Source organism: Lentzea atacamensis, from assembly GCF_003269295.1.
Lineage (GTDB): Bacteria > Actinomycetota > Actinomycetes > Mycobacteriales > Pseudonocardiaceae > Lentzea > Lentzea atacamensis.
In genome coordinates, this window is record NZ_QLTT01000007.1 from 107,825 (window position 1) to 165,223 (window position 57,399).

The following is a 57,399-nucleotide window of genomic DNA, read 5'->3' on the forward strand; positions in this document are numbered from 1 at the left end:
TTCGAGCGTGCGTCCGGTGAGGACACGCCACCGTGGGCGCGCTTCTTCGACCTGGCCGACCTGGTGTCGATCGGCGGCATGGTGCACACCGAGCTCGCCCGCACGTGCGACGTGAAGTACGCGCGGTCCGCGATCCCGTTGCTGACCAGAGCGATCTCCTCCGGGGGAGAGGACGCGTCGCGCAGTCAGTCGTTCCGGCTCGCCGCGCTGGCGATGAACTACCTGGTGCAGAACGAGACCGAGCAGGCGCGCGACATCGGGGAGCAGGCGATCGCGGTGTCCGGCCCGATCCGCTCTGCCCGCACGCGGGACCGGATGCGGCCGCTGAAGCAGGAGGCGGACCGGTTGCGCGGCAACGAGGCCGCGGACGAGCTGTCGTCCCGTCTCGGGGCGTTCATGATGTCGTCGCGGGGAGCAGCCTGAGGCTTGGTGGAAGGGCGCCGCCGGAACCCGAGGAGAGGTTTGGGCTTCGGGTCCCGGCGGCGCCGGTGCCCGGACGACGCCCAGCTGGGGGGCCTTGACGCCGTCCGGTGTTCTGGGGTGATCAGCAGCGGATGCCGGTCCTGCCGACCTGCGTCACCGGTCCGCGTCCGGAGGCGCTCTCCGCCTGCGAGGCGGCGGCGATGGAGGTTGTCCGCTTCATGGGCGAGAAGCATCACGTGACCCGCTGACATTTCGCTGACACCTTGGGTTACCGGCTGGTTAGGATCGGCACATGCAGCGGCGGTGGGGGTTCAGGGTTCTAGGATCGTTGCAGGTCATCGACTCGGGCCGGGTCGTGGAACTCCGCTCGGCCAAACAACGTGTCCTGCTCGCCGCGTTGCTGATGAAGGCCAACGCGCCGGTCTCGTCGTACGAGCTGATGGAGCACCTCTGGGGTGAGGAGCCGTCCGGAGCGGCGCGCGCGACTCTGCAGACGTACGTCATGCGGCTGAGACAGTCGCTGGACGATCTCGCGGACCGCAAGCTCGTCCGCACGTGGCCGACCGGCTACTCGATCCACCTCGAGGACGACCAGCTCGACCTGCTGACGTTCCAGCGCCTCCGTGCCGAGGCCAAGCGCGCACCCGACCTGGAGACCGAGGCCCGCCTGCTCGGCGAGGCCGCGGCGTTGTGGCGGGGTCCCGCTCTCGACCAGGTGTCGTCGCTGCGGATGGAACAGACCGACGTGCAGCGCCTCAACGAGCAGCGCTGGGAGGTGCTGGAGCGCCGCAACGACGCCGAGCTGCAGCTGGGCCGGCACGACCAGGTCGTCGACGAGCTGCGGTCCCTGGTCGCCGAACACCCGCTGCGCGAACGCTTCTGGTACCAGCTGATGCTGGCCCTGCACCGCGCCGGCCAGCAGGCCCAGGCGCTCGACGTGTTCCGCCGGGCGAGCGACGTGCTCGCCGACGAGCTGGGCATCGACCCGAACGCCGAGCTTCGCGCTCTGCACATGGAGGTGCTGGCCGGGTCGTCGGCGCCGGTGGCTGTTCAGGCCGGTCCGTCGTGGCTGCCGCCGGCCGTCGGGGACTTCTCCGGGCGTACCGACGAGGTCGTGCGACTCACGGCCGGGTTGCGGGCCGGTGGGACGTGGACGATCACCGGGCCCGGTGGTGTGGGCAAGACTTCCCTGGCCGTGCACTGCGCGCATCTCGTGCGGGACGCGTTTCCGGACGGGCAGCTGTACCTGAACCTGCGCGGTGGTGAGCAGAAGCCGGTCGGGCCGGCCGCGGCACTGGACCGGCTGTTGCGCGGCCTCGGCGTTTCCGGTGGGGCCATTCCGTCCTCTGTGGACGACCGGGTGGACCTCTACCGCGATCTGCTGTCGGACCGGCGGATCCTGGTCGTGCTGGACAACGCGATCAACGAGGCCCAGGTCCGGCCGTTGCTGCCGGGAACCACCTCGGGTGCCGCGCTGGTGACGTCGCGGGCGGCGCTGGCGGGTCTGGAGGCGGCCCACGTCGTGCCGCTGGACGTGTTGCCGCCCTCGGACGCGCTGGCGATGCTGCGGGCAGCGGTCGGTGAGGCACGCTGCACCGCGGAACCCGGTGCGGCGCAGGACATCGTGGCGTACTGCGGGCAGCTGCCACTGGCGCTGCGGGTGGCGGCCGCGCGGCTGGTGGCACGGCCGCACTGGCAGCTCGCGAAGCTCGCGGGCCGGTTGTCCGACGAGCGTCGCCGGTTCGACGAGCTGTCGCTGGGCGACCTGGACGTCCGCGCATCCCTGGCCCTGTCCTACGACGGCCTCGACGAGTCGCACCGCACGGCGTTCCGGCTGCTGTCGCTGGTCGACACGCCGGACTTCCCGGCCTGGGTGGCGTCACCGTTGCTGGGGCTCGACCTCGACGACGCGGAAGACCACGTCGAGGCCCTGGTGGACGCTCGTCTGGTCGACTACGCGGGCCGCGACGCGCTGGGCCAGGTGCGGTACCGGCTGCACGACCTGCTGCGCGCGTTCGGCCGGGAGGCGGCGGACGAGGACCCGGCCGCGGCGCTGAAGGCGTTGTTCGAACAGTGGCTGGACCTGGCCACGCGTGCCGACGTCGAGCTGCCGCACCAGGCGATCCGCCTGGAACTCCTTGCGCTGGAACGGTTCGACCTCGGCGACGCGGCCGACTGGTTCGACGCGGAATGGCACAACATCCACGCCGTGCTCACCCAGGCCGCGTCCCTCGGCCTGTCCTCGCTGGCGGCAGAGCTGGCGATCCGGTCGTCGGCGTTCTGCGATCTGCGGGCCCGGTTCGACGACTGGGAGCACATCAACGATCTCGGCCTGTCGTGCGCGCCCGCGGATCGCAAGCCGATCCTGTTCCAGCAGCGCGGGATTCTCTGCGCGCGGTTGCACCGGTATGCGGAGGCTTCCTCGAACTTCGCCGCCGCGCAGGAGGGTTTCGCCGCGGCCGGTGACGTGTGGGGCGAGGCCTATGCCTGGTACGGCATGGGGTGGATGCACGAGTGGAGCGGGCGGTCGCTGGAGGCCCGGTCGGCGCATCGTGAGGCCATGGCACGGTTCGTCGCGTCCGGGAACCCGCACGGCGAGGTCGAGGTGCTGTGCTCGCTGGGGGCCATCGAACGGCGGGCCGGCGGGCTGGCCGCGGCGCAGGAATACCTGGAACGGGCGCGGCGGGTGGCCGCGCAGCTGGGGGACGAGCAGAGCGAGCTGATGGCGACTCTGGAGCTGGGACGGCTGCACCAGTTCACCGGGGAGTTGCAGCTGTCGGCCGGGTTCCTGCGGTCGTGCCTGGCCGCCGCGCAGAAGCTCGGGGACCCGGACTGGGCGGCGAACATCCGGTTGTTCCTGGCGGACACGTTGATCCGGTCCGGGCAGGCAGGGCCGGCCGAGGAGCAGCTGCGGCAGGCCTGGGAGTTCTTCGAGGAGCACGACGACCGGCAGGGGCGGATCTGGGTCTGGCGGCTGCGGTCAGGGCTCGCTGCCACGCCGGAGGAGGCGTTGCGGCTGGCCTCGCTGGCGATGGACCAGGCCCGGGAGATGGACTCGCCGCCGGAGTTCGGGCGGTCGTTGCGGGTGCTCGGCGACGCTTTGGAGCGGGCCGGAAGGGTTGAGGAGGCTCGGGAGCACTGGAGGCGGGCCGAGGAGACGTTGACCGCGGCCGGGTTCCAGGCCGAGGTCGACGAGCTTCGCCTGGCGACGTCCTAGTGCCGTGGCAGTCGGCCTTTGCCCCGTGTTCGGCGGTCAGACGGCCGCGAGGTGGCCCGCTGAGCGTCGAAGACGCGGCGAAGGTCGGCTGTCGCGGCACTAGCCCTGGTTCTGGCTCAGCACAGTGTCGACCGTGACCCCGGACGCCACGATCATGCTCAGCAACGGGTCCGGCACCTGCCGGTGGAACTGCACGACGTAGTTGTCGGCCGTCGAGAACACGGCTTTCGCCATGCCCTGCCACGTCTTGGTGATCCGGGCGACCTCGGTCTCGGTGTGGTCGCGCAACGAGAAGTTCCAGGCGCGGAAGTTCTCCGCGTAGATGCCGCCCACCTTCATCCCGTTGCACACGAAGGCGAAGCGGACCTTGCCGAACACGTTCTCCTGGATGATCTCGCCGATGGGCATGCCGTCGCCGCGCTCGACCATGACCTTGGACTTCCACACGGTCGCCGGCCGCACCAGGCGGAGGAGAGGACGGCCGTGCACGTCCCGGATCTCGAGGTGGACGTCCAGCATCGAGTCGAGCTTCGTGAAGGCGCGCAGGGCTTTGGCGGCTCCGGTCTGGCCCACCTGTTCCACGGTGCCGATGTGGCGGGCGTGCTGGTCGTAGATGACGTAGGAGTTCGACATCTCGACGAGTTTGGCCTTCTGGTTCACGACCAGGACCGGCTCGGTGAACAGGGTGCCTCCGCCGCCTGACACCGGGTTCTGGATGCCCGCGCGTTGCACCTGTTGCGCTACGCGGTCCTGGCCGGTGCCGCCCATCTCCACCTCCGCGTGGTGGGCGTCGGTCTGTTGCTGGCGCGGCTGGACGTGCGGGGTCCACTGACTGCCGTCCCACCACCGGACGAACCGCGGGTCGGCGTTGTCCGGGTACCAGCCGGGGGCGAAGTTCACGCGGACGAGGGTAGTGCGGAAAGCGCTGGCACGCGCCAGGATGCGAAGTATGTTCGCAGGCAAACGGTTCTTGGCGGCGTTCTTCGCCGCGACGCTCGTCCTGTTCGGCCTCAGTGCCGGAGTCAGCACCGCTCAAGCGACCGCCGAGGCGTGTGCGGGCGCCTATCAGGGTGACAGCCGGCTCGGGCCCGAGACGTTACCGGAGGTGTGGCAGCAACCCGTCGGGCCGCTCGTCGCCGGGTACAAGAGGTTCGGTCACCTCGACAAGGAGGCGTTCCTCGCCAAGTACTGGAACGGGACGGGCTGGAACTACCCGCCGCAGGACGGGTTCTGGCTCACGCCGGGAGGAGAGCCGATCAAGTACAAGCGGACCCTCGGCGTGCACACGAAGCTGGACCGGTTCGGCAGCGAGTACGGCGGGTTCCTGGCGTACAAGGGCTCGCACTACTCGACGCGGGCGATTCCGCCGCAGAGTCTCTACACGTTCGATCCCGCGTACCGGTGCAACTACCACACCTACCGGGTCACGAAGGCCTTCGCGGTGTGGGAGGGGCCGATCGCGCCATGGTTCGAGCAGCCCGGCGGTGGCCTGCAGCAGAAGCTCGACAGGGCGCTGGTGCCAGGCGACGGGGCACTGAACGTCGCCTGGCTGCTCTCCAACGGTTACCTCGTGCGGATCAACTGATCGTGATCGCGCTCGCCGGGCACAGGCTCGCCGCTTCCTTCGCGGTGGCCTCGTGCTCGGCGTCGGGGTGCTCCTGCAGGAGAACGACGGTGCCGTCCTCCTCGTTCTGGTCGAAGAGGTCCGGATCCGTCAGGACGCACATCCCGGAGCCGCAGCACTTCGACTGATCGACGGAAATCCTCATGACGACCACGCTACTGGCAGCGAGTGGACTCCGTAGATCCCCATGTTCGTGCGCAGCGGCACCTCCTCCGGCTCCACGTCCAGCCGGAGGTCGGGGAACTCCTGGAACAGCTTGGAGAACCCGATCCGCATCTCGATGCGGGCGAGCTGCTGGCCCAGGCACTGGTGGATGCCGTGCCCGAACGCGACGTGACCCGACGCGGGGCGGCGCAGGTCGAGCTCCTCGGGGTTGCCGGGGAACTTCTCCGGGTCCCGGTTGGCCACCGGGATGTGCAGGAGCACGGTGTCGCCGGCCCTGATCAGGTGCCCGTCGATCTCCACGTCCTCGAGCGCGGACCTCATCGGTCCGAAGTGGATGATCGACAGGTACCGCATCAGCTCCTCGACGGCGTTGTCGATCGCCTCCGGCTCGTCCTTGAGGATCTTCAGCTGGTCCGGGTGCTGCAGCAGCGTGAACGTGCCGATGCCCAGCATGTTCGCCGTGGTCTCGTGTCCGGCGAGCAGGAGCAGCATCGCCATGTTCGACGCTTCCTCGTCGGTCGGCTCCCCGGTGGCCAGCAGGTCGCTGATCATGTCGTCGCCGCCGGGGTTGGCCTTCTTGCGGTCGATCAGCTCCCGCATGAACAGCTGGATGCGTTCGAACGCGTCCATGGCCTCCTTGAACGTGGAGTCCAGGCTCAGCATCTTCGCCGTGTCCTCCTGGAACCTGTGCCGCTCGTCGTAGTCGACGCCGAGCAACGCGCAGATCACCAGTGACGGCACCGGAAGCGCGAACTCCTTAACGAGATCCGCCCGGTTGCCGAGCGACCGCATGTGCTTGAGCTGGTCGTCGACGATCGTGCCGATCCACTCGGACAGCTGGTTCATCCGCCGGACCGTGAACTGACCCTGCAGCATCCTGCGCAGCCGGGTGTGGTCCGGCGGATCCTGGTTGAGGAACATGCCCGGCTGGGGCTTGCGCTTCTCGTCGTCCTCCGGCAGCTCGCCCTGGAACCGCTTGTCGAGCAGGTGGAACCGGTCCGGTTCGTTGCTGAACTCGGGGCTGCCCAGGATCTCCCGCACCTGGCGATGACCCGTCACGAGCCAGCCCAGGTGGCCGTCGGAGAACTTCAGTCTGCTGATCGGCGCCTTGCCGCGGATCTCGCTGACCTCGGTCGGCGGATCGAACGGAGTGGCGCGCTCGGTGGGCAGCTCTTCGGAGATCAGTTCGGTCATCTCGCACACCTCCCAGTGCTCAGTAGAGGACCGCTTTCGAAGCTACAGAACTTTCATGACTCTGTGAAGGTGAACTGAGCGTGACGATCCGCCATGAAACGAAATCTGTCCGCATCTGTCTGTCGTGGGTCGCGACGGCCACGGCGGCTTTCGTGTGGTGGAGCGCCTCGGTCAGCTCGTCGACCAGGGCGATCGACAGGTGGTTGGTCGGTTCGTCGAGCAGAAGCACGTGCGGGGCACTGCTCAGCAGGATCGCCAGCTCCAGCCGCCTCCGCTGTCCAGTCGACAGTCGGGAGACCGGCCGCGCCAGGTCTTTCTCTCCCAGCAGGCCGAGGTCGTGCGCCTGTGGGCAGAGCCGGCGCGCCGTGGCGTCCTCGTTCTCGAACGACGACTCCTGGGCGAGCAGCGCCACCCGGCCGACGTGGTGAACCGTGCCGTGAGCGGGCATGATGCGGCCCGCGAGGACGTTCAGCAACGTCGACTTCCCGGCGCCGTTCGCGCCGGTCACCAACAGCTTCTCGCCCGCGCCGAGAGAGATCGGCTCGATGAGGTTCAGCCTTCCGGGTACTTCCAGCGGCGTCGCGTGCAGCAGGTCGCCGTCGGCCTCCAGCTCCGGCGGCTGGAAGCGCAACGGTGGCGGGGGAGCGTCGACGCGCTGGTCGTCCAGCTCTTCGAGCCTGCGGGCGACGTTGCGCATCTTGTTCGCCGCGCGCGTACTGCGCTTGTGCTTGAACGCTCCCTTGGGTGGGCGCCACGCGTCCCTGAGGCGTGACTGGGCGCGTTCGACCCTCTCGGTCAGCTCGTCGTGCTCGGCTTCCTCCTGCGCGAACCGCTGTTCCCAGCGCTGGCGTTCGGCGCGCTTGGCCTCCTTGAACGCCCGGTAGCCGCCGCCGTGCAGGTGCACCTCGCCGTCCGGTGACGGGTCGAGGTCGAGCAGCTGCGTGCAGACGTCGTCCAGCAACGTGCGGTCGTGGCTCACGAGCACCACGACGCCGTGGTGCTGGCGCAGGCGTTCGGTCAGGAAGTTCAACGCATCCGCGTCGAGGTGGTTGGTCGGTTCGTCGAGCAGCAGGACGTCCGCGCGTTCGGCTAGCAGGCACGCGAGCCGGACGCGATAACGCTGTCCCACACTGAGTTCCGCGAGTTTCACGGTCCTGGCGTGGTCGGCGCCGAGTGCTTCGAGCGCGATGGCGGCACGGCGTTCGGCGTCCCACGCTTCGATGTCCTCGGCGTGGGCCAGCGCCTTCTCGTAGCGCTGCTCGTCGAACGGCTCCGCCGCACTGTCCAGTTCGGACAGTGCTTCGCGGCTTTCGCGCAGCGCTTCTGACAGCAGGTCCCCCACCGTTTCGCTGTCGTGGAACGGCATTTCCTGCCGCACCAGGCTCAACGAACCGTGTCGCGTGACAGTTCCCTGGTCCGGCACCAGGTCGCCGGCGAGCAGCCGGAGCAAAGTGGTCTTGCCGCGGCCGTTCTCGCCGATGACGCCGAGCCGTTGGCCCGCGGAGACTTTCAGCGAGATGCCGTCGACGACAGGGCCGGCTTCATAGCCCTTGGTGAGGTCATGGGTCGTCAAATGAACATGCGAGCGCATGCGGATCCTCTTTTGGGTACGCGAAATCAGGACGTGATGCGTGGTGGCACACGTCCTGACTCAGAGGTAGAAGACCCCGTACCCGAATCCCATGAAACCCACGGTACCTACGGTCGCAACGCTTTTTCGACGGCCTTCCTGAGGTCCTGGAAGCTCTCCTCGGTGCCGGGCACCGGCCCGGTCGTGCTGCCGCCGCCGACCAGCCGGTAGAAGAGCAGGCCTTCGATGAACGCGGTGATGTGCGCGCCGGAGCGTTCCGGGTTCTCGTGACCCAGCGCCTGCGCAAGTGCGGTCGCCTGTTCACGCGGCGAGTGCACGAGGATCGACTTCAGCTCGGGGTGGTGCGTCGCCTCCAGCATCGCCGCGTACCGGGCGAGCGTCCGGTTCCGTTCGACGAGCCAGTTGTCGATCGTCCGCGCGATGCTGCCCGCGAGATCGGCCGTGTCGAGGTGGATCTCCTGCTGCTCCTGGACGGCGAGCCGTTCCACGAACCCTTCGATCAACGCCTTGCGGGTGCGGAAGTACGCGCTCGTGGAGCCCTCCGGCAGTCCGGCCTTCCTGTCGACCGCCCGGTGGGTCAGGCCACGCATGCCGAGTTCCGCCACGAGCTCGATCGCGGCGTCGGTGATCAGGTCTTTCCGCACTGTGCTCCTTCTCTCTCTACAGCCGTAGTCTACAGGTGTAGAGTCCTCTACAGATGTAGAGGAGGCGGGGATGAAGGCGATCGTGGTGGGTGGCGGCATCGGAGGGCTCGCGGCCGCGGTGTCGTTGCGGCGCGTGGGCTGGGAAGTCCAGGTGCTCGAACGCGCTGCCGAGTTCGGCGAGGTCGGCGCGGGGATCGGCGTGATGCCGAACGCGTTGCGGGCGCTCGAGTGGATGGGGGTCGCGGACGAGGCTCGCAGGCTGGGCACTCCGCGCGTGTCGGGTGGCGTCAAGGCGTCGGACGGGCGCTGGCTGACGCACCTGCCCGACGTCGGGCAGGAGAAGATCATCGCGATGCACCGGGCCGATCTGCACGGTGTGCTACTGCGCGCGTTGCCGCCGGAGATCCTTTTCAACAACGTCGAGGTGACCAGCGTTGAGGAGCTGGACGCAGACCTCGTGGTGGCGGCGGACGGCATCAACAGCCGCCTCCGCGCGGAGCTGCTGCCCGACGCGCCGGGACCGGTGTACGCGGGGGCCACGGCGTGGCGAGGGGTGGCGCCGGGTCCCTTCGAGCTGCCGATCACGCAGACACTCGGTCCCGGCGGCGAGGCGGGCATCCTGCCGCTGGGGGACGGCAGGGTCTGCTGGTACGTCGCCGCGGTGGCGCCACCGTCGGCCGCGCTGGACCCGGTGGAGCTGTTCGCCGGTTGGCACGACCCGATTCCGTCGCTGGTGTCGACGACTCCGGAGATCATCCGGCACGACATCCACCAGCTGCCGCTGCTGCCGACGTTCGTGCGGGGACGCGTGGCGTTGCTCGGCGACGCGGCGCACGCGATGGTGCCGTACCTGGGCCAGGGGGCGTGCATGGCGCTGGAGGACGCGGTGACGCTGGCCGCGTGCGACGGTGATCTCGCCCGGTACGACGCGTTGCGCCGGCCGCGCACGCAGTCGGTGTGGCGGAGCTCGCGGATGGCGGGGAAGTTCGGGATCGAGGTGACCTCGCCGGTGGCACTGGCGGTGCGGAACTTCGTGTTCCGCGCGCTGCCGGGGCAGGCTGCTGTGCGCGGGATGACGCGCTTCTCCTCGTGGGACGTACCCGCGATGCCACGATGATGTCGACTTGCGCGCCCCGCTGCGGTTGCGGCGGCCGGACGAGGACGTGCTCCGGCAAGTACACAGTGGACGTTGCCGGGCACACGGTGACATGCCGGTGCGTTCGGTTCCTTCCGATCGCAAGGCGGAGATCGAGGTGCTCGCGGCCGACCGCGAGGTCGTCGTTTCCCAGTCCTGGCCGGACATTCTGCTCTTCCGCGCCGGTGGGTTCGCCTGGCCCGTGCGGCCACGGGTGAACTGTGCCGTCGCGCCCCCGGCGAGGTTCACTCGAACGGGTCGAATCCAGCGGTGAACTAGATCACTGGTCAATGTTTGGTGTCAGCGCGATAACAGTCGAAAACCACCCTTTGTCGCGAGGATTGTCACCCGGTTGCGGTATCAAGTACTCGCTGAGCGTGTCGGACGCGGTCCAGTGATCCAGATGGCGTAGCGCGACAGGCGGTTTCCGGTACACGAAAGCGCAACTACGGTGCCTCGCCATGACCCCCGTCCCGACTGATGTGATGCCCCGTTCCCTCACGGCGCTTCCCCCGGCGCAGGTCGAGAGCACCCACGAGATCGACATCGCCGAGGTAGAGGACTTCGTCCGCCAGCACCACGCCGAGCACCCCGACCTGGGGCCGGTGGAGGCCAGGCTGGCCGAGGTGCACGCGGAGATCGCCGCGACCGGCACCTACCGCCACACGGCCGCCGAACTCACCTTCGGCGCCCGCGTGGCCTGGCGCAACAGCTCACGCTGCATCGGCCGCCTGTACTGGCGGAGCTTGAAGGTGCGCGATCTGCGGGAGGTGTCCGCCCCCGCCGACGTCGCCGCCGAGTGCGTCGAGCACCTCAGGGTGGCCACCAACAAGGGCAAGATCCGCCCCGTCATCACGGTCTTCGCCCCTGCCGAGCCCGGCCTGCCCGCACCCTCGATCCTGAACGAGCAGATCGTTCGCTACGCCGCCTACCGGGGTTCGGACGGCGGCGTGCTCGGCGACGCGAGGAACCTCGCGCTGACCGAGCTCGCGTTGAAGCGCGGCTGGCAGCCACCGGCGTCGCGCGGCCCGTTCGACGTGCTGCCGCTGATGGTGTCCTGCGAGGGCCACGACCCCGCACTCGTGGAGATCCCCGCGGACGCCGTGCTCGAGGTTCCGTTGTCCCACCCGGAACTCCCGTGGCTCGCGGCGCTCGGCGTGAAGTGGCACGCCGTCCCCGCGATCAGCAACATGCGGCTGCGTGTCGGCGGTATCGACTACCCGTCGGCGCCCTTCAACGGCTGGTACATGGGCACCGAGATCGGCGCCCGCAACCTCGCCGACCACGATCGGTACGACCTGCTGCCGTACATCGCCAAGCGGATGGGCCTGGACATGTCGTCGGAGGCGACGTTGTGGCGCGACCGAGCGTTGATCGAGCTCAATCGCGCTGTCCTGCACTCGTTCGCGGAGGCCGGGGTCACGATCACCGATCACCACACCGAGTCCAAGCGGTTCCTGACGCACCTGGAGAAGGAGGAGGCCGCCGGCCGATCCTGTCCTGCCGACTGGTCGTGGATCGTGCCACCCGTGTCGGGCGGGCTCACGCCGGTCTACCACCGCTACTACGACTCAGGTGAACTCCTGCCGAACTTCTTCCCGGCCTCCTCGCCGGCGAAGGGCTGCCCTGTCGCACACTGACCGGGTGCAGCTGACCAGGAGCCTGACCCTGACCGATGCCGTCTTCGTCGGGCTCGGCTCGATGATCGGCGCGGGTGTGTTCGCGGTGTTCGCCCCGGCCGCGGCGGCGGCCGGGTCCGCGCTGCTCGTCAGCCTCGTCATCGCGGGTGTGATCGCCTGCTGCAACGCGTTGTCGAGTGCTTGGCTGGCCGCGAAGTACCCGCAGTCCGGCGGTACCTACGTCTACGGCCGTGAACGGCTCGGCCGGATCTGGGGCGACCTGGCCGGCTGGGCGTTCGTATTGGGTAAGACGGCGTCGTGCGCGGCCATGGCGCTGACGGTCGGCGCCTACGTCGGTGCGCCAAAACCCGTCGCGGTGGCGGCGGTCGTCGCGTTGACGGTGCTGAACCTGACCGGTGTCCAGAAGTCCGCGCTGGCCACCAGAATCATCGTGATCGCGGTCGTGGTCGTGCTGGCCTTGACGGCTGTGACAGCTCAGGACGCGGCGGAGCCGGCTGACTTCCTCCCGACCGGCATCCTTCCCGCCGCCGCGCTGCTGTTCTTCGCGTTCGCGGGCTACGCGCGCATCGCCACCCTCGGAGAGGAGGTCAAAGAGCCCGAGCGGACGATCCCGCGTGCCGTGGTCATCGCGTTGGGGATCACGCTGGTCGTCTACGCGGTCGTTGCTGTCGTCGCGTTGAACGCGCTGGGCAGCGACCTCGCCACGAAGACCCTCGCGGACGTGTCGCCGACGCTGGCACCCGTCATCCGGGTCGCCGCCTGCCTGGCCGCCCTCGGTTCGCTGCTCTCCCTGCAACTGGGGGTCAGCCGGACCGCTCTCGCCATGGCTCGCGACCGCAGGCTGCCCAGGCAGCTGGCCGACCTGCGGGTCGCCGAGATCGCCACAGGACTCGCGGCGATCGCGCTGGTGATCGCCGTAGACGTCACGCGGGCGATCGTGTTCAGCTCGTTCTGCGTACTGCTCTATTACGCGATCGCCAACGCCAGCGCGTGGACGCTCGGTAAGCGCGTCGTGCCGGCGCTTGGGCTGGTGGGGTGCCTGACGCTCGCCGGAGCGGTTCTCTGGCAACTGTGATGTGGCCCAGGTCACCTTTGATCGCGTAACGTGCGTACGGTGAGAGTGGGAACACCCGCAGAGTCGCGGCCCGCCGAGCGTCGTGTCGCCTGCGTACCGGACACGGTGTCGGCGCTGGTCGACGCCGGGCTGACCGTGCACGTCCAGGAAGGCGCCGGCCGGCACGCCCACGCCCCCGACGCCGCCTACCGCGCGGCGGGGGCAACCGTGACGCCCGAGGATCCGACACCCGAGTCCGACGTCGTCGTGTCCGTGCAGCCGCTGACCCTCGACCAGGCCGCCAAGCTCAAGCCCGGCGCCGTCACGATCAGCTTCCTGCAGTCCGCGAACGAGCGGGACCTGCTCGAGGTGTACCGCGACCGCCGCGTGACGTCGTTCAGCTTCGACCTGCTGCCCCGCGTCACCCGTGCCCAGAGCGCGGATGCCCTGTCCTCGCAGGCGTTGGTGGCCGGCTACCGCGCCGTCCTCGTCGCCGCCGAACGACTACCGCGCTTTCTGCCCATGTTCACCACGGCCGCCGGCACCGTACCCCCGGCCAAGGTCCTCGTTCTCGGCGCCGGTGTCGCAGGCCTGCAGGCGATCGCGACGGCACGCCGGCTCGGCGCCGTCGTCGAGGCCTACGACGTGCGCAAGGCCGCGGGCGAAGAGGTTCGCAGCCTCGGCGCCAAGTTCCTCGAGCTGGACCTGGAGACGCAGTCCGGCGTCTACGCGTCGGTGCAGTCCGAGGAGTTCCTGGAACGCCAACGGGAACTCATCGGCGAGCACGTCGCCGCCTCGGACATCGTGATCACCACGGCCGCGATCCCCGGCCGCAAGGCCCCTGTGCTCGTCACGACCGACATGCTCAAGGCGATGGCGCCCGGTTCCGTGCTGGTCGACCTGGCTGCCGAGTCCGGTGGCAACTACGCCGGATCCGTTGCGGGCAAGGAAACCTGGGTCGGCGAGGTGCTCGTGCACGGCGCGTTGAACCTGCCGTCGTCGATGCCCGTGCACGCGAGCCGCCTGTACGCGCGCAACGTCCTGAACCTGCTCAAGCTGATGATCGTGGACGGGGTGGTGCAGCCGAACCTCGACGACGAGGTGCTCGACGGCTGCTGCCTCACCCACGACGGTCAGATCCGCAAGGAGTTGCCGTGATCGACCTGCTGACGATCTTCGTGCTGGCCGTCTTCGTGGGCTTCGAGGTGGTCTCGAAGGTGTCCACGATCCTGCACACACCGCTGATGTCCGGTGCGAACGCCATCCACGGCGTGATCCTCGTCGGCGCGATCCTGATCACGGGGTCCGCCGAGAGCACCCTCGAGCTCGTGCTCGGGCTGCTCGCGGTCTTCCTGGCCACGGTCAACGTCGTCGGCGGCTTCGTGGTGACCGACCGGATGCTGGAGATGTTCCGGAAATGATCGCCCAGCTGATGTACCTCGTCGCGGCGCTGTGCTTCATCCTGGCGCTGAAGGGCTTGAGCTCGCCCAAGTACGCGCGCTACGGCAACTTCATCGGCGCGTTCGGAATGCTGGTCGCCGTCGTCACCGCGTACGTGCACGGCGTCGTCCACAACGGACTGTGGATCCTGCTCGCCGTCGCGCTCGGCGTCGTCGTGGGCATCCCGGCCGCGCGCTCGGTGAAGATGACCGCCATCCCGCAGATGGTGGCTCTGTTCAACGGAGTCGGTGGCGCCGCGGCGGCACTGGTGGCGCTGGCGGAGTTCTTCGCGGTGCGCGATCCGGGTTTCCTGTTCCTGCTCGCGACCGTGCTCACGGTGCTGATCGGTTCGGTCAGCTTCTCCGGTTCGGTGGTGACGTTCCTGAAGCTGCAGGAGCTGATGACCACCAGGCCGGTGTTGCTGCCGGCGGGGCAGCAGCTCGCGATCGCGGCAGGCGTGTCGTCGGTTGCCTTGTGCGCTTTGGTGATGACGACGGAGATCGGTCTGCTGCTGTGGCTGCTGACCATCGCGGGGCTCGTGCTCGGCGTGCTGTTCGTGCTGCCGGTCGGCGGCGCGGACGTGCCGATCGCGATCTCGCTGCTGAACGCGTTCACCGGCCTCGCGGTCGCGGCGTCCGGGTACGTGCTGGCGAACACGCTGCTGATCGTCGCGGGCACGCTCGTCGGCGCGTCCGGCACCATCCTGACCCGGTTGATGGCGCAGGCGATGGGGCGATCGCTCGCGAACATCCTGTTCGGCGCGTTCAAGGCGACAACCGTTGCCGCGCAAGGAGAAGAGCAGCGCACGGTCAAGTCGGGCACGGTGGAGGACGTCGCGATCCTGTTGGGATACGCGAACAACGTCGTCGTCGTACCAGGTTACGGCCTCGCGGTCGCGCAGGCTCAGCACGCGGCGCGCGAGCTCGTGTCGCAGCTCGAACAGCGCGGAGTCAGCGTGTCGTACGGGATCCACCCCGTGGCGGGCCGGATGCCGGGGCACATGAACGTGTTGCTGGCCGAGGCGGACGTGCCGTACGAGCAGCTCAAGGAGCTCGACGACATCAACCCGGGGATCACGTCGGTCGACGTGGCGCTGGTGGTCGGCGCGAACGACGTGGTGAATCCTGGAGCACGTGACGAGCCGTCCAGCCCGATCTACGGCATGCCGATCTTCGACGTCGACCGCGCGAAGTCCGTGGTGTTCATGAAGCGGTCGATGCGGCCGGGCTTCGCGGGCGTGGACAACGAGCTGCTCTACAACCCCAAGACGACGTTGCTGTTCGGCGACGCCAAGGACTCGCTCACGAAGCTGCTGGCGGCGGTGAAGCAGCTGTAGTGAGCAGCTTGGTCACCTCGGCCGCGGACAGGGCGGGCAGCAGCCCGATCACGCCGTCCGCACCGATGGACCGCCAGTGCTCGGCGTCGGAGAGGGTGCGCACCTCGTCGACGCCGAACCGCACGCCGAAGCTGTGCACGGTGGTGATGAGGTCGCGCATCGCTTGGCGCAGCGGGGATTCCGGGCTCGGCGCGGGTGCGCGGGTGATCACCGTGCGGACCGGCACCTCGGTCAGCACCGCCAGTTCGTCGTGCCCGCCGCGGAAGCCGTCCAGCGCCGTCACGATGCCGCTGTCGTGCAGCACGACCGCGTTGTCGTCGCCGGCCAGCACCGACGAGATGTCGAGCGCGATCCGCAGCCGTTCCGCCGGCAGGCCCGTCTCGTCGAGCGCGCGTTTGACGTCGGCGACCAGGTCCTCGTCGCGAGACTGCAAGGCGCCCAGCGTGATGTGCAGCGTGGGCGCCCGGTCGCCGAACTCCGCGACCCATCCCGCGGCCTGGGCGCACGCCTCGCGCAGCAGCCACTTGCCGATCGGCAGCGACAGGCCCGTCGAGTCCGCCAGGGCCATGGTGTCGTTGTGGCTCAGGTCGTCCCAGTGCAGGCGGGCGACGACACCGAGCACCTCGCGGGTCTCCAGGTCGTGCACCGGCGCGTAGACGATCTCCAGCTCACCGTGTTCCCATGCGCCCGGCATCGACGCGGCCAGCGCGTACTTGCCGCGGCGGCGGGCGTCGTCGTGCGGGTCGTGCAACGCCCACTGCCGCTTGCCGCGCGCTTTCGCCTGGCGCAGCGCGGCGTTCGCGCACCGCATGAGCTCGGCCGCGGTCACGAACGCCGGCGGCCGGTCCACCACACCGATGCTCGCGGACAGCGCGATGCCGTGATCGTCCACAAAGGTCGCTTCGGCGAGCGTCGCCTGGATCTCCTCGACGGTCGTGGTGACGTGGTCCGAGATCGTCATCATCGCGAACTCGTCGCCGCCGATCCTCGCGACCAAGGCTTTCTTCTCGGCGGCGAGCGTGCCGAGCCGGCTCGCGACGATCTTGAGCAGCTTGTCGCCGGTCTCGTGGCCCAGCCCGTTGTTGACGACCGAGAACGCGTCCAAACCCAGGTGGTACAACGTGATCGCGTCGTTGCCGAGCCGTCGCTCGACCTGCGTGATGAAGTGCTGGCGGTTCGACAGCCCTGTCAGGGAGTCGTGCAGCAGCTGGTGGTCGAGGCTGCGTTGCAGCAGGTGCAGCTCGCTGATGTCCTCGACCATCGTCACGTGGTGCGTCGGCTCGCCGTCCGCGTCGCGCAGCAACGAGGCCGCGAGGTGTACCCACACCGGCTCGCCGTCCTCGCGGATCAGCTTGCGCTGGTCGCGGAACCTGTCGACGTGGCCTGCGCGCACCTTCCGGTAGGAGCCCGCGAGCGCGGCCCTGTCCTCCGGGTGGAAGAAGTCGATCAGCTCCCGCCCGATGAGCTCGGTGCCCGCCCTCAGCCCCACGATCTCGGCGAGCGTGTCGTTGGCCTCGACGCACCTGCCGTCGAAGTCGATGATCACGATGCCCAGCGCGGAGGACGCGAACACCTCCTGGAACCGAGCCTGGCTCACCTTCAGCGTGCGCTCGACCCGCTGCTTGGCCCGCACGATCGCGACCTTGATCTGCTCCTGCTGGTCGAACGCGTCCATCCGCATGTAGTGCGCGTACGCGGAGCTCAAGCGGGCGAGCAGCGGCAGCTCGAACGTGGGAAAGAGAACCTCGATCGTGGCACGCAACGAGTCGGGGCCGGTTGCGTGCAGTGACACCAATCTATCGGCTACCGATTCAGGTGACTCAGGCAGCTCCACCAGCGAATCGAGCAGCGCCTGCTCGATTTCGGCGTGGGACAGCGGGATGTACGCGGTCGACGTCAGCGCGTGCATCCAGCGGGCGGCGAGCTCCGGAAGTTCCATTCTGTGTGCAGAGCGTACGGAATAGCCGCCCCCTGGCCAACATGAGCGAGGGCTCTGGATCTTCGCTAGGCCTTGCGGCCGACAGCCGCGTAGATGCCCGCCTTGTCCGGATCGTCGGTGTTCGTGCCCTCCGGCCGCCACAGGGGCAGCGGCACGATGCCCGGCTCGACCACGTCGAACCCGTCGAAGAGCCCTTCGATCTCCTGCTTCGTGCGCGGAAACATCGGGTTCTGGCTCTTCTTCATGACCTCGACCACGCCGGCCATCTCCTCGGGCTGCAGGTCCTGGGTGAACTGCGAGAACGCCAGGTAGCTGCCGGAAGGCACGGCATCGCGGTAGGTGGCCACGACCGCGCGCGGATCCGCCTCCGGGGGCACGAAGTGGAAGACGCCCACGGTCAGCACGCCGACGGGCTGCGTGAAGTCGATGAGATCGCTCTCCTGCGCGGCCTTCAGCACGGTGACCGGCTTGGTCATGTCTTCCTGAATGATCGTCGCGTGCGCGTCGCCCTCCAGGATGAGCTGGCTGTGCGCGACCGCGACCTCCTCGAAGTCCACGTACACGACGCGGGTGTCCGGGTCGGCCTTCTGCGCGATCTCGTGCACGTTGCCGACCGTCGGGATGCCGGAGCCGAGGTCGAGGAACTGCCGGATGCCGTTGTCCATCATGAACAGCACGGCCCGGCGCAGGAACGCCCTGTTCAGCCGCGCGATCGTGCGCGCGTTCGGCTGTGCCTGCAGGAACTTCTCGGCCAGTGCCCGGTCCGCCGCGAAGTTGTGCCCGCCGCCGAGCAGGTAGTCGTAGAGGCGAGCAGCGCTCGGTTTTCCGGTGTCGAGGCCTTCAGGAACCCAGCTCAACCGTTCAGACATGGCCACAGGCTACTGATGTGCCACACGGGTGCGGCAGGGGTGTAGCCCCTTTTTGGCCCATCGGAATCCGCTTCGGTCACTGGAAAGCGTGAATTGTCGCAATGATCCGCGGGACCCGGTACGGGGCCGCGATCCTGCCCATTGGGACGGGTACTGCCGCGAACGTAAGATTTCCGCATGTCAGACGAAGCCCGCACGCTCACCGACGTCGTGACTCGCCTGCGCCGGGCGTTGCGGACGAGCATCCGGGCGGACTGGCCGTGGGAGTCCCTGCCGATGGCGCAGGTGGAGCTGCTGCAAACCCTCGCGGAACGCCCGCCGATGAAGGTCGGCGACCTCGCCGCGGTGCTTCGTCTCGCCCCCAACACCGTCTCCGGCCTGGTGTCGCAGCTGATCGACTCGGGCCTCGTCGTCCGTGGCGCGGACCTCAGGGACAGGCGGGTGGCGCGGCTGTCCGTCTCATCTCGTGGACACGAACAGCTCCTCGTCTGGCAGCGTGAGCACGAGAAGAGAATCGGGTCCGCCCTGTCGAAGCTGGAGCCCTCGGAGCGCGAGGACGTCGTGCGCGCGCTGAAGGCCTTGGAACACCTGGTTGAGCACCTTGCCGAACCAACCTGACCCGATCGACCCCGACGTCGACCTGCACGTCCCGGCCCAGCGTCAGGAGCTCCACCTGCCGTTCGTGGCGCTGGTGTCCTTGGGTGGCGGGCTCGGCGGCGTCGCGCGCTACGGCTTGTCGTCGGCCGTGCCGGGTGCGTGGGGGTTGTTCATGATCAACCTGCTGGGCTCGTTTCTCATCGGTGTGCTGATGGGACTCGTCCCGAAGCCGTTGGTGCGGGCGTTCTTCGGAGTCGGCCTGCTGGGAGGGTTCACGACCTTCTCGTCGTACGCGGCGTCGTGGTCGTGGGCTCTGTTGGCCACACCGGTTTGTGCTGTGCTGGCAGCGTTTCTCGGGCTGCGGGTGACGCGATGACCGTGCTCGCGGTTTTCCTCGGTGCTGCCCTGGGTGCTCCTTGCCGCTACCTGCTCGACCGGTTCGTGCAGTCACGGCACTCGTCGGACTTCCCGTGGGGCACCTTGACGGTGAACGTCGTGGGGTGCTTCCTCATCGGGTTTGTCGTTGGCACGTCCTGGATGCCGTTGCTCGGGGTGGGGTTCTGCGGCGGGCTCACGACGTACTCGACGTTCAGCTACGAGACGGTGAAGCTGCTGGAGACGCAGAAGTACCGCGCGGCACTGCTGAACGTGGTGGTCAGCGTGGTGCTCGGGATCGGCGCGGCGTCGCTGGGGCTGGCCTTGTCGCGCTGACGCTCCCCGCCAGCCAGTTCTTGAGGAACGTGTCCACCTCGGGCGGGAACGAGGCTCGTGCCAGCCACCGCAACGCCTCGCTCTTGCCTCTCCAGTTGCGCCTGCCCGCCATGAGCGCGGCGGGGACGGGCGTCCACTGAGTGCTCACGTTGTCGTGGAACAGCAACTCCGCGAACGGGAGTGCCAACATCACCGCGAGTGCATCGGTCTTCTTCGGGTTTTGCTGGATCTTCGTGACCGACAGGAAGGCGAAGTCGGTCACGTTGGCCCATGGCGTGGCGCACTCCGTGATCGCGCTGGCGACGGCGTCTCTCGAAGCGGTGTCGACCAGCGTGGTTTCCTGTCCCAGCAACTCCTCGGCCAAGCTGACCGCACGGACGAGGCCGTAGCCGTATCCGACGTAGAGCGCGGCCACACCGAACTTCTGAACGATGTTCCGCAGCGCAGCGGGGTCGTCGCGGGAGCCGACTGCGCCCCAGGCTGCGTGCCGGCGCAGTTCGGCCATGCGGTCCTGGTACCGGGTCAGCAGCCGCGGCCGAGCTTCTCGCCACCACTCGTGATCCCCGGATGGGTAGCCGGGGTGGTGCTCCAGAAGTTGCGCCGCCGCTTCGTCTCCGTTTTCGATCTTGTGGCTGAGCAGTTCCACGATGGTCTGCGCCACGGCGGGAACGTTCGCGGGCGCGGCGAAGTACATGCAGCTGAACAGTGCTCCGTCGACGAACATCAAGTCCGCTGGCCGGTAGAGCGCCCGCTTGGTGATCGGGTATTCCAGCGTGGTGAGCAACGCCGCCTTGGTGATCAAGCGGACGACGCGGGTACTGGGGTGCATGTGCCGCAACGCCCTGGCGGCGAAGTTGAGACCGTCCCGCTGGACCGCCTCGGTCAGCAGTTCGTCGACGCCGTCCTCGACGTTGCGGTCGTACAGCTGCAAGGCGATCTGCGCGACCACCTCCCACTGGTTGATGTGCGGCAGTAGCGCGGTCCACAGCTCCTCGGCCGTCCGGTGGGTGCGGACGAGGTGTTCCGCGGCGAAGTACTCGAGGAACGTTCGGTGGGTGAAGCCGAACAGCGGCTCGGTGCGCGTGGTGCCGACATCGGTGAGGATCCACGCCCGCCCGGTGCAGAACCCGAGAAACTGCTCGGCGGTCGCGACGGACTCGTCGTGATCGTCCAGCTTGGCTTCCAGATACCTGGTGAGCGTCGCTACGATCCTGGTTCGTGGCAACGGCCTTCCCGACTCGGGCGCCGTGAACATCTGCCAGGCGAGGTACTGCACGGCGCCACGCAACCGGCCGTGGAACCTGAGCGGCAACTCGATGCCGCGTTTCGTGTCCCATTGCTCGAACAGCATCAACGCGCACCGCTCGTACACCTGGGCCATGTTGCGCGGCAGGTACCTGTCGCTGGAGTACATGGCGCACAGCAACGACAACAGCAACGGGTTGCTGCGCAACTCGGGGATGGGTTCGCTGTCCTGCATGAACGAGAGGGACAGCCGCTCGCGGTCCGCGGGTGAGGTGGCTTCGTCCAGTACGAACCAGCGCTGCACGTACTCCGCGACCTGGTGCTCGTCGAACTGGCGGATGTCGGCCTGTGCGAACAGGTCCTGGCTCAGCGGGGCCTCGTCGTAGCCGATCTTCCGCGCGGTGACGAGGATCGGTACGAGTGGGTGGAGGTGGGCGAACCCTTCGACCAGCGCCACGACTCGGCGGCGTAGTGCTGTCTGCACGAGCTCGTCCAGTCCGTCCAGCACCACGACGGCGCGACCGGTGCGGAGCAGGTACTCGACGCCGTCCCGTGGTGGCTTCACGTTGTAGGGCGCCAGGCACACCTTGTCGAGGTAGTGCAGGAGATCGTGGCCGCCTTCGTGGAACGACTCGGTGAACTCCCGCAGCACCACCAGGAACGGCACACGACCCGAGTCGTCGCTCGCGATGTCGTGCGCGAGTTTGGCCGCCATCGTCGACTTCCCGGCGCCGGGATCACCGATGACGACCGTGCGGTCGCCGGGTGCTCCCGGGTTCGGCGTCTTCGTCGCTGCGAGCGTGGGTGGAACGTAAAGCTCGTCGTAGCGCGCGGCCCTGCTGACGCCGAGGTGAGGCAGCCGGATCTTGTTGTGCAGAGCGGTGACTTGGCTGCGCATACGTGCCGCGAAACCGTGGAACTCGGCAACAGACCTGAGCCTGCCGAGCAGACGACCCGTCGCCGTCGCAGCGGCGAGCAGGTCGTTCTCGTCGACGACGACGCCGTGGGTGCTGTACCACGACACGACCTCGTCGCAGGCCGCGAGCAGCAACCGGTGGACGGCACCGGTGGTCCGGGTGAGCAGGTCGCCCGACAGCCCGGCGAGCCGAAGCCCCTGGTGCAGCTGCTCCTCCACCTCCGCGCCGGCGGCGCGCTGGACGCGGACCTGGGTGACCACGGCGGCGAAGTCGGGAGAGTCGAGGTAGGCGGACAGCTTGTCCGCCTCGGTACCGAGGTCCTGCAGCAGCTCCTCGGTCTCCTGGGTCGGAAACGGCGCCCGGCCTCGGTACCGGGTGCTCACGAGACGCTTCGAGAGCTGGTCGCTCACATCGACGACGACCCGGATGACTGCAGACTCGATGCTCGCCATCCGGGTCTCCCGTTCGCTACGAAACGTCCTTCAGCCGGGATAGCACATCGGGCAGCGTTCCGGTGTGCACGACGCCGAGTCGTTGCGTGGCACGGGTCAGCGCGACGTACAGGTCCGACGCGCCGCGCGGCGACTCCTCCAGAATTCCCACCGGGTCGACGACCACGACCGAGTCGAACTCCAGACCCTTGGCGTCGGTCACCCCGAGCACCACGACCTGGGCCTCTTCCAGATCGTTGCCCATCGACGACCCCGGCACCGCCGAGACGATCGCCGAACCCACCGGCTGCACCAGGGCGGCCGGCACGATCACCGCGATCTTGCCGTCGCCGACGGCCTCCACCTCGGAGGAGATCAGCCCCGGTACCTCGGACTCGAACGACGGCACCCGCGCGACCCACGGCGGCACACCGGTCTCCCGCACGGACGTCGGCGGCACCAGGGAAGCGTCCACGGATGCGAGCACGTCCGAGGCCACCTCCATGATCTCGGCCGGGGTGCGGTAGTTCACGGTGAGCTCGGTCAGGCGCCAGCGGTTCTGCACGTACGGCGACAGCACGGTGTCCCACGAGGTCGCGCCGCCGATGTCACCGGTCTGCGCGATGTCGCCGACGACCGTCATGGACTTGCTCGGGCAGCGGCGCATCAACGTGCGCCACGCCATCGCCGACAGCTCCTGGGCCTCGTCGACGATGATGTGACCGAACGTCCATGTGCGGTCCGCGGCGGCACGTTCCGCCGCGGTCTCGTAGCGGTCGACGCCGTGGCGCTCGGCGAGGCGGTAGGCGTCCATCAGGTCCGTGGCCATCAGGATCTCTGGGTCCGCGTCGTCCTCGAGGTCGAGGATGTCGAGGACGCCCTGGGCGTACTCGATCGCCTGGCGGCGCTGGCGTTCGGCGCGGGCCTTGGCCTCCGTGTCGTCCTCGCCCAGCAGTTCCGCCGCCTCGTCGAGCAGCGGCACGTCCGCCGGCGTCCAGTCGTCCGTGGTGCGCTGGAGCAGATCGCGTTCCTCGCGGGTGAACTTCGACATCGCGCGGTTGCGGCGCTTCGGGTTCGCGTACAGCTCGGACAGCAGCGAGAACGGCGTCAGCACCGGCCACAGCGACGAGATCGCGGCCTGGACCTCGTCGGACTCGCGGAGCTCGCGGCGGATGTCGTCCATGTCCGCCTTGTCCAGCAGGTGACCGCCGAGCCGGCTCGCCACCATCCCCGCCAGCGTCGAGACGATCTCGCGGGCGAACGTGCGGCGGGCCTCGTTGTGCGGGCGGCGGGTCCGGCGCGCCCTGCCCCGCGCGTCGGAGATCGCGCGGCGGTCGAGGCGCAACACGTCGTTGTCGAAGCGGATGTCGACGAACGCGGGCGCCTCCTGGCGGTCCCGCACCGCCGCGGCGATCACGTCGGCCATCTGGATGCGGCCCTTGACCGCCGCCACCTCGGCGGACTCGCGGCCGGTGGCCGTCAGGCCGGGGTAGAGCTCACCGACGGTGGACAACAGCACGCCCGTCTCACCCAGCGACGGCAGGACCTGACTGATGTACCGCAGGAACGTCGTGTTCGGGCCGACCACGAGAACGCCGCGTTTCGCCAGCTGCCGGCGGTGCGTGTACAGCAGGTACGCGGCACGGTGCAGGGCCACCGCGGTCTTGCCGGTGCCGGGACCGCCCTGCACCACGACGACGCCGTTCAGCTCGGACCGGATGATGATGTCCTGCTCGGCCTGGATCGTCGCGACGATGTCGCTCATCTGGCCGGTGCGCGACTCGTTCAGCGCGGCCAGCAGGGTCGCCTCGCCGGTCAGGCCCTCGTTGCGGGACGGCTCGACCGAGTTGATGTCGAGCACCTCGTCGTCGAGGCCGATGACCTTGCGCGAACGGGTGCGCAGGTGCCGGCGGCGCCGGACGCCGTCGGGGGAGGCCGCGGTCGCGAGGTAGAACGGCCTGGCGGCGGGTGCCCGCCAGTCCATCAGCAGCGGCTCGTATTCCTTGTCCTCGTCGAAGAGACCGATTCGGCCGATGTAGAAGCGGTCACCGTTGTGGAAATCGAGCCGCCCGAACGCGAGTCCGTTCTCCACCGCGCTGTACTGAGCCAATTGATCCGTGTACATCGCGACGGAGGTGTCGCGCTCGGACCGCATCTGGTGCGTGCCGCCGGTTTGTCGCAACGATTGTGCGAGTCGTTTCGACGTCTGTTCGCGGAGGTCGTCGAGCCGGCCGTACAACATGGCCACGTATTCCTGCTCCGGCTCCATTTCGGCGAGCCGGAGGTCATCGGAGGGGCTTGACAACTTGCCTCATTTCTCGATACTGTGGCCTATCAGGTTTCGGCCTGTTAGACCCATTCCTGCCCGCGCCGGGTTCGCGTGAGCGCAGACTGTCTAATCTACACGCAAATCAGCGTGATGCAGGTACGCCTTCCGCAGCAGTGTGGTGAGTTCAACCCGTTCCTGCGACGTCAACGGCGCCAGCAGCTCCTCCTCGTGCACCCGTGCCGCCTCCAGGCGGTCGCGCAGGGCCTGCCCGCCCGCGGCGGTGATCGACACGGTGAACCGCCTCCGGTCCCGTTCATCCCGCCTGCGCTGGGCGAACCCGCGCCGCTCAAGATCATCGAGCACCGACACCAGGTCGCTCGCGTCCATCCGCACCCGGTCGCTGATCCGCTTCTGCGCCACCGCCTCCTGCTCGGCCAGGAACGCCAGCACCGTCACGTGCGGCGCGCGCAGGTCGTTGCGCGCGAGACGGCGGGCTTCCCTGACCAGCTGGAGCATCAGGTAGCTGGGCAGATGCAGAAGCTGATCAATGCTCATGTACTCAGCATAGGAAAGATCTGTCCCCGGATCGTGGATAGCGCTGCGTGATCAACCCCCTCGGACAGGAGCCGTGCGGGTGAGCGTTGGGGTGACGTTTCTCCGCAAACCACCTGGAAGCGGCAAGGTGGGGGTATGACGCGTGCGGAGATCGTCCGCCTCGCCCGCTGCGTGATGCGCAGGCCGAGGTGGCAGCTCGTCCTCGCGGTTGTGCTCTCCGCGTGGACGCTCGCCTGGGTGCTCGGTCAGCTCGCCCACACCCCGCTCACTCCACTCGGCGTACTGCGCTGGACCGGTATTCCCCTCGACGCGGCCTCCCTCTGGGCGCAGGAGCGCAGAGACGTGCTCGTCTGGCTCGCCACCCTCGGCGGGCTGAGCTGGGCCGCCACCACCGAGCGGGGTCAGCTGCCCGCGCTCGCCGGGTGGTTCGCGGTGCTGATCGCGGGAGAAGCGGCCGGGTACGAGCACGCGGTCCAGCGGGCGATGCTCAGCATGATCGTGTTCCTGGTCGTCCTCGCGGCCGTCTCGCTGACCGGGCGGCGCGCGTTCGTCGTCGACCGCGTCGCCGTCATGCCCAAGGACGTGATGCGAGCCGGCATCACAGCCGCCGTGCTGACCGCTGTCGTCCCCCTCATCGCCCCTGGTCTGGCCGTCACGCGTCTCGTTAGGCCCTATGTGACGAAACCCCCTCGGCAGCTCAGGCGGGTTGAGGCGCCGCTGCTGAGGGAAACCGGGTGAGGTGAGCGACTACCTGCCACCCCCGGCGCCTCCGCGCAGTGCTCTGACACTGCGGTTGTGGCTCGCCGGATTCGGCCTGGTCTTCAACTCGGTCGCGGGGTGGCTGGCACTCCGAGCTGACCTCGTCTGGCTCGCAATCGTGCTTTTACTACTCGCCGTTGTCTGCGTTGTCGACTTCGGTTGGGTACTTCATCGCAAACGCCGCGGAGATCCAGGCTGAAACCTGTCGGGAACCTGTGCTTGGGCTTAACGGGTCGTATGGATAAAGATGTTCGAGTGCATGAAGACCCGGCTAGGGGCAGGTTAGCCAGGGTGATGCGTCGACAGCCGGTGCAACAGCGTGGCGCGGCTACCGTCTCCGCGATCCTGGAAGCTTGTGCGAGCCTGCTGAACGAATACGACTACGACGACATCACCACGGCGCGCATCGTCGATGTGGCCGGAGTGCCCATTGGTTCCTTCTATCAGTACTTCCCGGACAAACGATCCGTTGTCCACGCACTCGCACTGCGCGGTATGGAGACGTATCTGCGCGAGGTCGAGCAGCTGTTCGCCGCCGACCTGATCGCGGACACGTGGCGTGAGGCGATGAACCAGATCGTCAGCGTCTACCTGCGCATGCTGACCGACCTGCCCGGCTTCGGCAGGGTGCGGTTCAGCGACATGCTGGACAGCCACCGGCTCGACTCCAGCGTCGACCAGTACGAACTGATGGCCGAGCGGCTGGCGGAGATGTTCGTCGACCGGTTCGGCGTGCACGGCGAAGCCCCGGTGATGCTGACCTTCCGGATCGCCGTGCAGACCGCGGACGCGTTGTTCAAGCTCGCCGAACGCGTCGACGCCGACGACCACGCGTACGTGGTCGGCACGGCGAACGAGCTGCTGGCCGGCATGCTGGCGCCGATCTTCGACCAGCAGCCCGCACCTCAGAGCCCGTAGGCCTCCAGCAGCCGCAGCCAGACCTCGCTGATCGTCGGGTACGAGGGCACCGCGTGCCACAAGCGGTCCACGGTGACTTCCCCGACGATCGCGACGGTGGCCGAGTGCAGCAGCTCGGAGACGTCCTGGCCGACGAACGTGACACCGACCAGCGTCCGCGTGCGCTCGTCCACGACCATCCGCGTCCTGCCGTGGTACCCGTCCGCGTGCAGCGACGACCCGGCGACCGCGATGTCGAGGTCGACCACCCTGACGTCCCGGCCGGCCTTGCGCGCTTCCTCCGCGGTGTGACCGACGAACGCCACCTCGGGGTCGGTGAACACCACCTGCGGCACCGCCACGTGGTCCGCCCAGGCCTGTCCCGCCGACCACTGCTTCGGCTCGAACCCGCGCGACCGCTCCAGGATCGCCGTGCCGACCGCCCGGGCCTGGTACTTGCCCTGGTGCGTCAGCAGCGCGCGCCCGGTGACATCACCCGCCGCGTAGAGCCAGCGTCCGTCCACACCGGACACCAGTCCGGAGTCGTCGATGGTCAGAGGCTTGCCGTCCTTCGTCGCCGGCACCCGCCCTGTCGCCACGAGGATCTCGGAGCCGTGCACGACCCTGCCGTCCTGCAACGTCAGCGCACCCGGCGCGATCGCCGACGCGCGGGCGTTGAGCAGCACCTCGACGCCGTCCTCCTGCAGGCCCTCGACGACGAGCGGCCCGACGAACTCCTCCATCCGCGGCAACGGCCGATCGCCGGACACCACCAGCGTCACCTTCGACCCGAGCCGCGCCCACGCCTGCGCCATCTCGACGCCGACGACGCCACCGCCCAGCACCACCAGGGAATCCGGAACCTCGCGCGCTGACGTGGCTTCTCGCGACGTCCACACAGGAGCGTCGGCGAGGCCTTCCAGCGGCGGCATCTTCGGGACGCTGCCGGTGCACACCACGACGGCCTGACGCGCGCGGTGGACGTCTCCTCCCACCGTCACCTCGCGTTCGCCGGTGACCTCACCGTCGCCGCGGATGACCGTGATGTTCTCCGACTCGGCCCACTTGACCTGACCGGAGTCGTCCCAGTTGGACGTGAACCCGGTGCGCCTGGCCAGCACCGCGGCCGGGTCCAGCGACCCGGCGTTCACACCCTGCACGCGCCGGGCGGCCGCGAGCGCGTGACCGGGCCGGAGCAACGCCTTCGAAGGCATGCACGCCCAGTACGAGCACTCGCCGCCGACCAGCTCCTTCTCGATCATGGCGGTGGACAGCCCACCCGCGGCCGTCCGCCACGCCACGTTCTCACCTACGGGGCCACCACCGATGACGATGACGTCGAAGTCCATGCGGCCCACACTAGGCCCGAACTAGTGCCGTGACAGCCAACCTTCACCGCGTCTTCGACGCTCAGCGGGCCACCTCGCGGCACTAGGACAGCCACACGAGGCAGAACGGATGCCCCACGGGGTCCGCGTAGACCCGGAACGTGTCGTCGTTGTCCTTCTGCAGCAACCGGGCCCCCAGCTCCAGCACCCGCGGTTCGGCCTTCTCGACGTCCTCGACCAGCACGTCGAGGTGGAACTGCTGCGAGCCGTGCGGATCGGGGAACGTCGGCGGCCGGTAGTCGTCGCTGCGCTGGAACGCGAGGCGCGTCCCGTTCGCGACGATCACCACCCAGGTGTCGTCACCGCCGGCGAGGCGTTGGGCGCCGAGCAGCTTCTCGTAGAACGACGCCAGCTCGGAGGGATCAGGACAGTCCAGAACCACAGAACGAAGTTGTCCGACCATGCCCTCCACCTTCTACCGGGTGGTGGGCAGCCGCAACGCCTGCTTTGCGATCGCATCGAGCGACTGGTCGCCCGCGCCACCGGACCACACCACGAACGCCAGCTGCACGTGGCTGCCCTTGGCCCCGCTCGCGAACGCCGCGTTCTCCAGCGGTTTGCCGTCCATCCCGTGCACGCCGCCCGACCCCGGCGCGGTGACGACCTTGTGGAACGCGGTCGCGCTCGGCGCGTCCATCAGGTCGAGGTCGGCCACGAGCACCGTCGCCTGCTTGCCCTGCACCGACGTCTCGTAGGTGGCGCGCAGCAGCGCCGAGCACTCGTTCGCGATCAGCCACGCCTTCGCGTCGCCGAACGCCTGCGCCTGGCAGTCCTTGTCGCTCTTCACGTCCTTGGGCACGAACGTCGTGCCGTCCACGACCACCGTCGTCGGCGACGTCGCCGACGGTGCCGGCGTCGCGTCGGCCGGCTGGTCGTCACCGGGCAACGCCACCAGCAACCAGACGAAGAGGAGCGCGGCGACCAGTCCGCCCAGCGCGAGGTACTGCCAGCGAACCGCCTGGTGCAAACGCTTGCGCGGCAGTGCGGGCTTGGCCTGGATCTTCGGGATCAGCATCGTGCTGGCGGCCGCGAGGTCGGGGGAGACGGCGTCGCTGAAGCCCTCGCTGAGCAACGTCCGCGCGTCCGGCGGCGTGCCGGTGGTCTGAAGAATCGCGAGGAGCTTCATGGCGTGGTCGGCCGTGCACGGCACCGACGACGTCGCGAGCTCACGGGCCGCGCTGAGCAAAGTGGACGGTTTGGGATGCAGCACCCGCACGCCGCGGTTGAGGTCGGAGGTGGGCTGCACGACCTGGCTCACGAACGGGCCGACCGCCACGACCGTGCTGACCGGCAGTGGCTCGGCGCGCATCGCCTGGATCCGCTGCGCCACGGCGGTCGCCGCCGCCACGGCCTCGGTCGCGGGGTTCGCCGTGCCGTCCTGGCTGACCAGCGGCCACCCGTCGATCTTCCACTGACCGCCGAGCGGCGCCTCGAGCTTCACCGCGGGGTCGGGAAGGTCGACGCCGACGATCACCAGCACGCCCTTGGGCAGCACGACGATCGCGTCCAGCGGGACGGGGCAACCGGGCGGTTGCACACCGGCCAGCGCCACCCCACCGAGGACCTCGGTACCCGCCCCGCACGCCGTCAGGGCGGCACGGACGTCCGCCCCAACGGCCGAAGGCTCAGCGCCCAGACGGATCAACCGCACGAGTCCCCACCTTTCCGCACGGGTGGACACGGTAGCGGTCCTGGGTTGGTCAACCGCATCCAGTCGAGACGTTGCGTGACACCCGTCACCGAAAAGTGGATCACTCGTTAGATGGATTGCCTGTCTATGTTCACGGAGGGTCCATGTACAAACGCGCCGCACTTCTCGCCGTCGTGCTCGTGGCCGCATCAACCCCTGTCGCGGCTGCGCTGCCGACCTCGACCGTCTACGTCCACGGTGCCGACATCGCCGCCGCGGAACAGGCGGTCGCGGCCGCCGGTCTGCAGAAGATCACCAGTTTCCGCAAGATCGGCGTGGTCGCCGCGCGGGGTGACTCCGCGCGCATCTCATCGGCACGGGCCAAGGCGGGCGTGACGCGCGTCGAGGTCCAGAAGCCGATCAAGTTCCTCGGTTCGACCTCGCACACCGCCACCCGCGGTCTCGACGCCCGCAACAGCCTCGGGCTGACCGGTGCGGGCGTGTCGGTCGCGGTGATCGACTCGGGCGTCGACCCGACGCACCCGTCGTTCAGCGGCGGCAAGATCGTCCGCAACCTCAAGAGCCTGTGTCTCGACGGGGCCACTGACTCGAGCTGCATCGTGCCGGTGCCGAACTTCGTCGACACCGACACCACGTCGCTGGGCGGCCACGGCACCCACGTCACGGGCATCGCGATCGGCAACGACGTGCAGCTCACCGGTGGCCCGGTGGTGCGCGGCGCGGCGCCGGGCGCGAAGGGCGTCGTGATCTCCACCGGAGCGGCGATCCTCATCCTCGGCGCGGACGCCGCGCTGAACTGGGTGCTGGAGAACCACAAGGCCCCGTGCGGCGCAGGCGTGCCCGCGTCGACGTGCCCGCCGATCAAGGTGATCAACAACTCCTACGGGCCTTCTGGTGGCGGTGCGTTCGACCCCGAGTCGGTGACGGTCAAGCTGCAGCGTCAGCTCGTGGCCGAGGGCGTCGTCGTGGTGTGGGCGAACGGCAACGACGGTGGCGACGGTTCGGCGAACCTGTCCAACCCGCCCGGCACCGACCCGACACCCGGCGTGATCTCGGTGGCGTCCTACAACGACCTGGAGACCGGCACCCGCGACGGCGCGCTGTCGAGCTTCTCGTCGCGCGGTCTCGCGACGAACCCCGCCACGTGGCCGGACATCTCGGCGCCCGGCGAGAACATCACGTCGTCCTGCCGCCTGTACCTGCCGATCTGCGCGACCGGCCTGGCCCCGCAGAACGGGCCGGGACTGCTCGACCTCGGCACGTTCAACACGATCAGCGGCACGTCGATGGCGGCACCGCACATCGCCGGCATCGTCGCACAGCTGTTCCAGGCCAAGCCTTCCGCGACCCCCGCCGACATCGAGCGGGCGCTGAAGTCCTCGGCTCACAAGTACGGCACCGGTTACCAGCCGGTCGGCCCCTACACCTCGTCGTTCGACAAGGGCACGGGCCTGGTCGACGTGGTCGCCGCGGTAAACGTCCTCTAGATCACGATCACGCATCGCTCGACCGGGGAGATCGGGACTTAAGACCTGTATCCGCCCCGGTCGGGTGATGATCGAGCTGGTTCTTATGGCGGACATGCCTCAAGTCGAGGCAGAATGCAGCGAACGGGGTTTCACGGTGATCACCTCACTCGGCAAAGGCGTAGGGGAAGACGTCCCTCGTCGAGTAGCGGAGGTCAGCAGTGAGCACCCGTGGCAGCACCAGTGGCGTGGTCTACGTCCACTCGTCGCCGTCTGCGGTCTGTCCGCACGTCGAGTGGGCGATCTCGGGCACCCTTGGCGAACGAGTGGACCTCAGGTGGGCAGCGCAACCCGCGGCACCAGGCCAGTTGCGCGCTGAATGCGCATGGACGGCGGAGGCCGGCACCGGCGCGAAACTCGTGGCTGCGCTGCGCGCGTGGCCCATGCTTCGGTTCGAGGTGACCGAGGAACCGTCCCCAGGTCAGGACGGTGAGCGCTTCTGTTTCGCACCCGTTCTGGGACTGTGGCACGCCCGGACTTCGGCCAACGGCGACATCGTCGTCAACGAGGACCAGTTGCGTGCTCTCGCGGCGAGATCGCGGGGCGGTGAGTCCTTCGCACACGGAGTGGACGAGCTGCTCGGCGCGGCGTGGGACGACGCGCTGGAACCGTTCCGCCGCGCAGGCGACGGCGCGCCCGTGACCTGGTTGCACCGCGTCGGATAGTCCTGAGTGGACCCCGCTACCGTTTGGGCAGCGGGGTTTCCTCGTGGTGCGTGGGGTCCCAGGCCAGCATGAGCTGCCCGTAGAGCGGGGACGTCCTGAGCAGGTCCTCGTGCGTGCCGAGCAACGGCTTGCCGCCGTCCATGACCAGCACGCGGTTCGCGCGCAGCGCCGAGCTCAGCCGGTGCGCGATCACCACGAGAATTCCGTCCCTTTGGGCAAAAACTCGTTCGACGCGGGCTTCCGCGGCCGGGTCCAGGTGTGAGGTCGCCTCGTCGAGGATCACGATGCTCGCGGAGGTGACGTGCACCCGCGCGAGTGCCAGAAGTTGCGCCTCACCGGCGGAAAGTCCTTCGCCCGCGTGGCCGAGGGTGGCGTTCAGGCCACCGAGCCGGTCCAGAATTGGTTTGGCGCCAACCTTCTTCACCGCTTCGAGCAGTTCGTCGTCAGTCGCCCACGGTGCGAGCAGTGTGAGATTTTCCCTCACGGTGCCGGTGAAGAGGTAGGTCTCCTGCGGAATCAGCGCGATCGCGTGGTGCCGCACCTCGGGAACGACCAGGTCGACCGGTGCGCCGCCGAACAGGACGCGGCCGAGGTCCGGAGGCATCAGGCCGGTGAGCAGACTGGCCATTGTGGACTTGCCGATGCCGGACGGCCCGACCACGGCCAGGTGGTCGCCGGGACGCAGGGTGAGTGAGAGGTCTCGCAGCACCGGTTCCGCGTCCTGGCTCCAGCCGAACGTGACGTCCCGCAGCACCACCTCGCCGTTGGACGGGACCTCGGTGCCGATCTTCTTGTTCGTCCGCGGGGCGACTTCCTGGAGTCGTTTGAGCGCGACCATCAGCCGCATCACGACAGTGCTGGTGGTGCGGGCCAGGCCGTGCAACGCGGGGTTCACGTTGTTGGTCAGGTACACGACAGCCGCCAGCACCGCGCCGGTGGTCAGCTGCCCCGACGCGACGAGCGGGGGAGCGAACGCCACCAGCAGCACGACGGGTGTGAAACCGCCGAGCGCGATCACCGTGGCGCGCAACGAGTTCGCCCACGCGACGGTGACGGTCGCCTTGGCCTGCCGGTTCACCTCGGTCGCGATGTCGGCGAAGGCTTCCTCCGCGGCCTTGCACGCGGCGACGTCCCGCAGACCGGTCAGCACCGCACCGGAAGCCTCAGCGGTGCGTTCGTCGGCGATCACGGCGTCGCGCTGGCGTTTGGCCAGTGAGGGCAGCAGCAGGGCGAACAACACCAGTGACGCCACGATCGGCAGCACCACCAGCCAGATCAGCGCGGCCGCCGTCGTGGCGAGACCGATGAGGGCGGCGACCGTGGTGACCAGGAGCGCGCGGGCCTGCACCAGGACTCCCGCGGTCGCGTCGCGGACCACCTCGACGTGCCGGGTGATCATGGCGACGGCGCTGGCGTCCGGGGTCCGCCGGTGCGTCGGGTCGTCGAGCACGCCCTGGACGATCCGGGTGACCAGCGCGTCGCGCATGGGCTCGACGACGGCGCCGAGCCGCGCGAACACCTGCCGCTGGCCGAGTGCGCCCGCGACCGCCAGTGCCGCGAAGGCCAGGAGCCAGAGGACGCCGCTTCGCGGATCACCCGCGGCGAACCCCTTGTCGACGGCGGTGCCGACGAGCCGTCCGCCGAAGAACGCCGGGACGCCTTCGAGCACCGACCAGCCGAGCAGGATCAGGACGCCGCGGCGGTGCCCGGCCAGCGTGGAGAGGTAGAAACGCATCACTCGCCTCCGGTGAACACGGCTCGGTAGTCCTCGTTCTCCCACAGCTCCTGGTGGGTGCCGGTGCCGCGCACCCTGCCGTTCTCCAGCCACACCACGAGGTCCGCCCGAGCCGCTGTCGCCGCCCGGTGCGTCACCACCACACGTGTCCGGCCGGGCAGCGCTGTCGTGAGAGCCGCGTCCACTTTGGCCTCGGTGACGGTGTCGAGGCTCGCGGTCGCGTCGTCCAGGACGAGCAGAGCGGGATCGCGCACGATCGCACGCGCCAAGCCGATGCGCTGCACCTCACCACCGGACAGCGGCGCTTCGGCGACCGGTGTGTCGTAGCCCTGCGGCAGGCGGATCAGGACGTCGTGCACCTGGGCGGCGACGGCGGCGTCGCGCACCTCGGCCTCGCCGGCGACGGTTCCATAGCCGATCGAACGGCCGATCGTCCTGCCCAGCAGCGCTGGACGTTCGAAGGCGTACCCGACCTCGCCGTCGCGCAGCACCTCGCCGGAATCCACAGCGGACAGTCCGCCGAGGACCGCGGCCAGCGTCGACTTGCCCGCGCCGGAGCTGCCGACCACGGCGGTGAACGCACCGGCCGGGATCGTGAGGTTCACGTCGTGCAGTACGCCGGTGACGCCGGCACCGCGCAGTTCGATCGCGCCGGACTCCGGGGCCACGGGTGCAGCACGGTCGGGCGGTGGGGTGTCCAGCACCTCGGCGATCCTGCTGGCGGAGGCTCGCGTGCGCTCCAGGGCGGTGAGCTGCGGGATCTGGCCGACGATGCCCATGCCCAGCGCGGCGTAGCCGAGGGCGGCGAGCACGTCACCGGGGCTCAGCCTGCCCTCCATCACGCCGAAACCGGCGGTGATCAGGACGACGACCTCGACGGCCGGCAACAGCAGGCCCGCACGCCACATCATCTTCGCCTGAGTGCGCCACATGCCCGCACCGGCCGCCGCCAGCCGGGGCAGCGGCTGCAGCACCCGGTCGGCTTCGCGCCCGGCGATGCCCGCAGCGGCGATCGTGCGCTTGCCCGACACGGCGTCGAGCAGCCGCGCCGACACGTCGCCGGAAACCTCCTGGTAGGCCAGCACGTCGTCGGCGGTGAGCTGCATGTGCGTGCGGACCAGGAACATCGCCAGCGGCACGCTCACCACGAACACGGCGGCCAGTCGCCAGTCCATCAACGCCAGCGCCACGACGGAGCCCACCGAGGACGCCGCGGCGATGGCCAGCGAGATCAGCGTGACCACGATGCCGCCCGCGTTGCCGCAGTCGCCGGTCACGCGGCTCACCGCGTCACCGGCGGCGAACGGCGAGGGGTGCCCGAGCGCCAGAAGGTGGCGGGACAGGCGGTGCCGGAGCCAGGCCGTGGCCCGGCTGGTGATGCTCGCGGCCAGCACGATGCCGATCGCGTCACCGATGATCTCGGTTGCCGCCATTCCGAGCAGCCACAGCAGCGTGAACAGCACGAACGTGCCGCCGAGCGCCATGTCGACGGCATCGGCGAGCGCCGAGGGGATCAGCAGTCCGCCGGTCGTGGCGACAGCGGCGTTGAGCAGCAGCAGCCACGGACGGTGGTCGCGGCGCACCACGGAGAACAGCAGGGCGTCACCGGGTTTGGCCATCGGCTGTTCCTCCGGAAGTCATGAGGGCGCATCATGAGCGAGGGCCCGACAGCTGGCCGGCTGCCGGGCCCTGCAGAGGGTGGGTGAGCGGCATACTTCGCCTATGCCGCTCATCTACCGCGGTGTTTCAGTTGGAGCTCAGCTCAGCAGGCCAGCAGGCTGACGGTGCTGTGCGAGCAGGGGAGCAGCAGCGACGCGTTCGACGCGGTGGTGGAGCCACCGCCGCCGCCACCCGAGCCACCGGAGGCCATCACGCTCGTGGTCTCGGGCGTCTCGAGGTCCTGCATGTCAAGGATGAAACCCATGACAACTCTCCTTGTTCGAGGAATCTTTCGGGGGTTACTGCTACCGGTTCGCTAGAACCGGGGCCTGTGTCCTGCCCAGGAAGGGCAGTGGTGGACGTCCGTCCACTGTGGAGGCGATGGCGAGCAGGACGCCCGCACCGCCGGTGTTGAGATCCATGGAAAGCCGGCGCAGCTGCACGCCGGGGAACGCGAGCCCGCCGCCGTACCGCACGGCGTGCCAGCCGAGTGCCCGCAGGTGCTGCTGGATCGCGCGGTCGAGCCGTTCGTCCGGCTTGTGCGCGGCCGCCTGGGCGAGCGTGGCCATCAGTCCGGCCCTGCCGAGCGCGAACGCCGGCTGGATCACGAACTCGCCGGTGCAGCCGGTGAGCAGCTCGGGCAGCTTCTCCACGCACGGACGTTCCGGCGCCACCGCGGCGAACTCGGTGAGCACCAGCGCGATGCCCGCGCCGCCGATGCCCACGTACGGCAGCGACCGGAACGTGCCGTCCCGCACCTGCAGAGAGCCGTCCAGCGCGACCATCGTCTCGGCCAGGTCGCGTTCCAGCGCCTGTTCCGACAGCCTGAGCCAGCGCCGTTCGCCGGTGCGCTCGAACATCCGCAGGAAGAACAGCGCGGGACCCGACCAGCCGTGCAGCAGGCCGGCCTTCGCCTTGTCACCGGGTCCCGGTGCGCCGGCCAGCTGCTCCGCGAGTCGTTCGGCCAGCTCCTCGGCCCGCGCCGCGAAGCCGTGGTCCTCACGGACGTCCGCGAAGTGCAGCAAGTTGAGGCCGATGCCGGACAGTCCAGCGCTCAGCCCGTGGTCCCGCGTGGTGGCGACGAGCTGCGTGTAGCCCTCGACGAGCTCGGTCGCCAGGTCGTGGTGGCCGAAGTTCTCCAGCACGTGCGCGATGCCGTGCGCGCCGACGAAGAAGCCGGGCTGCTTCGGAGGATCCTTCCTGACCGCCTTGATCAGCCAGTCCTCGTGCTCGGGGTAGCGACCCTCGCCGCTGACGTCGAGCGCGTGCAGCACACCCGCCGCGCCGTAGCCGAAGCACGTGCCGCCGACCTCGAACTGCTCGATGTCGCCGGGGAACAGGCGGTCTTGGCGTTGCGGTGTCGCGCTGTGCAGGATCGCCGTCGCGATGGACTTCCTGACGACGGTCCAGTCCGGTTCCGGGTCGTCGAACGCGGTGAACGCGGGCTCCTCCGGCGGGTCCACGCGCGGCGTGAGCACGTCGACGATCGACCGGCAGTACTCGTCGCCGAGACCGAAGCGCTGCTGGATGACGTGCACGTGCTGCTTCAGCTTCGCCGGCGAGAGCTCCAGCACCGCGTTGAGCGGCAGGAAGATCCACAGCTTGAGCGCCGCGAGCGGGTACTCGTCGATCTCGAAGCCCTCGCGGTCGCTCGGGGCCTGGAATCCCGGCGCGCCGAGCGTCGGCCTCTTGACGTCCTCGATCGTCGACGACAGCTCGAAGTCGATCAGCGAGACCTCATCGTCGTCGTCCACCAGGATGTTGAGCGTGTGCAGGTCACCGAACACGACACCGCGTTCGTGCACCCGTGCCATCAGGTCTTCGACCTTGGTGACGAGTTTCAGCGCTCGTTCCCGGTACTCGGCGAGCTGCTCGTCGGTGGTGTCCTTGTGCGTCAACGGGTAGTTGTGACCGAGCCACTGCCCGAGCGAGCGCCCCGGCATGAACTCCATGGCGACGAAGAGGTGCTCCCACTCGGTGAAGCGGTCGTACACCTCGGGCACGCCTTGGACTTTCTCCAGCTTCGTGAGGATCGTGTGCTCGAGCTCCAGCCGTGCCACGGCGTCGCGGCCCTCGCGGTCGAGCCCGGCATGCGGCCGCGCCTCCTTGAGCACGACCTCCTTGCCGTCGCTCTTGCGCGTCGCCAGGTAGACACCGCCGCCGTTGGAGAAGTGCAGCGAACTCTTGATCTGGTACGGGAACTTCGCGGGATCACCCGCGTTGCGCTCGGCCAGGTGCGGCGCCAGGAACTCCGGCAGCTCGACCCACTCGGGCACGCTGAAGACGGGCTTGCGCTTGTCGGGGATGAGCGTGCCGTCCGGCCCCTCGATGGCGAGGACCTGCTGGCCGTCGACCTCCAGCCACTGCTCGGAGAACCCGCCGTAGCGCACGTAGAGCGGACCCTTGCCGTACCTCAGGTCGCTGAGGATGTAGGCGCCGTGCTCGCCCTGCAGCGTGGCTCCGAGCTCGGTGAGGATGCTCTGGAGCTGCTCGGTGCCGGCGGGGTAGATCGTGATCAGCTTGCCGCTGCCCTCACGGGGCGCGTACTTCGAGTTGCGGGCCAGCACGATCGAGATCGTCGGCAGGTACTTGAACGGAATTCGCCGTTCTACGCAGTAGTCGAAAGTGGCCTTCAGAACCCTGCTCGCGTTGTCGAGACCAGCGGAGACGTGGATCTTCCAGCCCTGCTTCGGCAGCGTGACCCCCTGCGGGTGCAGATGCCGCCACACGTTCCGCTCGGCCTGTACCCAGCCGGCCGGCAGTTCGGGCAGGTCACGCGAAAAGTCGTCTCCTGGGAGGTCGCTTTCGGTGCTGCTCTGCAGATCGTAGAACCGCCGATCTGCGAAGCAGAACGCCTCGTATCTGAGGTCCACCGAAATTCCCTCCTCGACGGTTTTGCGATTTCGTTTACGCGGCATATTCCCGCACAATTCAGCGGCTATGGCCAATCCGCCATTAGGGGCGTATGGGTGGGCCGTTCGTGTCCGAAAGATGATCGGTTACCGGTGCGTATGCCACGCTCCGTGATGAGGTTTGGGACCGTCTCACCCGCCTGCGAGGTTTGCTGATCGGTGAGTCAGCGCACGCGTCCTGGGGTTTTGCTAAACGGAACTGTATCGTTGCGGATGGGTGCAGCTCTCTGAGCTGCGGTATTCCACATGGATCTCTACGTATAGTTGGGGGTGCGCAACCATCGTGCACGCGCTGTGTTCCGTACTCTTTTCGGGTGAAGTTGTAAGTGGGTTCCGATGCGTGTTTAGTGCGGCTGATCGGCGGTGTCGGGTCGCCTGAAAGGACCCATTCGGAGGATTACATTGCTTATCACGTTTGTATGTAGCACTCGTTGTCTCGCTACATGCAACTTGCATCTAGGGTGAATGTAATCTTTCGGGTGAAGTTTATGTTTTGATGTAACGGAACGATGTTTTTGTGAGTGGCGCTCTGGTGGCTTGAAGCCGGGGCCGGCCGGGTACACGCGCGTGGGGTGTGTTCTCGCTGCTGGAGTCGGGTGGGGCCACCGGGTCGTGGGTGCCGACGGGGGCTGGGCTGTGGGCGCGGACGCGGCCTGGCCACGGGTGTCGGCGAGGCCGGCGACGTGTCAGCGGGCAGTCGGGCCGCAGGTCGTGGGCGGGCGGCTAGGCTGTTCGTGTGGGGAGCGTGGCTAGCCGCTGGCTGGTGCCGGCCGTGGTGGTGATCACCGGTGCCTCGGTGGCGGCCGGGATGGTGGGGCGGACGGTCTACTCGCGTCCTGCCGAGGCCAAGGGTGAGCCGGTGGTGCCGTCTTCTTCGGTGTCCGGCGCGGCGTTGCCCGGGGGCTCTGAGGTTCGGTTGAGTCCCGACTCGTTCACGCATCCTGATCGGACGTCTGTCCAGAAGGTGCTGCAGAAGTACTTCGACGCCATCAACGAGCGGGACTTCGCCGGGTGGCGTGGGGTGGTGTCTGCTCGGCGGGCCTCGCAGGCTGTTGAGAAGACCTGGCTGGCTGCTTATGAGACCACTCAGGATGGTGGAGTGGTGGTGCAGCGGGTCGAGTCCGATGTGGTGGCTCGGCGGTTGCGGGTGTTGATCAGCTTTGTGTCCACACAGGATGTTTCGAAGGCTCCGGTTGCCATGCCTGAACCCTGCATCCGGTGGAGAGTTGTGTATGTGATGGTTTGGGAGGGTGGGGAGCTCAAGGTGGATGAGGCGCCAGAGAACCGGACCCCTCAGATGGAGAAGTGTTGATGGGGATCTTGGCTGGCGCGTCGGTCGCGCAGGTGGTTGCGATGCGTGGGGCAGGCCCGTCACGAGCCGTCCCGGAGGGGCCAACAATCGGGCACGACTCGTGACGGGACCCACCCACCCCACGGCGGCCCGCGCGTTGCTCAAAGCAGCTCGGCTCCGCCGTCGCCATTGCTCGGCTTCGCCTTCGCGAGATGCTGTGTGCTGGCGGCTGGGTGCGCGTGTGGCGTCTGCAAGTACCGCCAACGCATGATCGAAACGCTTGTAACTACCGCCAACACGTCGAACGCCCCGGTCCGCTTGGCGGGCCGGGGCGTGTCGAGGTGTGCTCAGGCCGGGGTGAAGGCCAGCGCCACGTTGTGGCCGCCGAAGCCGAACGAGTCGTTCACCGCGGCGTCCAGCTTGATCTTGCGGGGCTCGCCTGCCACCACGTCCAGCGTGACGGCCGGGTCCAGGTTCTCCAGGTTCAGCGTTTGGGGAACCACGCCGTCGCGGATCGACAGGACGGTCACGATGGCCTCGACCGCGCCTGCTGCGCCCAGGAGGTGGCCCAGGGCGCCCTTCGGGGCGGTCAGGACCGGGTGGTCGCCGATCGCCTTGCGGATTGCCACGGTTTCTGCGACGTCGCCCACCGGGGTGGAGGTGGCGTGGCAGTTCACGTGGCCCACGTCGGACGGGTCGATGCCGCCGGACCGCAGGGACGCGGCGATGGCACGGGACTGGCCGACGCCCTCGGGGTCCGGGGCCGTGATGTGGTAGCCGTCGGCCGAGGTGCCGATGCCTGCCAGGCGGCCGTAGATCTTGGCGCCACGGGCCTCGGCGAACTCGCGGCGTTCCAGGACCATGACGCCCGCGCCCTCACCGAGGACGAAGCCGTCGCGGGCCGTGTCGAACGGGCGCGAGGCCTTTTCCGGCTCGTCGTTGCGGGTGCTCATGGTGCGGGCCTGCGAGAAGCCCGCTACCGGGATTGCCGTGATGCACGCTTCGGCGCCGCCTGCCACGACCACGTCGGCTTCGCCGGCCTTGATCATGCGGTAGGCCCACGCGATGGCCTCCGCGCCTGACGCGCAGGCGGAGACCGGGGCGTGGACGCCTGCCTGGGCCTTGAGTTCCAGGCCCACGTGGGCGGCCGGGCCGTTCGGCATCAGCATCGGGACGGTCAGCGGGGACACCTTGCGCAGGCCTTGCTGTTCCAGGAGGTCGTCCTGGGCCAGGAGGGTGATCGCGCCGCCGATGCCCGTGCCGATGATGACGGCGAGGCGCTGGCGGTCGACGGTGTCGTCGCTGTGGCCGGCGTCTTGCCACGCCTGGCGGGACGCCACGATGGCGACCTGCTCGGAGCGGTCCAGGCGCCTTGCCTCGACGCGGGGGAGCACCTCGGTGGGGTCGACGACCAGCTGCGAGGCGATTTTCACCGGCAGCTCGTACTTCTCCACCCAGTCGTGGGTGAGGGGGCGGACCCCGCTCTTGCCCGCGAGCAGTGCGTCCCAGGTGGACGTGACGTCACCACCGAGCGGGGTGGTGGCACCCAGCCCGGTGATGACGACGTCGATGTCCGAACTCACTTGTTGCTGGTGATGTAGTTCACCGCGTCACCAACGGTCTTGAGGTTCGCCAGCTCGTCGTCCGGGATCTTCACGCCGAACTTGTCCTCCGCCTGGACGGCGATCTCGACCATCGACAGCGAGTCGATGTCGAGGTCGTCCACGAAGGACTTCTCAGCGGTGACGTCGTCGGCGGCCACACCGGCGACCTCTTCGACGATCTCGGCAAGACCGGACAGGACGTTGTCGCTCACTGAAGTTCCCTTTCGATTGAAACGATGGAAAAACCGGGGGTACTCATGGGCACCGGACCACCTGTCCCGCGTAGGACAGACCAGCGCCGAAACCGACCATCAGCACCACGTCTCCGCTGGAGATCTCGCCCGCGGCCCGCATGTGGTCCAGTGCCATGGGGATCGAGGCCGACGAGGTGTTGCCGGATTCGACGATGTCACGAGCGACCTTCAAGTCCTCGCGCGCACCCTTGGCACGCAGGCGCTTGGCGATCGCTTCGATGATCCGCAAGTTTGCCTGGTGCGGGGCGAAGACGTCCACTTCGGACAGCTCGACGCCCGCGAGTTCGGCGGCGCGGATCGCCACGGGCGCGATCTGGGTCGTCGCCCAGCGGAAGACCGACTGGCCTTCCTGGTGGATGAAGGAGTCGCGGTCGGTGATGGTGATCGTCTCGGCGAGGTCACCGGCCGAGCCCCACGCCACGGGGCCGATCTGGTTCTCCTCGCTGGCACCGATGACGACGGCGCCCGCGCCGTCCGCGAAGATGATCGCGGTCGAGCGGTCGTCCTGGTCGGTCCAGTCGGTGAGCTTCTCCGCGCCGATCACCAGCACGTTGCGGGCCGTGCCCGCGCGGACGAGGTCCGCGCCGGTCGCGACGGCGTAGCAGAAGCCCGCGCACGCGGCGTTGAGGTCGAACGCCGGCGCCGCCTTCACGCCGAGGCGGTCGGCGATCTGCGCGGCGGCGTTCGGGATGGTCGACGGCATGGTGCACGTCGCCACGATGACGGCGCCGATGTCGGCCGGGTCGATTCCCGCGTCCTCGATCGCCTTCCCGCCCGCGATGACCGCCATGTCGACGACGCCCTCGTCCTTGGCGGCGAACCGGCGGTTCACGATGCCGACGCGGTCGCGGATCCACTCATCCGAGGTGTCCATGCGCGCGGCGAAGTCGTGGTTGCTCACCACCGTCTCGGGCTGGTAGCTGCCGAGGCCGATGATGCGGCTACCCGCGGACGTCCGCGGGGCCTGGAAGGTCGTCACTGAGTTGCTCCAACGGTGTCGAAGAGCTCCGCCACCTTCTCCAGCTGGTCGGGCGTCTTCAGGGCGAGGGTGGCGGTGCCCTTCATCGCACGCTTGGCGAGACCCGTGAGAGCGCCGGCGGGCGGCAGCTCGACCGAGCCGGACACGCCCTTCCCGACGAGCGTCGCCTGGCAGACGTCCCAGCGCACCGGGCTGGTGACCTGGGAGACCAGGCGGCGCAGCACCTCGGTGCCCTCGGTGACGGCCTGACCGTCCTTGTTGGACAGCAGCGGCATCAACGGGTCGTGCGTGGTGACCTCGGCGGCACGCGCGCGCACAGCGTCTTCTGCGGGCGCCATGTACTTCGTGTGGAACGCGCCCGCGACGGCCAGCTTGCGGACCTTCGCCGTGCCCGGCGGGGTCTCCGCGAGCTCGTCGAGTGCGGGACGCGGACCGGCCGCGACGATCTGGCCGGCGCCGTTGCGGTTGGCCGGCACGAGGCCGAGCTCATCGAGGCGCGCGAGCACCTCCTGCTCGTCGCCACCGAGCACCGCGGCCATGCCGGTCGGCTCGAGCGCGCACGCCTCTGCCATCGCGGCACCGCGCACGGCGGCCAGTGCGACCGCGTCGTCGGCGCTGATGACGCCCGCGATCGACGCGGCGGCCAGCTCGCCGACCGAGTGGCCCGCGACGATCACGCCGGCGGGCAGCTCGACGCGGCGGCGCAGCTCACCGAACGCGAGCAGCGCGAGGGCCACGACCAGCGGCTGGGTGATGGCGGTGTCGACGATCTCCTCGGCCTCGGCGGTCGTGCCGAGGCGCACCAGGTCGAGGCCCGTGATCTCCGACCACGTGCGCACCTGCTTCTCGGTCCCCTCCAGTTCGAGCCAGGGGGCGAGCATGCCGGGCGTCTGGGACCCTTGTCCGGGCGCGAGGAGTGCGATCACGTGGATTACTAAAGCTGGTGAACCCGCCGGTACCCCATGCTGTAAAGAACGAAGTCCGGCGATGGTATTTGTAGAGACCCTACAAAAGTGTCGGCCAGGTGAACACTGCGCGGCGTATGCCCAGCTCAGCACACCGGCAGGTCGTTTGGCCATCACCCTAACGGATGTGTGCGAAGTCGGTCACAGATCGTTCGCTACCACAGGCCCCGTGCGCGGGCAAGGCGTCCTACAGACAAAGCGACGCGAAGCACAAGTGCATCTCGAGCGTCATGTGCATTTCTTCCGGTCATTTCCTGAACGCGCCGAAGGCGATATCTGACCGTGTTCGGGTGCACGAACAGTCTTTTCGCGCACGTCTCCAGCACGCCGCCGACCTCCAGGAACGCGTCCACGGTCTCCAGCAGCGCGCCGCCGGCGTCCTCCAGCGGCCGGGCAACCCTGTCGACGAGCTGCCACTCGGCCTCCGGGTCGCCCGCGAGCGCCCGTTCCGGCAGCAGGTCGAGCGAGCGGACAGGCCTGGGCGCGGCGGGCCAGCCCACGACCGCGCGCAGCCCGCTCAACGCGTCGCTGGCGCTGCGATGGGCCTCCGCGAGCGAGGCGACCGTGGGCCCCGCCACCACGGGCCCCTCGCCGAAGCCCTCGGCGATGCGGCCCAGCACGTCCTCACCGGTCTCCGTCGGCCCGCCGAGCACGACGACCAGCCGTGAGCCCTGCACGGACAGCAGCACCGGCCGGCCGGCGCGGGCGGCCTTGCTGCGCACCGAGTAGATGATCGCCGGTGGATCCTCGCCGCCCGGATTGCCGACCAGCACCGTCGCCTCCAGCGCCGGATCCCAGCCGAGCGCGGCGGCCCTGCTCAGCAACGACTCCTCGGGGTCGCCACGCACGACGCCGTCCACGACCAGCGCTTCCAGTCTGGCGTCCCACGCACCGCGCGCCTCGGCGGCCGCGGCGTACGAGGTGGCGGCGGAGAAGGCGATCTCCCGCCCGTACCGCAGCACGCCCTCCATCAGCAGCGCGCGCTCGGCCTCCGTACCGGCCATCGCCGGCATCTGCTCCTCGAAGTGCTCCAGCGCTATCCGGACCAGCTCGACGGTCTGGCGCAGGCTCACCCAGCGGGAGATGTCCTTCGGCGCCGACCGGAACGCGTCCGCGGTGAGCCGGATCGCCTGCTGCCGGTCGTGCAGCCACTCGACGAAGCCCGCCACGCCGTTCTGGATCAGCAGCAGCACGCTGGCGCGCTGGTCCGCGGGCATCCGGGCGAACCACGGCAGCCGCTGCTCCATCTCGGCCACGCTCGCGGTGGCGAGCGCTCCGGACGCGCGTTCGATCTTGCGCATCGTGCGGGCGGAGAGGGTTGGCGGGTGCTCCTCCTTCGCCTCGGCTGCCTTGGTCATACCCGCAGCTTAAGGCCCTGGGGGTGACATCACCGGGACGGGTGACAGAACCCTCGCCTTCCTTTCAACGGCCATACCTTCGGATAGCAAGGGTCATTCGTTCGGCGCGGAGGTTTCGTCTTGCGTAGGTTCCCGGCTTTCGTCCTCGGCATGGTGGCACTCACCGCCACGGGCGTGACTGCCTCCGCCGATCCTCCCGATCCCCTCGCGGAGTACCACGCCCAGCCGGTCAAGTGGGCGGCGTGCAGCGGCAAGCTCAGCGGGCTGGAGTGCGCCACGCTCGTCGCGCCGCTTGACCACGCCAAACCGGCCGGCGACCGGATCAACCTGACGATCAGCCGCAGGAAGGCGGCGGCGCAGGACCGCAGACGCGGTGTGCTGTTCACCAATCCGGGTGGTCCTGGTGGCTCGGGGCTCAGCCTGCCGCTGTTCCTCGCGAAGTCCGAGCTCGCCCAGGTCTACGACGTGATCGGCATCGACCCGCGCGGCGTCGGTGGTTCGACGGCGCTGAACTGCCGTGCGGCGCCCGCGATCGCCGCGCCGGACTCGCGGCCGGCGGACGGCGAGTTCGGCAAGTGGGCGGCCGAGGCGCGCGAGGCCGAGGAGTCCTGCCAGAGGTCGGCCGGCGGGATCCGGCAGTTCATCAGCACCGCGAACACCGCGCGGGACATGGACATCGTCCGTGCGGTGCTCGGCGAGGCGAAGATCAACTACCTGGGTTACTCCTACGGCACGTACCTGGGCGCGGTGTACGGGACGCTGTTCCCGAACCGCCTGGACCGCAGCGTGCTCGACTCGGCCGTGCACCCGGAGTGGATCTGGCACGAGCAGTTCCGCCAGCAGGCCGTGGCCTACCGGCGCAGTGTCGAGGCGTGGGCCGCGTGGGTGGGGGAGCGCAACCAGAAGTTCGCGCTGGGCAAGTCGCGGGACGAGGTCCTGGCCGAGGTGGAGAAGGTCGCGGCGAAGCTGCACACCGCGCCGATCGGTGAGCACGACCGGTCTTCCTTCGACGGCGCGGTCGGTGTGGGCTCCCGCTACCGTCCACTGTGGTCGGACCTGGCGTCGATCGTGATCAAGCTGCGGTCTGGCGAGAAACCGGAGAACACCGAGGGTGCCAAGGCGGGGCAGGTGCTCGCGAAGACCGGTCTGCGGGAACTGCGGTCCGGCGTGTTCGACACGGTCACCTGCGAGTCGGACTGGCCGACCGACCTGCACGTCTACTACGAGGACATGCGGACGTTCCGCGAGCGCTACCCGTTCGGCTTCGGCATCGTCAGGGCCGCGCCGATGACGTGCACGTTCCGGTCGTTCACCCCGCCGGAGCAGCCGGTCAGGATCGGCCGCAGCGGTTACCCGGTCGGCGTGGTCGTGCAGTCCGAGGGCGACACGCAGACCCAGTACGCGAGCGGCCCGGCGATGGCGGCGCGGCTCGGACACAACCTGATCACCGTCATCGACGAGGGCAAGCACGGCATCTACAACGGCGGCAACAAGTGCGTCGACGAGAAGGTCAACCGGTACCTGATCGACGGGGCGCTGCCGGGCAGCAGCTCCGAGTGCACGGGTGACCCGCGGCCGGACGTGCCGAAGGACGGTCAGGGTGGTGCCGCGCCGGCGTTGTCGCCGAACCGCATCCAGGGCTACCTGGAAGGGCGCGGACTCTCCGCCCGGCCGTAGAAATGTGGAAGCGCCCACCACGGAGCGTGGCGGGCGCTTCCCTCTCCCCGGTCCCCACCGGTAGCTCCACTCTGGACTGTACTGAGACAAAAATCCACGTCAGCCACCCTTTCGTGTCACAGTGTCGAAGTTGCTGAGCGGTGTGATCCACGAAACGATCAACTGGTCGGATCTTCACTCACCGCAACTTCGTTCTAGGAGGGCCCGTGGGCTCGCAAATCACCGAGGGCCTGGGCCAGGCGTGGGCGATGATCGCCACGTTCGTGCCGAAGCTGCTCGGCTTCCTGCTCGTTCTGGTGATCGGCTGGTTCATCGCCAAGGCTCTCGCCAAGGGCGTCCAGTTCCTGCTCAAGCGCCTCGGCTTCGAGAAGCTCGTCGACAAGTCGGGTCTGAACAGCGCCATGAGGCAGTCGTCGATGGACGCGACCGGCCTGATCGCCAAGATCGTGTACTACTTCGTGCTGCTCATCGCGCTGCAGCTGGCGTTCGGCGTGTTCGGCGCGTCCAACCCGGTCAGCACGCTGCTGAACGAGGTGATCGCGTACCTGCCGCGCATCGTCGTGGCGATGGTGCTCGTGATCGTCGCGTCGGCCATCGGCACCGCGTTGAAGGGCCTCGTGACCGGTGCGCTGGGACAGCGTTCCTACACCCGGATCATGGGCAACATCACGTACGGCTTCGTGATGGCGCTGGGCATCATCGCGGCGCTCAACCAGCTCGGCATCGCGATCTCGGTGACGATGCCGGTGCTGATCGCCGTCCTCGCCACGGTCGCCGGCGTGATCGTCATCGGTGTGGGTGGCGGCCTGGTCCGCCCGATGCAGCAGCGCTGGGAGGGCTGGCTGAACCGCATGCAGGACGAGGCGCAGGCCATGTCGCCGATGCCGCGTGCGTCGCAGGAGATGCCGGCCACGGTCGGCGTCCGTCCGGGTGACGCCCCGACGCCGCCCGCGGGCACGCCGATGCCTGAGAAGTAGTTCTCACCTCGGAGAAGGGGCCTCGCGCGGCGGGGCCCCTTTTTCGTTGTTTGGCGGTTCTCCAGCTTCCGTCCAGCGCGCGCACGGAGTCTCGTGTCCACCCGAACTGTCCGCTGTCGCGGTGGAGGACCCATGAAAGCCCTTGTGCTGTCCAGAGGAGCGGGAACACGACTGCGTCCGGCCGGGTACACCCTGCCGAGGCAGCTCGTCCCCGTCGCGAACAAGCCGGTGGTCGAGCACGTCGTGGAGAACCTGCGGGACATCGGGATCACCGAGATCGGCATCGTGGTCGGCGAGGGTGAGCACGAGGTGCCCGAACTGTTCGGCGACGGGTCGTACCTCGGTGTCTCGATCACCTACCTCCGGCAGGACGCGCCGCTCGGTCTCGCGCACTGCGTGCGGATCGCCCGGCCGTTCCTCGGTGCGGACGACTTCGTGATGTACCTGTGCGACAACGTGCTGGCCGAGGGGATCGGGCAGATCGCCGACGAGTTCGCGCGGCTGAGGCCGTCCGCGCACGTGCTCGTGGACAAGGTGGAGGACCCGCGCCTCTACGGCGTTGCCGAGGTGGACGAGAACTCGCGCGTGACGCGGTTGATCGAGCAGCCGCAGGAGCCGCGCAGCGACCTCGCGATGATCGGTGTCTACTTCTTCACGCCCGCGATCCACTCCGCCGTCGACGCGATCGAACCGTCGTGGCGCGGCGAGTTCGAGATCACCGACGCGTTGCAGTGGCTGGTGACGCACGAGCGCGATGTCCGGGCGCGGGTCTACTCCGGGTTCTGGAAGGACACCGGGACCGTCGAGGACGTGCTGGAGTGCAACCGCGAGCTGCTGATGGGGCTGCGGACGGACATCCAGGGGATCGTGGACTCGGAGTCGCGGCTGATCGGCGAGGTCGTGGTCGAGGAGGGCGCGCGCGTGGTGCGGTCGTGCATCGTCGGGCCCGCGATCATCGGCCCCGGCACGCTCGTCGAGGAGTCGATCGTCGGGCCGTACACGTCCATCGGCGCGGACTGCCGGATCACCGAGTCCGGGGTGGCCGACTCGATCGTGCTGAACGAGGCCTCGGTGCACAACGTGTCCGGCATCGAGACGTCGTTGATCGGCCGCAGGGCCCGCGTCGGCTCCGCGCGCCAGCACCGGTTGGTCGTCGGCGACGGCGCGCACGTCGAGGTCGCGGCCTAGCCGATCCAGTCCCGAAGGCGGTCGCACTCCTCGGCGACCGCCTTCTGCCTGCTCCTGGGCAGTTGGTCGATGTAGTCGACGGTGATGGTGCGCTCCTTGGTGATCGACCAGGTGGCGACGACGTAGCCGTCGACGAGGACGGTGGGCTTGCCGCCGATGACGACGCCGAGCCGGTCGTCTGAGATGACCCGCCGGCGGTCGGCGTGGGCGAGCAGGATGTTGTCGAACTCGGGCAGCAGCCGGACCGGGACGGGGGTTTCCGGGTCCGGGCGCGGGGCGTCCGGGAGGTCGAACAGCTCCTTGCCCGCCTCGGTGCGGAAGGTCACCAGCTCTGGCCGGAGTTTCTCGAAGACCTCGGTGAGCCTGGTGAGGCCGGACCACTGCTGGGCGTCCATCACGGTCGACGGGCCGAACGCCTTGAGGTAGCGCCGAACCAGCGTTTCGCGGCTCATGGGGTGTTGTTCCTGGTCGAGCCAGGCCTCCAGGGTCGTGCAGACCGCTCTTCCGCTCCTGCGCCACAGACCCCGCGGCGGGATCTGGACGAGTGCGAGCTTGTTGCGCAGCGCGTTGCCGAGCACGGTGTGCTCGCGGTCGGGCCACCGTTCGAGGAGCTGCCTGCCGGCGTCCGCGGTGCCCTGCGGTGCGTCCTCGAGGATCTTGCGGCCGGCTTCGGCGACGGCGTCGAGGTCGAGGCCCCGCAGTCTCTTCGCGAAGGGGCCGCTCTGCAGTTCGCGGTCGAGCTTGAGCTGGGTGTGGGGCCTGAGACCCAGGGCGTCCTGCGCGCTGACCAGGTGGATCGTGCCGCGCATCAGCAGGATGCGGACGGCCTGCCTGCTGACGAGGAGGTCTTCGAGCTCCTGCGGCTGGAAGTCCTTCAACCGTGTCCACAGGCCGATGTACGGCGACTTCGGTTCCTGCGCCTGGATGCCGAAGAGATGGTTGATGGTGGCGAGCGCGCTCTTGTCGGCGCGCTCGCGCAGCATCTGGCGTTCGATCAGCGCCCGGTTGAGGGCGTCCTGGCTCAGCGTGGTCCCCATCGGGACAGGTTAGAACCTGATGAACGCGAATCCCGTGCCATTGGGGCGTTCGCCGTCGTGGACGACGAGCAGGTTGAGCTTGCCGAGGACGATGTCGGCGCCGTCGGAATGCTCGACGTCCTTGATGCGGAAGTCCTTCAACGGCTTCATGTCGGCCTTGCGGTAGGCGACGAACCGCGAGTCGCCCTGGCTGGACGCGAGCAGAACGTCGTCCGCGATCGTCAGACCCTCGGCGTCGGCTTCGAGCCACTTGCCGCCGAAGCCGGGGTTCGGGCCGTCGGGCTCGCACTCCTCGGTGTCCGGGTTGTACTTCTGCGGGGCGCCGAACGTGCGGACCTTGTCGACCAGCTGCGGCTTGCCGAAGCCGTTGGCGCGCAACGGGATGCGCCAGATGCCGACGTCCTCCTGCGCTGCGTACAGGGTGTTCGTGCGTTCGTCGATCACCATGCCCTCGACCTGCGGGCCCTCGCCGGGTTCACCGCACACCGTCCAGCGCTGGCCGTCGGGCAGGGTGAAGGTGCGCGGAAGGTCCAGAGTGGACACCTTCTTGGTGTCGTAGGTGGTGCCCTTCTGGACGTGGAGGAGCGCGATGCTGGTCTCGCTGCGCCGGCTCGTGACGACGACGTCCTCGCCGCTGATGCGCCCGGCGGCCAGGCCGTAGACGGTGTGCTGCTCGTCGACCTCCTGCTCGGTCGCCGAGAACACCGGCTTGGTGGCGGGGTTCGTGACGTCCTTCACGCCGCGTTCGTCCACTTGGAACACCCGGATGCGGTCACGGCCGCGGTCGCTGACGAACGCCAGGTCACCGAGGACGTCGACGTTGTTGTAGCGCCCCGGCTTGGCGTCCGGCGTGGGTGGCAGCGGCGCCGGGTGGACGCCGATCGTGCGGCCGTTCAGGTCGAACGCCGCCAGACCGCCTTCCTTGAGGGTGCCCAGGACCACACTGCGTTCGGCGTTGCGCGGGTTCACCCAGATGGCCGGGTCGTCGGCGTCCGCGGGCTCCTCGAACGTCTGCGTGATCACCGTCGGTGTGATGACGGGCGTCGCAGGTGCGGCGAGGAACAAAGGCACGAGCGCCAGCGCTAAGGAAGATGACATGGTGGGACCGTAGGAAACACCGGTATACGGCGACTGAACCCCGGGGGAACAAGCCGTGTGGTACGAGCTGGGACTGACGATCTTCGGGCAGAAGATCGCGTACACGGAGCTGGTCGGGCAGGTCCTGGCGCTGGCGGTGGTCTTCCTCGCGCAGCGCCGTTCACTCTTGACCTGGCCCGTTCAGCTGCTGTCGGTGGCTCTGCTGTTCACCGTCTACGTCTCCGCTCACCTCGGCGGTCTCGCAACCCGCCAGGTCGTGGTCGGCCTGATCGCCGTCTACGGCTGGTACGCGTGGGTGCGCCGCCGCGACCCGGTGTTCGGCGTGGTGGTGCGCGCGGGCTCCTGGCTGGAACGCGGTGTGGTGGCCGGGGTTTTCGTGGCGGGCACGGTGGCGTTCGCGCTGGTGCTCGACTGGTTCGACGCCTCCTGGGCGCCGTGGCCGGACGCCGCGATCTTCGTCGGCGCCGTGCTGGCGTTCGCGCTGCAGGGCATGGGCCTGGTCGAGTTCTGGCTGGTCTGGCTGGTGGTCGACGCCGTGGGCGTGCCGTTGCAGATCCAGTCCGGCCTGTACTTCAGCGCCCTGGTGTACCTCGTCTTCGCGGGCCTGGTGATCCACGGCTACATCGACTGGAACCGCACCGCCCGCCGGTTGACACAGGCGGCAAAGTCTCCCCTATGAGGGGACTGATCGCTTTACTGGCTGCTGCTTCGTTGCTGGTTCCCGCTCCGGCCCTGGCCGCCCCCGAGCCGCGAACGGGTTTCGAGAAGACCGGCAACTGGACCACCGAGGCCGAGGAACAGGCCTACCTGCGCGCCCTGAACCTTCCACTCACCCAGATCGGCACCACGGCCCAGGGCCGCCCGATCCAACTCGTCCGCGTGGGCTCTCGTTCCGCCCGCACGGTCGTCGTGTTCATCTGCTCCCAGCACGGTGACGAGCCCGCGGGCCGCGAGGCGTGCCTGATCCGCATGCGCTCGCTGCCGCGTTCGTCCGACGTGACCTACCTGTTCGTGCCGAACGCCAACCCCGACGGCCGCGCCGCGAACACCCGCGGCAACTCGTCCGGCATCGACATCAACCGCGACCACCTGCTGCTGCGCACCGCCGAGGCCCGCGCGATGGCCGCCGTCTTCCGCGACTGGAAGCCCGACGTCATCCACGACCTCCACGAGTTCGGGCCTTCCGCGCCCTACTACGTGAAGGACTTCCTGTGGCTGTGGCCGCGGAACCTGAACGTCGCAGACGGCGTTCATGATCTGTCGGAGACGTTGTCCCGCTCGTACATCCGGCCGTCCGTCGAGGCCGGTGGCCGGACCTCCGGCGTCTACGGCATCTATGTGGACCCGGTGACCGGCGAGCCGATCCGTCAGGTGGCCGGCGATCACCAGGAGCGGATCCTCCGCAACACGAGCGGCCTCAAGCACTCCACGGGGCTGCTGGTGGAGACCAACGCCGACGGCACGCCCGCCTACCGCGTGGAGTCCCAGTTGCTCGGCCTCGACGGCACCCAGTCGTTCGTGCGCGACCGGCGTGCCGAGATCGAAGCCGCCACCGCTGCTTCGCGCGCGGTTCGCACCGGGCCCATGTACTTCGGTGGCGCGGACAACCAGGCTCCGGCTCCCGAGGACGTTCTGGCCACCCCGCCGTGCGGCTACGTGCTGACCGGTGCCCAGTACGTCGAGGCACGTGACGAGCTCGCTCTGCACGGCATCAAGTCGCAGTACCTGCGCGGCGGTGACCGCATCGTGCCGCTGAAGCAGGAGGCCCGGCCCTTGATCCCGCTGCTGCTCGACGCCCGCGCCGACGAGCCGCTGCTGAAGGCCCAACCCGTCGCCCAGTGCTAGCCAACTGATATATCGGTAGCTCTGACCAGCGCCTTAGCAATGAAACTTTGGACTTCGTCCGCAAACGTCTCATTGCTAAGGCGCTTTCAACGGCCCGAAATCCAGGCTGGCTGAGTCGCCCTCAACTGATATATCGGTGCTGATATATCGGTGGCGGACGATCTCTGGGACGTGCTCCGATGGCCTGATGCAGGTCGAGCAATACAGCTACTTCGTTCTCCTCAGCGAGACGACGTCCGCGGCCGACATCACACGCCGGCTCGGCATGGAACCCGACGAGGTGCACGATCTGCCGCGCACGCATGCGTGGAAGGTCGTCCGGCGTGGCGACGAACGCCTCGACGAGCAGGTCCAGCACATCGTCGACAGGCTGAAGCCCGTCCGTGACGAACTCGTCTCGCTCACCGCCGACCCCGCGATCACCGCTCGTCTGGTCGTGGTGCGGTACTTCCGCGACAGCGACGACAAAGTGGGCCTCGGCTGGCGGATGACAGCCGAGTCGGTCGAGTTCCTCAGTGCGGTCGGCGCGTCGCTGGACGTCGACGAGTACGACCTGGTCGAGTTCCGCGACGAAAGCCTGCGCCAGATCAACACCGGCCTCCTGGCCGGCATGGAGCAGAACCTCGCCGAACACGCCTGTCATCTGCACCGGCACCTCCCGCACGCGACGGTGGTGCGGACGGGCGACCTCCTGATCGCCGACAGCGGCCTGGCCGACGACACGTTCAACATCGTCGCCGCGGCCCGATTCACCGCTGACGACGTCAGTGCCCGTGTCGCGGAGACGGTGAGTGCGCTCAAGGCGACGGGCCGCCCGTTCTCCTGGTGGGTCGGGCCCGCCTCCGCTCCGGCCGACCTCGGCCCGGTGCTGCTGCACGCCGGCATCGCGCCGGCCGGGACCGAGGCGGCGATGTGGCTGGACCTCGCCGATGCGGCCCTGCCCGAACCGCACGCCGACGGCCTCGACATCCGCCGCGTCACGACCGAAGCCGAGCTCACGGACCACGCGGCGGTGCTGGCCGCGATCTGGGACCCGCCCGCCGCGACGGTTCGCCGCTTCTACGCCGACGCGGCCCCGCACGCGTTGGGCAGTCAGGCGCGTTACCTCGTGGGGTACGTGGACGGCCGTGCGGTGTGCACGGCGGAAGTGTTCCTGCACGCGGGTGTCGCCGGGATCTACAACATCGCGACCCTCGCCGAAGATCGGCGTCGCGGCTACGGCAGTGCGATGACGCTGGCCGCGTTGCGCACTGCACGGGCCGAGGGTTACCGCATCGCGGTCCTGCAGGCCTCTGAGGACGGCGAGAAGGTCTACCGGCGTCTCGGGTTCACCATCGCCGGTCAGTTCACGGAATACGCGCTCAGGCCGTGAAAAGGGCCGCCCCGCGTGTGCGGAGCGGCCCTTCTGGTCGAACGACTACGCGAGGCCCGCGTCCGACGTGGACGGACCGGCGGCCTGCACGTCGTCGATGCGGTACTTGCGAGCGGCCTCGATGACCTTGTCCTGGCCGACCTCACCGCGGCGGGCCAGCGCGGCCAGCGTGGCGACGACGACGGACTCCGCGTCCACCAGGAAGTGGCGGCGGGCGGCCGGGCGGGTGTCGGAGAAGCCGAAGCCGTCCGTGCCCAGGGTCGTCATGTCGGTCGGGACGTACGGGCGGATCAGGTCCGGGATCGCCGACATCCAGTCGGAGACCGCGACGACCGGGCCCTGGACGTCCTGCAGCACCTGCGTCACGTACGGCACGCGCGGCTCGGCGTCCGGGTGCAGCAGGTTGTGGCGGTCGGTGTCGACGGCGTCGCGGCGCAGCTCCGAGTACGACGTGGCGGACCACACGTCCGCGGAGACGCCCCACTCGTCGGCGAGCAGCCGCTGAGCCTTCAGCGCCCACGGCAGGCCCACGCCGGAGCCGAGGATCTGGGCACGCGGGCCACCGGTCTGCGGGCCGTCCTGGTACTTGTAGAGGCCCCGCAGGAGGCCTTCCACGTCCAGGTTCTCGGGCTCGGCCGGCTGCACGTACGGCTCGTTGTAGACCGTCATGTAGTAGAAGACGTTCTCGGCGTTCTCGCCGTACATCCTCCGCAGACCGTCCTTGACGATGTGCGCCACCTCGAACGACCACGCCGGGTCGTACGCGACCACGGCCGGGTTCGTGTGCGCCAGCAGCAGCGAGTGGCCGTCGGCGTGCTGCAGGCCCTCACCGGTCAGCGTGGTGCGGCCCGCGGTGGCTCCGAGCACGAAGCCGCGCGCCATCTGGTCCGCCGCCGCCCACAGGCCGTCGCCCGTGCGCTGGAAACCGAACATCGAGTAGAAGATGTAGATCGGGATCATCGGCTCGCCCTGCGTCGCGTAGGACGTGCCGACCGCCGTGAACGACGCCGTGGAACCCGCCTCGTTGATGCCCTCGTGCAGGATCTGGCCCTGCTCGCTCTCCTTGTAGGCGAGCATCAGGTTGGCGTCCACCGAGGTGTACGCCTGGCCGTTCGGGTTGTAGATCTTCTGCGTCGGGAACATGGAGTCCATGCCGAACGTGCGCGCCTCGTCCGGGATGATCGGGACGATGCGCGGGCCGATCTCCGGGTCCTTCGCGAGGTCGCGGACGAGGCGGACGAACGCCATCGTCGTGGCGACCTCCTGCTTGCCCGAGCCGCGGCGGATGCCGTCGTAGACCTTGTCGCCCGGCAGCACGAGAGCCTTCGACTTCGTGCGGCGCTCCGGCACGAAACCACCCAGCTGACGGCGGCGCTCCAGCATGTACTGGATCTCCTGGCTGTCCTGGCCGGGGTGGTAGTACGGCGGCAGGTACGGGTCGGCCTCGAGCTGCGCGTCCGAGATCGGGATGCGCAGGCTGTCCCGGAAGCCCTTGAGGTCCTCCAGGGTCATCTTCTTCATCTGGTGCGTCGCGTTGCGGGCCGCGAAGTGCGGGCCGAGCGAGTAGCCCTTGATGGTCTTGGCGAGGATGACGGTCGGCTGGCCGACGGTCTCGGTCGCCGCCTTGTAGGCCGCGTAGACCTTGCGGTAGTCGTGGCCGCCGCGCTTGAGGTTCCACACCTCGTCGTCGCTCATGGCCTCGACGAGCGCCTTCGTCCGCGGGTCGCGGCCGAAGAAGTGCTCCTTGATGTACGCGCCGTCGTTCGCCTTGTAGGTCTGGTAGTCGCCGTCGGGCGTGGCGTTCATGAGGTTCACCAGCGCGCCGTCGCGGTCGGCGTGCAGCAGGGCGTCCCACTCACGGCCCCAGACGACCTTGATGACGTTCCAGCCGGCGCCCCGGAAGAACGACTCCAGCTCCTGGATGATCTTGCCGTTGCCGCGCACCGGGCCGTCGAGGCGCTGCAGGTTGCAGTTGACGACGAACGTCAGGTTGTCGAGGTGCTCGTTCGCGGCGAGCTGCAGCAGGCCGCGCGACTCCGGCTCGTCCATCTCGCCGTCGCCGAGGAACGCCCACACGTGCTGGTCGGACGTGTCCTTGAAGCCGCGGTCGTGCAGGTAGCGGTTGAACCGCGCCTGGTAGATCGCGTTCATCGGGCCGATGCCCATGGAGACCGTGGGGAACTCCCAGAAGTCCGGCATCAGGCGCGGGTGCGGGTACGACGGCAGGCCGCCACCCGGTCCGGCGTGCGAGTACTCCTGGCGGAAGCCGTCGAGCTGGTGCTCGCTCAACCGGCCCTCGAGGAATGCGCGCGCGTACACACCGGGGGAGGCGTGGCCCTGGATGAAGACCTGGTCGCCGCCGCCGGGGTGGTTCTTGCCGCGGAAGAAGTGGTTGAAGCCGACCTCGTAGAGCGACGCGCTGGACGCGTACGTCGAGATGTGGCCACCGACACCCACGCCGGGCCGCTGCGCGCGGTGCACCGTCATCGCGGCGTTCCACCGGATCCACGCGCGGTAGCGACGCTCCACCTCCTCGTCACCGGGGAACCACGGCTCCCGCTCGGTGGGGATGGTGTTGACGTAGTCCGTGCTGGTCAGCGCGGGCATGCCGACGTGGTTCTCACGCGCACGCTCCAGCAGACGCAGCATCAGGTAGCGGGCCCGCTGCTGACCGCCACCCTTGAGCACCTCGTCGAACGACTCGAGCCACTCGGACGTCTCTTCGGGGTCGATGTCCGGCAGGTGTGCGGCCAGACCGTCACGAATGACACGCACCCGCTCGGGGCCGGTGTTCTGCGGGCTCAAGGTGTCTCCTCGGCTTCGTTGGCGGTTCCTGCGTGGGCGCGGAAACCGTGCCACGCGGTCCTATCGTTGTCCTTGCGCGTCGACTTCGTCACCGCTACTGATCGGTAGTTCTGGATCGTGTTTCTCACGCGCGCGCGATAAGAGGTATGTAGAGCGTGCCTCATGCCAGTGTAGGGATCTCCACAGGGGTCCCTGTTACGGCGTGTCACGTGGTCAACAGTTGCGCCGGAGGTAGCCGACAGTGTTCGCTAGCGCGAGTAACGGACTCTGGCGGCAGTCTTAGGGCTGTCGCTCTTGCGTAGTTGGAGGAGTGAAAACCGTGGTCGCCGCGGAAGACGCCGGCAAGATCGGCGTCGCCGAGAAGCTCGGGATCGAATCGGGCATGGTCGTCCAGGAGCTCGGCTGGGACGAGGACGTCGACGACAACCTCCGTGCCGCCGTCGAAGAGCAGATCGGCGGCGACCTCCTCGACGAGGATGCCGACGAGACGGTGAGCGTGGTCCTGCTCTGGTGGCGGGAGGACGACGGCGACCTGGTGGATGCTCTCCTCGAGGCCACCGGCGTGCTCGCCGAAGACGGTGTGATCTGGGTTCTCACCCCGAAGACGGGCCGCCCCGGCCACGTCGAGCCGAGCGACATCGCCGAAGCAGTGCCGACCGCGGGCCTGTCGCAGACGTCGAACATCAGCGTCGCCGACGACTGGGCGGGCACCCGCCTGGTGTGGCCAAAATCCACCAAGGCCAAGCGCTGAGCCAAGTCCG

General features: G+C 68.7%; 50 protein-coding genes (1 of these 50 running past the window's edge). 25 read left to right on the forward strand and 25 right to left on the reverse strand.

Going from position 1 to position 57,399, the window contains the following annotated elements:
- Together C8D87_RS29335 and C8D87_RS29340 are read left to right on the forward strand one after the other, a co-directional pair.
- A protein-coding gene (locus C8D87_RS29335) for a hypothetical protein (RefSeq protein ID WP_146231847.1) crosses the window boundary here: on the forward strand, positions 1-423 show its 3' end. The gene continues 507 nt to the left of window position 1, outside the view; only the last 423 of its 930 coding nucleotides appear in the window; the start codon falls outside the window, past its left edge; its stop codon occupies positions 421-423.
- A 292-nt stretch (positions 424-715) separates the two neighbouring features.
- Positions 716-3,640 carry an AfsR/SARP family transcriptional regulator gene (locus tag C8D87_RS29340; protein ID WP_112229135.1) on the forward strand — a complete coding sequence of 975 codons (2,925 nt, stop codon included), beginning with the start codon at positions 716-718 and terminating at the stop codon, positions 3,638-3,640.
- Between the two features lie 99 nt (positions 3,641-3,739).
- On the opposite strand, the gene C8D87_RS29345 is transcribed toward C8D87_RS29340, so the two are convergent.
- Positions 3,740-4,540 (reverse strand): phospholipid scramblase-related protein, encoded by an 801-nt coding sequence (locus C8D87_RS29345; RefSeq protein WP_112229136.1) that lies wholly within the window; start codon positions 4,538-4,540, stop codon positions 3,740-3,742.
- Positions 4,541-4,589: 49 nt separating this feature from the next.
- On the opposite strand from C8D87_RS29345, the gene C8D87_RS29350 reads away from it, so the two are divergent.
- On the forward strand, positions 4,590-5,225 hold the full coding sequence (locus C8D87_RS29350) for a TNT domain-containing protein (RefSeq protein WP_109641243.1): 636 nt from the start codon (positions 4,590-4,592) through the stop codon (positions 5,223-5,225).
- Here the strand turns inward: C8D87_RS29350 and C8D87_RS29355 are convergent.
- The 4 genes from C8D87_RS29355 to C8D87_RS29370 form a co-directional block, all read right to left on the reverse strand.
- Positions 5,218-5,409 (reverse strand): ferredoxin, encoded by a 192-nt coding sequence (locus C8D87_RS29355; RefSeq protein WP_112229330.1) that lies wholly within the window; start codon positions 5,407-5,409, stop codon positions 5,218-5,220. The genes C8D87_RS29350 and C8D87_RS29355 overlap by 8 nt on opposite strands.
- Entirely contained in the window at positions 5,406-6,623 is a 1,218-nt protein-coding gene (locus tag C8D87_RS29360) for a cytochrome P450 (protein ID WP_109641293.1), read from the reverse strand. Before C8D87_RS29360 ends, C8D87_RS29355 begins: the two co-directional genes overlap by 4 nt.
- A 19-nt stretch (positions 6,624-6,642) precedes the next feature.
- Entirely contained in the window at positions 6,643-8,214 is a 1,572-nt protein-coding gene (locus C8D87_RS29365) for an ABC-F family ATP-binding cassette domain-containing protein (RefSeq protein WP_112229137.1), read from the reverse strand.
- Between the two features lie 107 nt (positions 8,215-8,321).
- Positions 8,322-8,858 carry a TetR/AcrR family transcriptional regulator gene (locus C8D87_RS29370; protein WP_215732524.1) on the reverse strand — a complete coding sequence of 179 codons (537 nt, stop codon included), beginning with the start codon at positions 8,856-8,858 and terminating at the stop codon, positions 8,322-8,324.
- Positions 8,859-8,928: 70 nt separating this feature from the next.
- On the opposite strand from C8D87_RS29370, the gene C8D87_RS29375 reads away from it, so the two are divergent.
- From C8D87_RS29375 to C8D87_RS29405, 6 genes are all read left to right on the forward strand, one after another.
- Positions 8,929-9,975: an FAD-dependent monooxygenase gene (locus C8D87_RS29375; protein WP_109641246.1), complete on the forward strand. Its 1,047-nt coding sequence runs from the start codon at positions 8,929-8,931 to the stop codon at positions 9,973-9,975.
- 479 nt (positions 9,976-10,454) lie between these two features.
- Positions 10,455-11,633 carry a nitric oxide synthase oxygenase gene (locus C8D87_RS29385; RefSeq protein ID WP_109641248.1) on the forward strand — a complete coding sequence of 393 codons (1,179 nt, stop codon included), beginning with the start codon at positions 10,455-10,457 and terminating at the stop codon, positions 11,631-11,633.
- A 10-nt stretch (positions 11,634-11,643) separates the two neighbouring features.
- The gene (locus tag C8D87_RS29390; protein ID WP_215732536.1) at positions 11,644-12,708 is read left to right on the forward strand and encodes an APC family permease; all 1,065 of its coding nucleotides are present in this window, start codon (positions 11,644-11,646) and stop codon (positions 12,706-12,708) included.
- 39 nt (positions 12,709-12,747) lie between these two features.
- On the forward strand, positions 12,748-13,845 hold the full coding sequence (locus C8D87_RS29395) for an NAD(P) transhydrogenase subunit alpha (protein ID WP_109641249.1): 1,098 nt from the start codon (positions 12,748-12,750) through the stop codon (positions 13,843-13,845).
- Positions 13,842-14,108: an NAD(P) transhydrogenase subunit alpha part 2 gene (locus C8D87_RS29400; RefSeq protein ID WP_045309221.1), complete on the forward strand. Its 267-nt coding sequence runs from the start codon at positions 13,842-13,844 to the stop codon at positions 14,106-14,108. Before C8D87_RS29395 ends, C8D87_RS29400 begins: the two co-directional genes overlap by 4 nt.
- Positions 14,105-15,463, forward strand: a complete 1,359-nt coding sequence (locus C8D87_RS29405) for an NAD(P)(+) transhydrogenase (Re/Si-specific) subunit beta (RefSeq protein WP_109641250.1) — start codon at positions 14,105-14,107, stop codon at positions 15,461-15,463. The genes C8D87_RS29400 and C8D87_RS29405 overlap by 4 nt, the downstream gene beginning before the upstream one ends.
- On the opposite strand, the gene C8D87_RS29410 is transcribed toward C8D87_RS29405, so the two are convergent.
- Both C8D87_RS29410 and C8D87_RS29415 read right to left on the reverse strand, forming a co-directional pair.
- A complete protein-coding gene (locus tag C8D87_RS29410) occupies positions 15,429-17,402 on the reverse strand; it encodes a diguanylate cyclase domain-containing protein (RefSeq protein WP_109641251.1) in 1,974 nt (657 codons plus the stop codon). The two genes, C8D87_RS29405 and C8D87_RS29410, sit on opposite strands and share 35 nt — an antisense overlap.
- 65 nt (positions 17,403-17,467) lie before the next feature.
- A complete protein-coding gene (locus tag C8D87_RS29415) occupies positions 17,468-18,271 on the reverse strand; it encodes an SAM-dependent methyltransferase (RefSeq protein WP_109641252.1) in 804 nt (267 codons plus the stop codon).
- A 177-nt stretch (positions 18,272-18,448) separates the two neighbouring features.
- Here C8D87_RS29415 and C8D87_RS29420 point away from each other — a divergent pair, with 177 nt between their 5' ends.
- From C8D87_RS29420 to crcB, 3 genes are read left to right on the forward strand one after another with little or no spacing between them, the layout of a single operon-like run.
- On the forward strand, positions 18,449-18,889 hold the full coding sequence (locus C8D87_RS29420) for a MarR family winged helix-turn-helix transcriptional regulator (RefSeq protein WP_112229139.1): 441 nt from the start codon (positions 18,449-18,451) through the stop codon (positions 18,887-18,889).
- A complete protein-coding gene (locus C8D87_RS29425) occupies positions 18,873-19,244 on the forward strand; it encodes a fluoride efflux transporter FluC (protein WP_233440168.1) in 372 nt (123 codons plus the stop codon). The genes C8D87_RS29420 and C8D87_RS29425 overlap by 17 nt, the downstream gene beginning before the upstream one ends.
- Positions 19,241-19,579 carry a fluoride efflux transporter CrcB gene (gene crcB / locus C8D87_RS29430; protein WP_109641255.1) on the forward strand — a complete coding sequence of 113 codons (339 nt, stop codon included), beginning with the start codon at positions 19,241-19,243 and terminating at the stop codon, positions 19,577-19,579. Before C8D87_RS29425 ends, crcB begins: the two co-directional genes overlap by 4 nt.
- Here the strand turns inward: crcB and C8D87_RS29435 are convergent.
- From C8D87_RS29435 to C8D87_RS29445, 3 genes are all read right to left on the reverse strand, one after another.
- A complete protein-coding gene (locus tag C8D87_RS29435) occupies positions 19,524-22,193 on the reverse strand; it encodes an NACHT domain-containing protein (RefSeq protein WP_112229140.1) in 2,670 nt (889 codons plus the stop codon). The two genes, crcB and C8D87_RS29435, sit on opposite strands and share 56 nt — an antisense overlap.
- 16 nt (positions 22,194-22,209) lie before the next feature.
- Positions 22,210-24,477 (reverse strand): HelD family protein, encoded by a 2,268-nt coding sequence (locus C8D87_RS29440; RefSeq protein WP_233442353.1) that lies wholly within the window; start codon positions 24,475-24,477, stop codon positions 22,210-22,212.
- Between the two features lie 90 nt (positions 24,478-24,567).
- Positions 24,568-24,996: a MarR family winged helix-turn-helix transcriptional regulator gene (locus tag C8D87_RS29445; protein WP_112229142.1), complete on the reverse strand. Its 429-nt coding sequence runs from the start codon at positions 24,994-24,996 to the stop codon at positions 24,568-24,570.
- A 135-nt stretch (positions 24,997-25,131) separates the two neighbouring features.
- Between C8D87_RS29445 and C8D87_RS29450 the strand changes: the two genes are divergently transcribed.
- From C8D87_RS29450 to C8D87_RS29460, 3 genes are all read left to right on the forward strand, one after another.
- Positions 25,132-25,734 carry a hypothetical protein gene (locus C8D87_RS29450; protein WP_112229143.1) on the forward strand — a complete coding sequence of 201 codons (603 nt, stop codon included), beginning with the start codon at positions 25,132-25,134 and terminating at the stop codon, positions 25,732-25,734.
- A gap of 1 nt (position 25,735) precedes the next feature.
- Positions 25,736-25,954 (forward strand): DUF6343 family protein, encoded by a 219-nt coding sequence (locus tag C8D87_RS48055; RefSeq protein ID WP_229813372.1) that lies wholly within the window; start codon positions 25,736-25,738, stop codon positions 25,952-25,954.
- A gap of 95 nt (positions 25,955-26,049) precedes the next feature.
- On the forward strand, positions 26,050-26,673 hold the full coding sequence (locus C8D87_RS29460) for a TetR/AcrR family transcriptional regulator (RefSeq protein ID WP_112229144.1): 624 nt from the start codon (positions 26,050-26,052) through the stop codon (positions 26,671-26,673).
- On the opposite strand, the gene C8D87_RS29465 is transcribed toward C8D87_RS29460, so the two are convergent.
- The 3 genes from C8D87_RS29465 to C8D87_RS29475 all read right to left on the reverse strand — a co-directional run bounded on the left by C8D87_RS29465 (position 26,661) and on the right by C8D87_RS29475 (position 29,691).
- A complete protein-coding gene (locus C8D87_RS29465) occupies positions 26,661-28,001 on the reverse strand; it encodes a dihydrolipoyl dehydrogenase family protein (RefSeq protein ID WP_112229332.1) in 1,341 nt (446 codons plus the stop codon). The two genes, C8D87_RS29460 and C8D87_RS29465, sit on opposite strands and share 13 nt — an antisense overlap.
- An 82-nt stretch (positions 28,002-28,083) precedes the next feature.
- Positions 28,084-28,443 (reverse strand): VOC family protein, encoded by a 360-nt coding sequence (locus C8D87_RS29470; protein ID WP_109641262.1) that lies wholly within the window; start codon positions 28,441-28,443, stop codon positions 28,084-28,086.
- A gap of 12 nt (positions 28,444-28,455) precedes the next feature.
- Entirely contained in the window at positions 28,456-29,691 is a 1,236-nt protein-coding gene (locus tag C8D87_RS29475) for a hypothetical protein (RefSeq protein ID WP_109641263.1), read from the reverse strand.
- Between the two features lie 143 nt (positions 29,692-29,834).
- On the opposite strand from C8D87_RS29475, the gene C8D87_RS29480 reads away from it, so the two are divergent.
- Together C8D87_RS29480 and C8D87_RS29485 are read left to right on the forward strand one after the other, a co-directional pair.
- Positions 29,835-31,178: a S8 family peptidase gene (locus C8D87_RS29480; protein ID WP_109641264.1), complete on the forward strand. Its 1,344-nt coding sequence runs from the start codon at positions 29,835-29,837 to the stop codon at positions 31,176-31,178.
- Positions 31,179-31,378: 200 nt separating this feature from the next.
- Positions 31,379-31,882, forward strand: a complete 504-nt coding sequence (locus C8D87_RS29485; RefSeq protein ID WP_109641265.1) for a DUF3145 domain-containing protein — start codon at positions 31,379-31,381, stop codon at positions 31,880-31,882.
- A gap of 16 nt (positions 31,883-31,898) precedes the next feature.
- Here C8D87_RS29485 and C8D87_RS29490 read toward each other — a convergent pair whose 3' ends face one another.
- The 4 genes from C8D87_RS29490 to lanKC all read right to left on the reverse strand — a co-directional run bounded on the left by C8D87_RS29490 (position 31,899) and on the right by lanKC (position 38,149).
- Entirely contained in the window at positions 31,899-33,617 is a 1,719-nt protein-coding gene (locus C8D87_RS29490; RefSeq protein WP_109641266.1) for an ABC transporter ATP-binding protein, read from the reverse strand.
- Positions 33,617-35,236, reverse strand: a complete 1,620-nt coding sequence (locus tag C8D87_RS29495) for an ABC transporter ATP-binding protein (RefSeq protein ID WP_109641267.1) — start codon at positions 35,234-35,236, stop codon at positions 33,617-33,619. The genes C8D87_RS29490 and C8D87_RS29495 overlap by 1 nt, the downstream gene beginning before the upstream one ends.
- Positions 35,237-35,379: 143 nt before the next feature.
- A complete protein-coding gene (locus C8D87_RS29500; protein ID WP_109641268.1) occupies positions 35,380-35,541 on the reverse strand; it encodes a SapB/AmfS family lanthipeptide in 162 nt (53 codons plus the stop codon).
- A 40-nt stretch (positions 35,542-35,581) separates the two neighbouring features.
- Positions 35,582-38,149, reverse strand: coding sequence for a class III lanthionine synthetase LanKC (gene lanKC / locus C8D87_RS29505; RefSeq protein WP_109641269.1), 2,568 nt, complete (start codon positions 38,147-38,149; stop codon positions 35,582-35,584).
- A gap of 784 nt (positions 38,150-38,933) precedes the next feature.
- Between lanKC and C8D87_RS29510 the strand changes: the two genes are divergently transcribed.
- Complete coding sequence (locus C8D87_RS29510) at positions 38,934-39,500, forward strand: hypothetical protein (protein WP_146231848.1); 567 nt, start codon at positions 38,934-38,936, stop codon at positions 39,498-39,500.
- 326 nt (positions 39,501-39,826) lie between these two features.
- On the opposite strand, the gene fabF is transcribed toward C8D87_RS29510, so the two are convergent.
- The 5 genes from fabF to C8D87_RS29535 form a co-directional block, all read right to left on the reverse strand.
- Complete coding sequence (gene fabF, locus C8D87_RS29515; protein ID WP_109641271.1) at positions 39,827-41,062, reverse strand: beta-ketoacyl-ACP synthase II; 1,236 nt, start codon at positions 41,060-41,062, stop codon at positions 39,827-39,829.
- Positions 41,059-41,295, reverse strand: a complete 237-nt coding sequence (locus tag C8D87_RS29520; protein WP_030465146.1) for an acyl carrier protein — start codon at positions 41,293-41,295, stop codon at positions 41,059-41,061. Before C8D87_RS29520 ends, fabF begins: the two co-directional genes overlap by 4 nt.
- Before the next feature lie 43 nt (positions 41,296-41,338).
- Positions 41,339-42,316 (reverse strand): beta-ketoacyl-ACP synthase III, encoded by a 978-nt coding sequence (locus tag C8D87_RS29525; RefSeq protein ID WP_109641272.1) that lies wholly within the window; start codon positions 42,314-42,316, stop codon positions 41,339-41,341.
- On the reverse strand, positions 42,313-43,242 hold the full coding sequence (locus C8D87_RS29530) for an ACP S-malonyltransferase (RefSeq protein WP_112229145.1): 930 nt from the start codon (positions 43,240-43,242) through the stop codon (positions 42,313-42,315). Before C8D87_RS29530 ends, C8D87_RS29525 begins: the two co-directional genes overlap by 4 nt.
- 194 nt (positions 43,243-43,436) lie before the next feature.
- A complete protein-coding gene (locus C8D87_RS29535; RefSeq protein ID WP_109641274.1) occupies positions 43,437-44,639 on the reverse strand; it encodes a PucR family transcriptional regulator in 1,203 nt (400 codons plus the stop codon).
- Positions 44,640-44,759: 120 nt separating this feature from the next.
- Between C8D87_RS29535 and C8D87_RS29540 the strand changes: the two genes are divergently transcribed.
- From C8D87_RS29540 to C8D87_RS29550, 3 genes are all read left to right on the forward strand, one after another.
- Complete coding sequence (locus tag C8D87_RS29540) at positions 44,760-46,316, forward strand: alpha/beta fold hydrolase (RefSeq protein WP_233442354.1); 1,557 nt, start codon at positions 44,760-44,762, stop codon at positions 46,314-46,316.
- 206 nt (positions 46,317-46,522) lie between these two features.
- A complete protein-coding gene (locus C8D87_RS29545) occupies positions 46,523-47,293 on the forward strand; it encodes a mechanosensitive ion channel family protein (protein WP_112229147.1) in 771 nt (256 codons plus the stop codon).
- 132 nt (positions 47,294-47,425) lie between these two features.
- On the forward strand, positions 47,426-48,481 hold the full coding sequence (locus tag C8D87_RS29550; RefSeq protein WP_109641277.1) for a glucose-1-phosphate thymidylyltransferase: 1,056 nt from the start codon (positions 47,426-47,428) through the stop codon (positions 48,479-48,481).
- Here C8D87_RS29550 and C8D87_RS29555 read toward each other — a convergent pair.
- Together C8D87_RS29555 and C8D87_RS29560 are read right to left on the reverse strand one after the other, a co-directional pair.
- Positions 48,478-49,518: a winged helix DNA-binding domain-containing protein gene (locus C8D87_RS29555; RefSeq protein WP_112229148.1), complete on the reverse strand. Its 1,041-nt coding sequence runs from the start codon at positions 49,516-49,518 to the stop codon at positions 48,478-48,480. The genes C8D87_RS29550 and C8D87_RS29555 overlap by 4 nt on opposite strands.
- A 9-nt stretch (positions 49,519-49,527) precedes the next feature.
- A complete protein-coding gene (locus C8D87_RS29560; protein WP_112229149.1) occupies positions 49,528-50,616 on the reverse strand; it encodes a phytase in 1,089 nt (362 codons plus the stop codon).
- A gap of 55 nt (positions 50,617-50,671) precedes the next feature.
- Between C8D87_RS29560 and C8D87_RS29565 the strand changes: the two genes are divergently transcribed.
- From C8D87_RS29565 to C8D87_RS29580, 3 genes are all read left to right on the forward strand, one after another.
- Positions 50,672-51,295 carry a nicotinamide mononucleotide transporter family protein gene (locus C8D87_RS29565; protein WP_112229150.1) on the forward strand — a complete coding sequence of 208 codons (624 nt, stop codon included), beginning with the start codon at positions 50,672-50,674 and terminating at the stop codon, positions 51,293-51,295.
- On the forward strand, positions 51,292-52,461 hold the full coding sequence (locus C8D87_RS29570; protein WP_112229151.1) for a M14 family metallopeptidase: 1,170 nt from the start codon (positions 51,292-51,294) through the stop codon (positions 52,459-52,461). The genes C8D87_RS29565 and C8D87_RS29570 overlap by 4 nt, the downstream gene beginning before the upstream one ends.
- A gap of 187 nt (positions 52,462-52,648) precedes the next feature.
- Entirely contained in the window at positions 52,649-53,833 is a 1,185-nt protein-coding gene (locus C8D87_RS29580; RefSeq protein ID WP_233442355.1) for a GNAT family N-acetyltransferase, read from the forward strand.
- Positions 53,834-53,878: 45 nt separating this feature from the next.
- On the opposite strand, the gene aceE is transcribed toward C8D87_RS29580, so the two are convergent.
- Complete coding sequence (aceE, locus tag C8D87_RS29585; protein WP_109640631.1) at positions 53,879-56,638, reverse strand: pyruvate dehydrogenase (acetyl-transferring), homodimeric type; 2,760 nt, start codon at positions 56,636-56,638, stop codon at positions 53,879-53,881.
- A 319-nt stretch (positions 56,639-56,957) separates the two neighbouring features.
- On the opposite strand from aceE, the gene C8D87_RS29590 reads away from it, so the two are divergent.
- Entirely contained in the window at positions 56,958-57,389 is a 432-nt protein-coding gene (locus C8D87_RS29590) for a DUF3052 domain-containing protein (RefSeq protein WP_030465132.1), read from the forward strand.
- Positions 57,390-57,399 lie beyond the last annotated feature (10 nt).

What these genes read in the sequence shown, in the direction of transcription:
- C8D87_RS29410 (WP_109641251.1), bottom strand. Translation starts at nt 17,402, where the DNA reads ATGGAACTTCCGGAGCTCGCCGCCCGCTGGATGCACGCGCTGACGTCG.
- C8D87_RS29550 (WP_109641277.1), top strand. Translation starts at nt 47,426, where the DNA reads ATGAAAGCCCTTGTGCTGTCCAGAGGAGCGGGAACACGACTGCGTCCG.
- C8D87_RS29500 (WP_109641268.1), bottom strand. Translation starts at nt 35,541, where the DNA reads ATGGGTTTCATCCTTGACATGCAGGACCTCGAGACGCCCGAGACCACG.
- C8D87_RS29535 (WP_109641274.1), bottom strand. Translation starts at nt 44,639, where the DNA reads ATGACCAAGGCAGCCGAGGCGAAGGAGGAGCACCCGCCAACCCTCTCC.
- C8D87_RS29385 (WP_109641248.1), top strand. Translation starts at nt 10,455, where the DNA reads ATGACCCCCGTCCCGACTGATGTGATGCCCCGTTCCCTCACGGCGCTT.
- C8D87_RS29570 (WP_112229151.1), top strand. Translation starts at nt 51,292, where the DNA reads ATGAGGGGACTGATCGCTTTACTGGCTGCTGCTTCGTTGCTGGTTCCC.
- C8D87_RS29435 (WP_112229140.1), bottom strand. Translation starts at nt 22,193, where the DNA reads ATGGCGAGCATCGAGTCTGCAGTCATCCGGGTCGTCGTCGATGTGAGC.
- C8D87_RS29405 (WP_109641250.1), top strand. Translation starts at nt 14,105, where the DNA reads ATGATCGCCCAGCTGATGTACCTCGTCGCGGCGCTGTGCTTCATCCTG.
- crcB (WP_109641255.1), top strand. Translation starts at nt 19,241, where the DNA reads ATGACCGTGCTCGCGGTTTTCCTCGGTGCTGCCCTGGGTGCTCCTTGC.
- C8D87_RS29350 (WP_109641243.1), top strand. Translation starts at nt 4,590, where the DNA reads ATGTTCGCAGGCAAACGGTTCTTGGCGGCGTTCTTCGCCGCGACGCTC.
- C8D87_RS29560 (WP_112229149.1), bottom strand. Translation starts at nt 50,616, where the DNA reads ATGTCATCTTCCTTAGCGCTGGCGCTCGTGCCTTTGTTCCTCGCCGCA.
- C8D87_RS29340 (WP_112229135.1), top strand. Translation starts at nt 716, where the DNA reads ATGCAGCGGCGGTGGGGGTTCAGGGTTCTAGGATCGTTGCAGGTCATC.
- C8D87_RS29460 (WP_112229144.1), top strand. Translation starts at nt 26,050, where the DNA reads ATGCGTCGACAGCCGGTGCAACAGCGTGGCGCGGCTACCGTCTCCGCG.
- C8D87_RS29360 (WP_109641293.1), bottom strand. Translation starts at nt 6,623, where the DNA reads ATGACCGAACTGATCTCCGAAGAGCTGCCCACCGAGCGCGCCACTCCG.
- C8D87_RS29355 (WP_112229330.1), bottom strand. Translation starts at nt 5,409, where the DNA reads ATGAGGATTTCCGTCGATCAGTCGAAGTGCTGCGGCTCCGGGATGTGC.
- C8D87_RS29580 (WP_233442355.1), top strand. Translation starts at nt 52,649, where the DNA reads ATGCAGGTCGAGCAATACAGCTACTTCGTTCTCCTCAGCGAGACGACG.
- C8D87_RS29555 (WP_112229148.1), bottom strand. Translation starts at nt 49,518, where the DNA reads ATGGGGACCACGCTGAGCCAGGACGCCCTCAACCGGGCGCTGATCGAA.
- C8D87_RS29365 (WP_112229137.1), bottom strand. Translation starts at nt 8,214, where the DNA reads ATGCGCTCGCATGTTCATTTGACGACCCATGACCTCACCAAGGGCTAT.
- C8D87_RS29495 (WP_109641267.1), bottom strand. Translation starts at nt 35,236, where the DNA reads ATGGCCAAACCCGGTGACGCCCTGCTGTTCTCCGTGGTGCGCCGCGAC.
- C8D87_RS29480 (WP_109641264.1), top strand. Translation starts at nt 29,835, where the DNA reads ATGTACAAACGCGCCGCACTTCTCGCCGTCGTGCTCGTGGCCGCATCA.
- C8D87_RS29490 (WP_109641266.1), bottom strand. Translation starts at nt 33,617, where the DNA reads ATGCGTTTCTACCTCTCCACGCTGGCCGGGCACCGCCGCGGCGTCCTG.
- C8D87_RS29470 (WP_109641262.1), bottom strand. Translation starts at nt 28,443, where the DNA reads ATGGTCGGACAACTTCGTTCTGTGGTTCTGGACTGTCCTGATCCCTCC.
- C8D87_RS29420 (WP_112229139.1), top strand. Translation starts at nt 18,449, where the DNA reads ATGTCAGACGAAGCCCGCACGCTCACCGACGTCGTGACTCGCCTGCGC.
- C8D87_RS29375 (WP_109641246.1), top strand. Translation starts at nt 8,929, where the DNA reads ATGAAGGCGATCGTGGTGGGTGGCGGCATCGGAGGGCTCGCGGCCGCG.
- C8D87_RS29445 (WP_112229142.1), bottom strand. Translation starts at nt 24,996, where the DNA reads ATGAGCATTGATCAGCTTCTGCATCTGCCCAGCTACCTGATGCTCCAG.
- C8D87_RS29415 (WP_109641252.1), bottom strand. Translation starts at nt 18,271, where the DNA reads ATGTCTGAACGGTTGAGCTGGGTTCCTGAAGGCCTCGACACCGGAAAA.
- C8D87_RS29465 (WP_112229332.1), bottom strand. Translation starts at nt 28,001, where the DNA reads ATGGACTTCGACGTCATCGTCATCGGTGGTGGCCCCGTAGGTGAGAAC.
- C8D87_RS29450 (WP_112229143.1), top strand. Translation starts at nt 25,132, where the DNA reads ATGACGCGTGCGGAGATCGTCCGCCTCGCCCGCTGCGTGATGCGCAGG.